Here is a 57,671-nt window from a genome sequence, read left to right on the forward strand (position 1 = left end):
AAACTGTCCATCGGTAAATAAATTTCCCTCCACAAAACGATGCCATGCGCGTTCGGAGGAGAAGCCAAGAAGCTTTCCCAAAAGATGAATGGCAATGATCACGGCGTCTTCTTGTTTCGTCAAATGACGATTACGACGTTGAAGATAGAATTGAATTTGTGACAGCTGGGCAGAAACAAAAAAGAAAAGGGCTGCATATTGTTTTTGAATCTTCGTTTGATCTGTAGTAAAATGAAAGTGCTCTTGCATGGGGATTCTCCTTTCGAATGTTGGATCGCACTTTCATTCTACAGGAGATCCACAGGCAAGGGCTATTTTTTTGCTTGCTCGATTTTATCTAGCACCACGGGTTAAAGAAGAAATGGAGTAGCGCAACTTCTCTGCTTCTTGCTCATCAAGAAATGGAATTTCGTGCGCAGTTGCTGCTGTATAAATGTAAAGTGAAGCAAGTTTTTGCCTTCGTGCTAACGGACCTTGCTTTACATCAACATGTTGAACGCGACGAAGCGGAATAAGCGTACGCTTTCGAATCCATATCCCGTGTTCAAGTTCAATTTCTCGATCGCGAATCATATATCGCCACCGCTCCCATTTCCAGAGCGGAACGAAAAAAACAAATAAAACAACGTCTACAATCCATAAAAAAACTAACAACCAAACAACCCATGTTGGAACAAAAAAATGAATAACCACGTACAAAAATAAAAAAATAATTAAACGAATGGCTTCATATATCCGCCATACAGACACAGCCCGTTCAGAAAGTTTGTTTTTCATCTTTCACATCCTCTCTTTTAACGCCTCCATGACTGCCACTTCCAAAATCCGAACCCCATCAAGCATGCACGAGCGATCAAACGTCATGTGTGGATGATGCAATCCTGGTTTTAAGTTCGCCCCAAGTCCTAGCATCGCCGCTTTTACGTGCGGTCGTTGAATCGTGTAAAAATGAAAGTCCTCACTTCCTGACGTTTGTAAAGGTGGCATGCATCCCTCCTTACCTAAAACGGCAATAATTCCTTTTCGAATACATTGTTCTGCTTCACCGGATACTTCTGCCGCTGGAACAAAATCTACCCATTCATACGAAATACGTACCCCCATCGTTTCAGCATGTTGAATAATTTGTTCCACTTTTTGTTTAATTTGTTGCAACAACACGTTTGTTTCTGCTCGTATGTCTAGAGCGAAATGGGCGCTACCTGGAATAATATTTAAATTTTCTCCCCCTGCTACACACTTCGTCATTTTTACAGAATACGATTGTTGTGGAGAAAAATAAATGTTTTTCAATTGAAAATTAATAAGCGAAATGACATCAATCGCATTTACTCCTTGATGCGGACGTGCCCCATGACAATCATCTCCATGAATGTGTCCAACAAAAAACTGAGCCGCACCGTGCCGAATCGATGGAGAAGCTCGTTTTAACGACAATTCTTCATTTGGACGGAGATGAACACCAAATAAATAATCGACATCGTCAAGTACACCTTTCTCAATCATTTTTAATGCCCCATTTCCTTTTTCTTCCGCTGGCTGAAAAAGAAAGCGAATCGTCCCTTGTCTCCACGTTAACGTTTTGAACCGTAAAATTAACCCCATCACAATCGTCATATGTGCATCGTGCCCGCACGAGTGATTCGCACGAAATTCCCCATCTACTTCTTGCCATAAAGCATCCATATCGGCTCGCACCATTACAACAGGTTTTCCATTACCCATTTCCGCAACAATGCCTGGACAGTCATCAAATAAGCGATAGCGAACACCTTCATTTTCTAAAAATTGTTTAATATACTGTGTCGTTTTAAACTCATTCCAACTCGTTTCAGGATGTGTATGTAAATGATGAAAAAACTCAAATAGACGCTGTTCTAACTCAATATTATCCATCTTGTTCCCCCCGTCCTTCATAATATTTTTCTAAAAAAATGCATTGACGTCCGTCTGTCAAATCTTTATTATTCATAATAGCTTATATTTTAAGATAATTCAGAGATACAGAAAAGGGGGTTTGGGAGGATGAAAAAACAAATATCGTTTTCTATCGCAATGATTCCTGTTCTCGTCACGATTACTGTCATGGCACTAACGATCGTTGTCCTTGAACAAAGTCCACATATTCCACTCATCGTTGGAACGACTGTGGCTGCACTGATCGCTTGGCGACTAGGCTTTACATGGCGTGAAATCGAAGAAGCTATGTACAAAGGCATCCGCTTGGCGTTACCAGCCGTTGTGATCATTATGCTTGTCGGGTTAACAATCGGGGCATGGATCGGCGGCGGTATTGTTGCGACGATGATTTACTACGGTTTAAAGCTGTTAACGCCGTCTTTATTTTTAGTATCTATCACAATAATTTGCGCCGTTGTTTCGCTAGCGATTGGGAGCTCATGGTCGACGATGGGAACAATCGGTGTTGCTGGCATGGGAATTGGTATGAGCATGGGCATTCCTGCACCGATGGTTGCTGGTGCAATTATTTCAGGTTCTTATTTTGGAGATAAAATGTCACCGCTTTCTGATACAACAAACTTAGCTTCTGGATTAACAAATACGGATTTATTCGTACATATTCGTCATATGCTTTATACAACCATTCCTGGCTTGCTTATCGCACTAGGCGTATACGCATTTTTAGGAAGAAATTTCGGAAATAAACAAGTGAAAGCGGAAGAAATTGAACAAACATTAACTGTATTGCAACAACATTTCGTCATTTCACCGTTTTTATTGCTTATTCCGCTTCTTGTTATCGTGCTCGTAGCTAGAAAAGTTCCAGCCATTCCCGCATTAATCGTCGGTATTGTGCTCGGCTTTTTAGCTCAAATCTTTATTCAAGGCGGATCTGTTGCTAGTGCGGTGCAAGCGTTACAAAGCGGCTTTAGCATCGAAACAGGAAACAAGGTAGTCGACGACTTGTTTAATCGCGGTGGTTTAGAATCGATGATGTATACGGTTTCGATGACGCTTGTCGCAATGACGTTTGGTGGCGTACTCGAACATACTGGGATGCTAGAAGCCATTGTGAAACAAATTTTAAAGCTCGCAAAAACAGCAAAAGGCGTCGTTACTTCAACGATTTTCTCATGTGTGGCAACGAACGCGACTTGTTCGGAACAATACATTTCGATTGTCATCCCATCACGCATGTACGCAAACGCTTATAAAGAACAAGGGCTACATTCAAAAAATTTATCGCGTGCGCTTGAAGATGGCGGCACATTAACGTCTGTCTTCTTCCCATGGAATACGTGTGGCGTATTTATTCTCGGTACACTCGGCGTGCATGCGTTTGATTATGCACCGTATGCTATATTAAATTTTATCGTTCCGACGATTTCAATTTTGTACGCACTAACGGGATTTTCAATCGAGAAGTTGCCACCTTCTGAAGTATCGGCACAAAAAAATGCCCACATGAATGCATAAGGCTGTCTATTCATCAGGCAGCCTTTTTCAAGAAGGGAGAGAAATATATGCGTATTACCGCAGTCCATATACATGCCATTCGCTTACCTTTGCATGCTCCATTTGTTGTCAGTTATCATTCATATAAGGATATGCCGTCTATTATTGTAAAAATTGAAACAGATGAAGGGCTCGTTGGCTATGGGGAAGGCGTCGCAGATGAACATGTGACAGGAGAAACGTGGGAAAGCACATTCGTCATCTTAAAACATACGTTAGCCCCTCGTTTGATCGGGATAAACCCTTTACATATCGAAGCTTTGCACGAGCGAATGAATGAAGTGATATATGGTGCCCCGACCGCAAAAGCTGCAATTGATATCGCTTGTTTTGATTTAATTGGAAAAAAGCTCAAGCAACCTGTATATCAACTGCTTGGCGGACGATTTCATGATGCCTTTCCTATTACACATGTATTAAGCATCGGCAGTCCAAGCGAAATGGCTGAAGAAGCGCTATCGGTCGTTAAACAAGGTTATCGTTCATTGAAAATTAAAGTTGGAACACATGTAGAAGAAGACATTGCACGCATTCAAGCGATTCGAAAACGAATAAGAGATGATATTGCGATTCGCGTTGACGTAAACCAAGGTTGGAAAAATAGTGCGACAACACTAAAAGCTTTGCGTGCTCTTGAGTCCCTCAACATCGATTGGCTTGAACAACCAGTCGTCGCAGATGACATTGATGCGATGGCATACATTCGCACAAAAACAACCATTCCGATAATGATAGATGAAGGATTAAGAAACATGCGCGATATGCGTGAAATTATTCAAAAGCGAGCAGCAGATAAAGTAAATATCAAGCTAATGAAATGCGGAGGCATTTATCCTGCGATGAAGCTCGCTCATCAAGCGGAATTAGCCGGAATCGAATGTCAAATTGGTTCAATGGTTGAATCATCGATCGGTTCTGCAGCTGGTTTTCACGTCGCCTTTGCGAAAAAAATCGTTACGAGCGTGGAATTAACAGGACCGTTAAAGTTCACAAAAGATGTCGGCAATTTGCATTACGACCTTCCGTACATTCGATTAACGAACAAGCCTGGCTTAGGCATCGATGTAGACGAACAAACACTTCATGAACTAACCGCTTTTTCCGACGTCATTCGTTAAGGGGGAAGAAAACTTTGCAAAGTATGTTAAAGCAAAACAACGAGCCGTTTGTCATTTCGCGGTTACAAATGGAACATCTTGCGGAAATTTTGTCGCTACAACAACTCGTTGTCGATCAACTAGACCAAAAAGACATTCTGCAACCATTAACGGAAGAAGAATATGCGTATATTTTACAAGGAAATGGACTTATGCTTGGTGCGTTTGCAAACGATCAACTCGTCGCGTTTCGGGCCCTACTCTTCCCTCCCATTGATGAAGAACACTTAGGGTTTGACATCGGTCTTTCGAAAGAAGAATTAGAAGACGTTATTTATCAAGAAATATCCATCGTTCATCCAAAGGCACGAGGAAATAGGTTACAACAAACATTAGCTAATCTCATTATGGCCGAACTCGAACGAACAAATAAAGCGTACAAATACATCTGTTGTACAGTTGCTCCATTCAATATTCCTAGTTTAAAAGATAAGTTTGCACAAGGAATGGAAATTGCCGCTCTAAAACAAAAATACGGTCACCGTCTTCGCTATATTTTTGTCAAAACGCGCAATGAAACGAAACGAACGTGGCGCGAATACATTTCGGTGCGCATGGATGATATTTCTCAACAACAAACATTACTTACGGACGGATGGCGTGGCATCGCTCTCGAACAACGTAATCATGAATATTGGATTCGTTTTGTAAGATAAAAAGGGGGCTCCCCCTTTTTTATTTTCCCTACTCTACCATTTGAAATATACTTGTTTCCTAAAATCCACAATACAAAGTCCACTCGAATTTTCCCTAGTAAAAAACATATCATATTTCACCAAATGGACACATATCATTTGTATCAGACTCGGTCATCTATCGTTTTTTTTTGAAAACGGATACAAAAGGAGGAATTCAAATGATTTACGCTCAGCCTGGACAACCTGGCTCACTCATTACATTCAAAAAAAGATACGAAAATTTCATCGGAGGAGAATGGGTACCTCCAATTGACGGTGAATATTTTGAAAATATTTCGCCCGTTACTGGACAAGTATATTGCGAGGTTCCTCGCTCAAAAGCTGTCGATATTGAATTAGCACTCGATGCAGCTCATGCAGCGAAGGAAGCATGGGGGCGTACATCTGTTGCTGAGCGGGCACGCCTGTTAAACAAAATCGCAGACCGAATGGAAGAAAACTTAGACATGCTTGCTGTAGCGGAAACGTGGGAAAACGGAAAGCCCATTCGTGAAACACGTGCAGCTGACATTCCTTTAGCCATTGATCATTTCCGATATTTTGCTGGTTGCATTCGCGCTGAGGAAGGTACATTAGCGGAGCTTGACAACGATACCGTTGCTTATCATTTTAAAGAGCCGCTCGGAGTTGTCGGACAAATTATTCCGTGGAATTTCCCGATTTTAATGGCAGCTTGGAAACTTGCACCTGCTTTAGCTGCTGGTAACTGCGTCGTATTAAAGCCAGCAGAACAAACTCCAACATCGATTCTTGTGCTAATCGAGTTAATTCAAGACTTATTACCAAAAGGCGTCGTCAACGTCGTCAACGGATTCGGTCTTGAAGCTGGCAAACCGCTCGCTTCGAACCCGCGAATTGCGAAAGTTGCCTTTACCGGCGAAACGACGACAGGACGTCTCATTATGCAATATGCATCTCAAAATTTAATTCCGGTCACACTTGAGCTTGGCGGAAAATCACCAAACATTTTCTTCGCTGACGTCGCTGCAAAAGATGACGAATTTTTCGATAAAGCGCTTGAAGGGTTTACGATGTTCGCTTTAAATCAAGGAGAAGTGTGTACATGCCCTTCGCGTGCATTAATCGAAGAATCCATTTATGATATATTTATGGAACGAGCATTAGAACGAGTCAAACAAATTAAACAAGGCAATCCGCTCGATACGAGTACAATGATTGGCGCCCAAGCTTCATCCGAACAGCTAGAGAAAATTTTGTCATACATTGATATCGGCAAACAAGAAGGGGCTGAACTCCTCGTTGGTGGCGAACGCAATATGCTAGAAGGAATTTTACAAGGCGGCTATTATGTGAAACCGACCGTCTTTAAGGGACATAATCGGATGCGCATTTTCCAAGAGGAAATTTTCGGCCCAGTAGTGTCTGTCACAACATTTAAAGATCAAGAAGAAGCGTTGTCCATCGCAAACGATACATTATACGGACTAGGTGCTGGTGTATGGACGCGCGATATGAATACAGCCTATCGCTTTGGTCGGGGCATTCAAGCTGGACGCGTGTGGACAAATTGCTATCACGCTTATCCGGCCCATGCAGCGTTTGGCGGATATAAAATGTCAGGAATCGGTCGCGAAACGCACAAAATGATGCTCGATCATTACCAACAAACGAAAAATTTGCTTGTTAGCTATTCACCGAAAAAACTTGGATTTTTCTAATCGTTCAGGCAGCGTCTCAAAAGCGCTGCCTTTTTTGAAAGGATGATGCACATGCAACCGAAAGTTATTGCGACCGATGCTGCACTGCAACTTATTGAACAATTAAAAGCAAAGTACGGTCCGCTTATGTTTCATCAATCGGGCGGCTGTTGCGATGGAAGTTCACCGATGTGTTACCCGCAAGGAGAGTTTATGATCGGTGACTCAGACGTATTGCTTGGCGAAATCGGAGGATGTCCATTTTATATGCACGCTGCTCAATACGAATATTGGAAACATACACAACTCATTATTGATGTTGTACCTGGGCGCGGTGGTATGTTTTCACTTGAGGGATCAGAGGGGATACGTTTTTTAACGAGATCAAAAGTGCTTGATTCATAGAGCTGCTTTAAGGCAGCTCATTTTGCATTTATGGTCATTATTTTTTACCTGAACACCAGAATAATGAATGACTATTCATTTTTGTTTGATATAATAAAAATAAGGGGAGGAGGCACTTCACATGTTATTAAAGAAAAAGTTCGAACAAGAAAATGTTTCTGGAGTACATATCGCCAAAGGCACGCTAACGTTTCAAGGGGTACGATTAGCGGTGCATTGCTTTGCTACAGACGGCGTGTTGATTGATACAGGAGCAGCTTCATTAGCAAATGAATTTAAAAAGTTTTTTAAGTCATTAGACATCGATCAAGTGGTGATTACTCACTTTCATGAAGATCATACAGGATGTGCTGCGTTTTTCCAAAACGAACGACAACTGCCGATTTATATGAATGAGATCATGATTGATTATTGTCGTAAACAGGCAGATTATCCGATATATCGCAAGTTTTTTTGGGGAAACCGCCCTCCTTTCCAAGCGAAGCCGATTGGAAACACGTTTTCTACACGCCATGCGATATGGGATGTCATTCATACACCTGGTCATGCTGTTGACCATCTCGCATTTCTTCATCGCGAAACAGGACAACTTTTTACAGGAGACTTATACTGCCTCGAAAAAACAAAAGTCATCTTGCGCGAAGAAAGCGTTCCTACATTAATTGAATCATTAAAAAAAGTATTAACGTACGATTTTAACGAAATGTTTTGCGCCCACGCAGGTTATGTAAAAGACGGGCGCTCCGCCTTACAACGAAAACTTCATTATTTACAAGAGCTTCAAGGAAAAATTATTGATTTGTATGAAAAAGGAGCGACATTAAAACAAATACAATCTGCCCTTTTTCCAAAGAAATATCCAATCACCTTTCTTTCCCTAGGCGAATGGAGTTCATTTCACATCGTCCGTTCAGTGATTGAAGAATAGATGAGCGAACAGTGACGATTGCTGTTCGCTAAAATCATATGTTCTATTGCGCCCTAACCGACAAAATCGTCGTTTGTGGGATTTTTTCTTTCACCTGCTTTAACGTCGCAACGATGAGAAAGCTTACAATAACTAATAAAAACCAAGAACTTACTTTTCCAAGATGAACAAAACTCCATGTATCCACTTGGTTCGGGTATTGCCAAGCGCCAAAAAACGTGGCAATATTTTCGGCGATCCAGATGAAAAATCCGATAAGTAAAAAAGAAAGGACGAGCGGCATACGGTAACGCGTGCCGTTTACCTCGTATGTGACCGATGACGACCAGAAGACGATGATGACAAGTCCAATTAACCACCACCGAACGTCCATCCAATAATGATGGGTGAAAAAATTCAAATAAATCGCTGCAGCCAGTGGAACAACAAGCGAAAGCGGTGGCCATTTGACGAGCTCCACTTTTAACCGCCGCCACGCTTGGCAAAGATAGCTAGCGACACTCGCATACATAAACCCGCTATATAAAGGCACACCAAAAATTTTCGCATATCCTTCTTCTGGATAAGCCCAAGACCCCATGTGCACTTTAAACAGTTCAAGCGCAAGCCCAATAAGGTGAAACAACGTAATCACTTTTAGTTCATCTCGCGTTTCTAGTCCCACACGCACCATCCACCATTGCATGAAAAGGCAAATGATAAGTAGCCAATCATAACGCGGCAAGAAAGGGAGCGGCACTATTTTTGTCACGGCTAACGAGGCAAAAATGACAACGGGAAACAAACAAGATAACGCTTGTTGCCAGCCAAAATGAACGAGTTGAATCAATGATCTCATCGCTTTTGCCTCCGATTACAGCTCGTCATCGCTTCGGTATTCTAAAATATCGCCAGGTTGACATTGTAACGCTTTGCAAATCGCATCTAACGTCGATAAACGAATCGCTTTTGCTTTGCCGTTTTTTAAAATCGATAAATTCGCCATCGTAATTCCTACTTTTTCTGACAACTCGGTCACACTCATTTTCCTTTTCGCCAACATGACATCTAGATTCACAATAATCGCCATGTGCTTCACCTCAGATTGTTAAATCATTTTCCGATTTGATTTCAATCGCTTTTTGTAAAAGCTTTTGTAGCACTGCGGCAAACACGGCAACGACCAAAGATCCAAAAACTATCATCAATCCGATGATGATAATTCCTGGGGCGTCGTCTAAATCGGCAGTGAGATAAAAGAACGGCATGCCTGCAACATATAATAAACTAATGATCGCCGCACAATATTTTATATACTTTAGCGCTTTTACAGAGACATCGGAAAACGCTTCGTTTTTGTCAATATACGTTAACATGTTGAACGCTTGATATAGTGCGAAGAAAAACGGAATAGCGGTAACATAAAAAAAGATGACGATCGGATAGCGTAAATACGCTAATTCTGGTAACCACTCGGCATAAAAGTCAGGAAACTTAGGCAAGACAAGTACACATAACGCAACAATAGGAGCGCCGATAATAAAAATAGCGATTTTTAAAAAAAGTGTTTCTCGCTTCACGACAAGCACCTCACTTCCATCATTTCCATTTCATTTTAACCTATAATTTATCGTTTTACAATAAATTATTATTGATTTATATGATTTTTTTATTTCAAAACAAAAAAGCACTTCTCTTTTTGAGAAGTGCTTTTTTTCGTTATTTTCGCCAAAAAGTTGTGCAATCTGCTTTTTCTTGAATATTAAATTCAATGATTTTCTCTAGTAATTCATAATTCACCGGCTTATTCCATGGAATTCGAAACAAACCTTTCGTAGCGCTATAGCCGGCTTGGGCAATTTCGTCGGCAAATCGCGTCATGCATGCTTCTTCGGGTGACACACTCAAATGATGCTTTGCTGTGGAAAAACCGATAATAAATGTGCCATGGTCAGTAAACATAGGTGTATTCCATTTGATTTGTGGTTTTAACTGTGGAAATGTATCACAAACCCACCGTAAAATTTCCTCTGTTCGGTTGCGATGGTTAATGTTTTCGATTCTTGCTACATATTGTTCAAAAACTTCCATAAGTATTCCCCCCTTGCTTACTCCCCTATTTTGCAGCGAAATATGCGGCTTTTTAGCGCATGAACTCCTACAAATTGATTGAAAAGCCTGGTTATAACTTGAGAATATTTTTAATAACGGTCCAACGCCCTCTTTTTATATTTTTTTATTCCATGATATTTACAAATCAAGCGAGCGACCCCCTCAAGCGATGTGGATTGATACTTTAAATACATCGTGCCTCCAAAAAAGATACGCGGTTGAACCGAACCATTTTTCGTTTGTAGTCAAAAATACACTTTTATCCCAGCATATAACTAAGTCAAAAATAAAAAATGCCAAAACTAAAACTCAATCGTGTACTCTTTAATTGTAGCGACAATTTGGTTAAAAGAATAGCAATGGTTCACTACATTGACGACAAATTCGATTGCTTCATCTTGCGGCATCACAAAACGATAACCGTTGTATTTCAAAAATTGAATAAGAGCGACAAAAGCTGTTCGTTTGTTCGCGTTATGAAAACAATGGTTTTTTGCCAAAGACTCGAACAATGCGGCTGCTTTTTCAAAAATAGTAGGGTAAGCATCTTCGTCAAACACACTTTGTTGTGGACGATACACAGCAGATTCCAATAATGATTGTTCTTTCACACCTTTCATTTCGCAAGGTGAATATTTTTCAATAATGAAGAAGTTCATCGCAATGATTTCTTCCACTGTTACATATCTCACCGATCGACAAGCCCCTTAATCGTTTCGTCGTACTCTTTGAGCGTCTCATCTAACACATCAAAAAAGTCTCTCGAAATGCCTTTTGGCAAGTTCACTTTGTTACTTTTTTTTATCACAATTTGATTGCCTTCAAGCTCCATCTGTATTTCATCCCCTTGGTGAATATCAAGTTTTTGTAGAAATTCACTAGGAAAAGTAATTCCTAGTGAGTTTCCTATTTTTAATACTTTTCGTTCTACATGTAGCATGCGTTTCACCTCTTTGTTATTACTGTTATAACGATTATAACATAAAACACTATGTCAAGTAAGTCACCTTCTAACAATTCCTGTGCAAATAATCTGTCATATCTTTTCATCTTTTCTCATACAAATAAACCGTCCTATATACAACAGGAGGCGATCATCATGGAGCGACAGGCAAAAGTAATTAGTATTATCAACTGGAAAGGCGGAGTGGGAAAGACGACTGTGACCCATCATTTAGCGACCGGACTCCAGCATTTATCCTCTGACGAATTAGAGCTATTTGGTCTTGAACAATCTCAACCGAAGGTGTTATTGGTAGATGCGGATGCACAATGTAATCTATCCATTTCATGTTTGACACCAGAGCGGTTTGAACAGTTAGCCTATCAAGAAACGCCACCGATCGGCACGCTGAAAGATTTAATTGAACATTACTTAAAAAACGAATATCCACAAGTAGATGTAAATGACTTTATTTTAAAAGCGTGCGTGCGAAGTAAAGATGAAAAAGTGTATGAACATATTGATTTGCTCCCGGCACACGCTGAACTCATTCATACAGACATGGATATTGCTGTTTACTCACGGCCTCATTTTAAAGACCATTTATTTGGTTCGGACATTTATAAATTTCAAATGCTTCACCATATTTTAAACACAGTGAAACATGAGTATGATTTTATTTTTATTGATTGTCCACCAAATTTAAATTACATTACGCAAAATGCGCTCTATGCAAGCGATTATTATTTAATTCCAGCTATTCCTGATCGGCTGTCTTCATACGGCATCTCAGCCATTAAAAATAAAGTAGATGAATTAAACGAAAGGTTTCAATCTAGTTCAAAAGAATATAGCGATACAAAACTCATCGGAATCGTCCTCAATTTCATTCGCGAATACGGAAATCAGCCAAAACAAACACAAGAAAATATGATCAATACATTGAAACGTACGCTTTCATCTGACATGATATTTCACAGCTATTTACCATACGGTGATGCCATCACGCGAGCATCGACGCTAAGTTATCCTGTATTTGCCGTTGAAAACAACCGAGCGAAACAGAGCGAATGCGTGAAAAAAATTACGCTTGAATTTTTAAACCGAATTGGTGGGGGAATTGTCGTATGAACGTAAACACATTAACACATATGTTAGAAAAAGCGCTCATTATTTTAAAACATTACGAACATTGCACAGTCGATGAAATGTTAGATGATCTTTCTGCAAAGTTACAAAAGCAAACATTAAAGAAACAATCAACAAAAGAAACGGACTATGCAAACGTCATAAAAAAAATAAAAAACATGAATAAAGAGGAAGCAACAACGTTTTTAACGTCTTTTAAAAAAGAACAACTGCTTCATATCGGGGCACAAATGAATATAAAGTTACAAAAGAGAGAAACAAAACAACTATTGATTGAATCGATTATAACTCATTGCAGTTTTTCTGAATTATATAGCCAAATGGCAAATCGAAAATTACAAAAACAAATGAGCGAACAGACATAAAAGCTGTTCGCTCACCATACGAAACGACAGAGCTCATTCCGACGAAACGGTTCGTTTCATCATATCATATGAAAGGGGGCCCACATGTTTACGGAGAATGACTCCATGTTCATCAATAATGTACGAAGTCGGAATAGTGATGACTTCATATGTTTTACTAACCATTCCTTGCTCATCAAGCATAATATCAAACGACACTCCTTTTTCGTTAATAAACGTCTCGACAGCTTGATGATTTTTTTCTTTATTCGTCAAGTTGACAGCTACAATGGCGACATGTTGTCCATGCTGTTCATAAAATCGCTGCATCTCTGGCATTTCCGCACGGCACGGAGGACACCACGACGCCCAAAAATTTAAAATCACTTTCTTCCCTCGAAATTGAGACAACTGTACTTTTTCTCCTTTTAATGTCATTAATTCAAAATCCGGAGCCATTTCTCCAACATCCATTCCAACGTTTGTACCCGATTGCCCCGACGTGACTTCGTTTGTCGTGTCCGATATTGGTGCAAATATAAAGATAGAAGCGAAAATATGGAACAAAACAAGCAATTGTCCGAGCTTTTGCTTCGTTTTTGTACGAGAAGAGACAACGAAAAAAATAAGAGCTACGATAGCTTGTAGCCAAATGAAGTGCTGTTCCGAAAATTCACTTCCTTTCACCACACTGAATACGATCCAGTACCCGAAATATATAGGAGTAACCGAACGAATATAAACATCGAACGAAATGTGTTGTTTTTTCAGTTGCCAATATGTATACACGACAATAAATATTGCTGCTAAAACAAGGCCAACAACGCCACCGTTAAAATAAAGGAGCGTTAACGGATTTTGGAACACCACGTTCGGATGCACAATACCGTAACTCAATTTCCATATGACCAAGCCATATATGAAACTGTTAAAAATAACATCCATCACATTTCGTTCCGCTTTTAAAACAAACAAACCGTAGTAAAAAAACACGTACGTCATAAGCAAACTGACGATAAGCAATAAATTTTCTCCTTGAATGACAACCGCTCCAAGCTGCACCGTATTTCCCCTCTCTTCATTTCCATTTTTTCAGTGAACGCATCCACCCCTCTATTATATTCACATATGTAACAATAGAAAAACGTGAAGTGCGTCAAAAACTTGCAAACTTCACGCTTCTCTTGTCTCTTATGTTTTTCGCGACTGCCTGTACGCCCTTCACGACGTTCCAATTCATGGAAAATGTTTCGCTCGTTCGCTTGAGTATACATACACAAATCCGGCCGTCTTTCCGTTTACATCTGTCACGAATACTCGTTCATAATCGTTGTGCTTTCCTTCTCCGTCATATCCTTCAAGCTGATCCATTGCCCTTAGTCCTTTTTCGCTCACCGTCATCCATTCCCCTTCTACAGGAGGAGCAGACGGATCAAGCACTAAAGCCGGGTACAAATCATAAACGCTATGAAGCCATCCACATACAGCACCTTTCTCAATATGTGCAACATACGGGGCAACAACACGATGATTCTCCTCCCCTCGCAGCAACGTCCCATATACGAACACTTGAAACGATTTCATCTTTGCTCACCTCACCCGGTTGTTTTTTCTTTTCCCCAAAGTGAAAAAATATGTGCTTGCAACTGTTGCTGGTATGACTTAGACAATCGTTTCGCCCCTTCTAACAAAATGTTCGCATATTCATCAGACGGCGGAATCTCAGGTGTTTTTTTGCGAACAACTTCATACGTACTAGCTATTCGCATGCTTGTTCATCCCACACTTCAATTTCGCGACGCCGATAAAAATTCGGATTTCCTTCTCGTTTGTCTAACTGCTTAAAGTCCGGCACTTCAAACAAAATTCCTTCCACTTTTTCTCCCGGAGCATATACGATATCAGCGACTCCACCTTGTCTCGTACGCGAATATAATAAAAATGCGAGACGATAATCAAAAACAATTCCCGTTCCAACGTACTCAAAACTTGTCGTTCTTTCTAAGTCCGAAAACGACATGCAATTGCCGTACGCAAAATATAATGGCATATGCATCCGCACCTTTCATTTTGTTTATATGTGTCAACATATACGCAAAACCGCAAACAAGAACCGTATGTCACCCATACATCGTCCACATGCCGATATCGGAAAAACCAAGTCGTTTATAAATACGTCCTGCACTCGGATTATCATAAAATAAACATAACGTTTTGCCGGAGCGAATGTAGTCTTGGATGACACGCTTCATTATTTCGCTTGCATACCCTTTTTGACGATCATTCGGATCCGTACAAACACCGACAACCATTGCAGACAGCGTATTCTCTGCTGTTGTCGAGACAGACGACACCATGCGGCCATCCTCCTCGATATAATACGTGCGGCCCGTGTTCGTCTCTAACGATTTGACAAGCATATCTCGCGATGAAGGAAGCACCGAAAACTCAGCAATGCGACTGCGCAACGCTATTATTCGATCCACATCATTGATCGTTGCTTGTTTTATTTCATAGCGGCTTTCTACTTCCGGAAATGTGATTTCGTTACATTCGCAAAAATACGTCACACGCTTTTTCCCAAGTGGCAAGAGAGGTTCAAATGCTGCAACAAGATCCGTTTTTCCAGAAAGTCGAACAGGATGAGCAGTATTTCTCATAATTTGAGCAAATCCCTCTATATCAAACTCCCCCGGAGCATATGGAATATACGAATCATAAAATCGCAACAACACGGCTCGCAACGCACCGTCCTCATCAAAGTCGCCCCACAGCTCTTGAAACTCCTGCTCGTATCCAAACGCTTCAATATCACCGATAATAAAAAGATTAAGTGACGGCTCTTGCTTTAAAAAAGAAAACACAACATGATGATCCTTCCTATTCAGCTTACGAATCATATCCATCTCTCCTTTCAATCAAATATTAATCCTACTATAGCAAACATACGCACAATTTTTTGTCGAAATATGTAAAAAAACGAAAAAGATGAGGCTTGTTTCTCGTCGCATACAAAAAGTGCCCTCTCATTGTGATATAATGTAAAAAAGACAAAGAAGCAGGTGAGAGAGATGGAAAAAGTACAACACGGTCGTCTGTATTCATATAAAGATATTCAACAATGGGAAGGAAATTGGGAGCTGATTGACGGTGTCCCTTATTCGCTTGCATCGCCTTCATATGTTCACCAATATGTCGTGGGCGAACTGTATCTCGCCTTAGCTCCTTACTTCAAAGCACAAGGATGTCGCCTCATCTTATCTCCATTTGATGTACAATTCGATGCAGCTAAAAATGAAGAAGAAGCGCAAACCGTTGTACAGCCGGATTTATTCGTTATTTGCAACGTAACTCAACTGAAAAAAAACCGAGTACAAGGTGCACCCGATCTCGTGATCGAAGTGTTATCCGCTAGCACAGGAATTAAAGATCGAAATCAAAAATATTATTTGTATGAAGCAAATGGTGTGAAAGAGTATTGGATGGTCGACCCAAGCAATCGAACGATTGAAGTCATTGGCTTAGAAGACGGACGGTTTCAAAAACGGGCGGTATTCGGCCCGAAAGATGTACTAACATCTTTTTTGTATCCAGATTTAGCAATTTCGCTTGATTCCATTTTGCATATGGATGATGTGGAATAAAATAACGCCGGCTAGAGTTCCCTAGCCGGCTTTTCATCTGCTTGAATTTAGTCGATAGCGCAATTTCCGTCCGTGCACGTTTTTCCTTCTTCCGCTAGCGATTGCAGCGATGATGACTGCTGTTCTTCTGTCCACACTTTCTCTAGCGCTTGCCGGAATACTTCGACAGGCTGGGCGCCGGAAATGGCGTATTTTTGATTCAATACGAAAAACGGAACGCCGCGGACGCCGAGTTGAGCCGCTATTGCTTCCTCATGTCGCACTTGTTCTGCATAACGACCGTCATCAAGCACCGCTTCCGCCTCTTTCCGGTCAAACCCTGCCGCTTCGGCAAGCTCAAGCAACACATCGCGGTCGCTAATTCGCTTCGATTCGGTAAAATAGGCGTAAAACAGCCGTTCTACTACTTCGTGAAGTTTCCCTTTTTCCTTCGCATATTGTGCTAGACGGTGGGCATCAAACGTATAGGTCGGCTTCATCGTCTCAAAACGGAACGTTAGCCCCATTGCCTCGGCTTGCTTGCCAATATCGGCGTTTGCCCGCTTCGCTTCTTCAACGGAAATGCCATATTTTTGCGCAATGATTTCATGAATACTGAACGGTGTTTCTTTTTTCGCATTCGGATCAAGCTCAAAGCTTCGAAAGACAACCTCGACATTCTCCCGATGCGGAAAAGACTCGAGCGCCTCTTCTAATCGTCGCTTGCCGATATAACAAAACGGACAAACAAAATCAGACCATACTTCAATTTTCATCCACACACCTCGGTTTTGTCCTCCAGATCGGAGGGGATTTTCTTCCTTATTGTAACGAACATATCTTTCTCACTACAAATCATTTGCTTGGAGCCGGTACCGTTATGCCATTTTGCGTCTGTACACGCGCATGGCGGTTATATACGCAACAATGAGAATACCTAAACACCATGCGAGCGCGATCCAAATGTCATTGCCGACAGGCTTTTCTGCCAATAACGCGCGGATCGCTTCCACTATCGAAGTCACTGGCTGGTGTTCCGCAAAGGCGCGAACAGCCGGTCGCATCGACTCCGTTGGGACAAATGCCGAGCTAATAAACGGCAGGAAAAGAAGCGGATAGGAAAAGGCGCTCGCGCCGTCCACCGATTTGGCGGATAGCCCAGCAATCACGGCAAGCCATGTCAATGCCAGCGTAAATAGTGCAAGGATACCGGCTACTGCAAGCCACGACAATACTCCTGCTGACGAACGAAAACCTATCATAAGCGCAACGAGAATGATAATGACAGCCGAAATTGCGTTTGATACAAGGGAGGTCAGCACATGCCCCCACAACGCGACTGAACGTGAAATCGGCATCGAGTGAAATCGTTCGAAGATGCCTCTTTGCATATCCATAAACAGCCGATACGACGTATAGGCAATGCCGCTTGCAATCGCAATGAGCAGGATGCCAGGCAACAAATAATTGACGTAGTTATCCGTGCCGGTTTGAATCGCACCGCCGAACACATAAACAAACAGCAACATAAACGCAATTGGCATGATCGTTACGGTGATAATGGTGTCCAGGCTGCGGATAATATGGCGCATAGAGCGTCCGAGCATCACACTTACATCATGAAAAAAATGTGTCTTTCCCATTTATATCGCTCCCTTCTTCCCGACAATGGCAAGGAAAATCTCTTCTAACGATGGTTGTTTTTCTACATACTCCACCTTTGCAGGAGGGAAAAGTTTTTTAAGTCTGCGAGTGTGCCATTCGCAATAATTTTCCCTTCATGCAAAATAGCAATTCTATCCGCAAGCTGTTCCGCTTCTTCTAAATACTGTGTAGTCAAAAATACCGTTGTGCCCTGCTCCGTGAGCTCTTGGACAACTTTCCAAACTTCAAGTCGTGCTTCTGGGTCAAGCCCAGTAGTCGGCTCGTCGAGGAAAATAATTTGTGGGTTTCCCACCAAGCTCATCGCAATATCGAGCCGGCGACGCATGCCGCCTGAATAGGTCGACACACTGCGGTTCGCGGCGTCGATCAGACCGAAACGGTTCAGCAGATCATCTGCGACTTGTCGCGGATTGTTGAGGTGCCGAAGCTTAGCGATCATCGTCAAGTTTTCCCGACCGGTCAATATTTCGTCTACTGCAGCGAATTGCCCGGTCAGACTAATTGATTTCCTTACCTTGTCAGTCTCTTCTACTACGTCGAATCCGTTGACGATGGCGGTTCCATCATCTGGTTTAAGCAGCGTCGTCAGTATTTTGACAAGCGTCGTCTTGCCCGCGCCATTAGAACCAAGCAAGGCGAAAATACTACCTGCCTCCACATCGAAATCTACTCCCTTTAAAACGTGGAGCTGTTTGTAGGATTTTTGTAATCCTTTCACTTGGATTGCTTTGTTTCGCATACCCTCCGCCTCCTATACAATGGTAACCTTTGATAAATCAGCACCTAGGCCTTTCAAAGAAGCATAGGTGAGTTTATCCATTACTGCGCCGTCAAAGCAGATGGTTGGGATGGTGCGGTAATACTTATTGGTCAAAGTGAACCCTGGGTGGAACGAAGTATTTTTGAGTGTCGCGCCTTCAAAAGATACTTCGCGCAATGCCGATTTGGTAAACTTGACGCCGATAAAAGTATGCCCGTCAAAGCGCATTCCTCGTAGGTCGCAATATTTGAAGTTCACCCCAATAAAGATACAACGCTCAAACATCGTTTTTCTAAGGTCAAGCGTGTCAAACTTCACGTCTGTTAGTTTAGTGTCCGTGAATTTTGCTCCAGTCAGTCCTGACTTACTAAAACGAGTGCGCATAAGGATTGATTTCGTGAGATTTGCATCCGTCAAATCAGTAGCATAGAACAGGCAATCGGTTAAATTAGCGCTGCTAAAGTTGGCTTCGCGCATATCACTTGCTTTAAATAAGCTTCCCGTTAGGTCGGCACCAGAAAAGTCGGATCCGCGCAATGCACTCGCCACAAACTTTCCTTTATGTGCGGTCACCCCTGCAAAGTCTCCTTGAGCGAGGTTGCTCGCACTGAAGTTTGTCAACACTTGCCGCTCCAGCGAATGAGAGAGGTTCGCGATTTCCAAGATAGTTTGTTCAATGTCACCGATGCTCTCAACGGTCATCTTAAATGCCGTTTCATCGTCCTTCCCCTCGGCTTTCAGTTCACGGTATCGCTCCTGTAAATCAGAAAGTAAATCCGCTTTTAATTCCGTGATGCTTTTTACCTCATCGTATGGCGCGAAAACACTATTTAAATAACTAGTCAACTTCTCATTCATCTTATCAACGCTCCTTATAACAATTTATCTAGCACACACTTTGCGTACTCCCAGTTGCTCTTGTTGCGGGCATAAGTCTCCTTGCCTTTTTCGGTGATCCGAAAATATTTGCGCCGTCCACCTTGAGATTCGTCGCCCCAATACCACTCAATATCGCCGCTTGCTTCAAGCCGTCGGAGGCTGGAATACATCGTCGCTTCCTTCAATTCATACTCTCCTCCCGAACGCTCGGCAATGAGCTTAACAATTTCGTAGCCGTAACGATCTGCTTCGGATAAAAGGCGCAAAATGATTGTATCGGTATGTCCACGCAACAAATCGGATGTAATTTTATTCTCACTCATTATTAACACCTCACAACCATATTATTAAACATATTACTGTGACTGTCAAGGTAATATTTTAGTTTTATTGCATTGTTCAATTTTATACCTGTGAAAAATAACCAACCGCATGAGATTACCCATTCAGCTAAAATTCCTATCCTTATCCTACATACAAAACAAAAAAAGACAGAAGTTTTTTCCGCTTCTGTCTCAACTTATCGGCAACATCCAACGAGGACTATTGCCGCTTCTCCAAAAATTCTATTCGGTTTTGAAACGGATCAAGGAACGAGAAACGAGTAACACCTGGAATGGCTTTTTCGTCTTTCGTCATTACTCCCTTTTCTTCCAAATAACGTCGTACTGCTTCAATATTTTCGACTTCAAACGCGGGGTGGCTTTTGCTTCGATATCCTTCGCGGTTTTCAACGCCGATATGCAGTTCTATATCGCCAACTTTATACCAAAGCCCACCGCTTGCTTTCAACGTTTCCGGTTTTTCGATTTCGGTAAAACCGAGTACACCCGTATAAAAAGCCCTCGCTTCGTCTTCTGCACCGATCGGAACGCAAATTTGCACATGATCAAGCCGTTTGACAACAATGTTCATGCTTGTTTCCCTCTCTATGTTCTTTTCAAAATTCTAGCTGGATCTCAGTATTTATCCCTTTCTACTCTCCGTCATTTGTTTCCAAACGGATCCTTTCGCTTCTTCGCCACCTTCGATTCGTTCAATTGCCATTTTTACTTGCATGCTTACTTCAAATTCGGGGTCGTTTTCGGCTGCTGTTAATGCAGACAGAACGGATTCATTGCCATTTTCATATAAAAACATCGCGGCACGCCAGCGAACGAGCTTGCTTGCATCTTTTAGCGCTTCGACCATCACAGGAACGGCCTCCACGTCGCCAATATCAGACAAACAGTCACCGGCTGTACGACGCACAGAAACAGCTGAGTCTTTGAGTGCTTCATACAAATACGGAAGCACGCTTTTGCCACCAATCATTCCTAAATACGCAGTCGCTAAGCGACGAATGGCGACTTTTTCATCTTTTAACGCCTTTGCCAACACAGGCAAATCGTTTTCTGTCGGCTCTGCCATTTGTTCCAACGCCGCATATCGTTTCATCCAATCTTGGTCATCTAGCATTTGTTCTGTCACTTGAAAACTCGTTCGTTTTTGTGTTTTCGCTTGCTCACCTTGTTTAAACATATGCACGAACCGCTCGAGCCGTTCGGGTGGATAAGCGGCAGACAACTCCTCGACTATTTCGGCGCCGATTTCTTCAAACGTTCCGTACCGAACGCCCTTTTCGACCCATTTTCTCTCCATGACGATATTCCCCGCGTGTTTTTGCGCTTCTAACACCGCATCGACAAACGGCTGCGGCAAGCCAACTCGTCTCTCTTCGTGACCGTCCGTTAACTTCACTTGCATCGGCAAGCCATAAAGCATTTGCACATACACTTTCACTTCGCCAAAATGATCGTTGCGTACGGGCTCATTATGTTGGATTTCGTCCACCTGTTCGCCAAATACTTCGCGCACTTTTGTTAAAATCGGTTTCCAGTCATATTTTGCATGCCGTTCGACAGCTAAAAAATCAGCGACATGATAAATGCCCTTTACGCCTTCAATTTTCAATAATTGTTGAATAATTTCTGGAGCCTGTTCCGCTTGCGACGGCTTATAGTTATAACTTGTGCCAAATGGAAGCTCTTCATCGAGCAACACTTTCATTGTATTGGGACTTGGCGTCGGTTCAATCGATTGAATCTTCATTTGTTTCTCTCCTATCCTCTACAAAAAATATTTCGTAACTTCATTAAAAAGGAAGAAATAAAGAAAAGCAAAAGTTTCGCTCAATGAACCAAAAATAACCACCCCTATAAATCGCAGAGGTGGTTTCACATCGACTTACATAAACACTTTTGTCACTAAAATGTGTCGTATATCGTCATGAAGCGTTTCATACTTACAATCGTTTAGATCTTCTTTCGTTACCCAAGCAAATTCAGAATGCTCATCGTTTAGTGTGAGTAAAGAAATATTATTGTTTTTCGGTTTGACAAGATACGTAAACACAACTCGATATATATCTTCATCACCACTTTTGCTTTTTAAATTTCGAACGAATAGTTCTTCTATCAATTCTACATCCAAATTCAATTCCTCTTTCGCTTCTCGAAACAAACCTTGCACAGGAATCTCATCATATTTTATTTTTCCAGCTGGAACGTTCCATACATTCGGAGCTACCTTACAATGCTCTGCACGTTTCGTTAAAAGAACTTTGTCATCGTGCCATACAATGACCTCAACAGAAATTCGATAATTCGGATACATACATTTTCCTCCACATTATTGAAAATCAAAGACAATGGCTCGTTTTTCCCTATACTCAAAACAACTTTAACTGTTCTGTTTCGCCTAACCGTTCAAGTGACTTCGGATCATGCGTGATAAAAAAGTTCGGTTATACGCCCACCCTTCCTAGCGTTCGAAATGGTGACACTTCCCATGCTTCATACGGTACTAAACAATTGCATTTCATCGCATCCTGTACTCGTGAAGCGATATGCAGTCTCGTTATATATTTTGAAATGTTTTTACTAGTTAGCAGAAAAAAATTTGCTTCCTTTATTTCCTGAGTCTGAATGTTCAACTCACCTTCTTCATACTTCGCACGAAATACAACAACTAATATATGATCCGTAGCATTGTAATATACTCCTGTTACTCCTAGTGGTACTATTTTTAATCCTGTTTCTTCATGCACTTCCCTTACTAATGCATGATGCAAAGACTCTCCTTCTTCGACTTGTCCACCAGGAAGTTCCCATGTATCGGAACGGTAATGTGTTTTGACAAGCAATACTTCCCCATGGTCATTTACAATATAACCAGAGACAGCCACTATGTGCTTCGGTACAATCCTCATGTTCTTCTCATCCTTCACTGATTTAAATTTAGACATACATGCAGTTAACTCATTTTTCTTCATGTATTTAGCAAACTTCACTTTTGTGAGAATATATCCATTTCAAATAAAATTAACTAACCGTATAAAACAATGAATACTTATCCCTCACACAAACGGCAACGCTTGTTCATGGACTGAACGTGGATGGATCAACCCTCGATTATGAAAGGTTGAACTTAAATCAGCATAATGAACGGTGATTGGCAAACGTGTTTTCAGCATAGAATGGATGTGCATAAATGATAGCTTATATGCATCTGAAACGATATCCCGAATAGACAAACATTGCGTCTTTTGAACAATCTTTACAGCTTGCGCCATTCCTACAGATTCTCTTGGATCAGTTGCACATAAATAAGCCATCCTTTCCTTCGCATAACATAATCCTTGCACAGTAAACCAACGTCCGTTTGTGTATACAGCCATTCTTCTTCGCGATCTTTTAATAATTTCAACGAAATCAAATGGGATTTGGAATGACTGCATATACCGTGTTAAATGATCTAAATCTTCGCGACATACGCCATCGCGGTGAAATGTAATATGAGCTGGCTTCATTCCATACATTTTCTCATAGCTAAATATACTCTCATCTATAATTTCTTCCATTGTACGATTGGCAATCGTTTCACCAGCTTCAGCAGTCATGACTGATTTTTGTTTGATCATTCGCCCGTCTTTTCCGATCACTTGAATAATCCCAGAAGCATGTTTGCCATGTTCATGACTGACATCTAAACCGATAAAGCAATCTGAATTCATCTCATCTGACAAAATCCACGGCTGAACTCCCGATTTTGCGTAAATTCCTAATAGCACATTATATTGATAGTACAAATTTTTTACAACTGACGAATCAAATATGACAAACTGTGTCATTATATCTGCTTTCGCACCAAATTCTCGTTTAATTGCCATATATGCTCGATCAATATTTTCTTCCGTTCCAATGACAATAACAGTCCCACAGAACGCATCAGCGATCGACTTTAGTTCGAACGAAAGACGCTCACTTTTGAAAAAATCGACAGGCAATACTCCAAATAACTGACGCGGTTTTTTCGAGACGTTTAACTTTACACCTAGCTTTTCAGATAAATCTTGTAATTTCTTTGTAAAATCCAATATTTCATCTTTCTTCCTTTGATCGTAATTTAATTCTGGATCAACAAAATAGCTAACGGTGACACTCTTCGGCTCATAAACACCAGCTTGACCTAAACCATCAGACACTTTCGTTGTTTTATAATCTCGACCAAATTCCATTAACGGTGGGGAGAGATTAAAAATATTATAATTAAGATTTGCCGCCCGAACGTTTTCTTTTCTGAAAGTCAACATGTTCTGATATTGCAACAAACGAAATATCTCTTGATAAAGTTTCGGCATTTTCTTATTCGGAGGCAACTTGATGATACGATTTACTTGCTTCGCGGTTGATGGCATCAATTGTTCATACGAACAAGTGAGACGTAATAAATGAGGCAAGTATGGAAAAATATCACCGGTTTGTGATCTGACATGCACAATAGGTGTCTTATTATGAACACCTTTTAATTTCCATTTTTCATTTTTTGTTATGTAATAATCTATCACACTTTGTTGTAAATACGGACTTTTTTCTCCAGCTGTATACGGAGCCACCTCAACAAAAGTATAGTAGTATGATTTTTTATTGTATGAATCAACGACTTCCACCCCTTCTTTGATCAGTGGAGATCGATCACGAAGTAAGTCTTCTAATGTTTTTTTATATTCAAAACGATGTTGATATTCAAAGCCGATCAATATATTTCCGTTCTCTTCAACTGTAAAAGATAAGTAAATAGCCGGGTAAACAATAATTTCGTTCATTTCAATCGATTGTTCGGTTTTCAAACAAAACAAATCTTTGTAAATTTTATAGTCGTTTTTGCATCGTTCTATTAACTCTTGTTTCAATAACCTTTCCAATACCGTTCTTTCTGCGGCGTTGAAACATTCTATTGCTCGGTACTCATGTTTAATATACTCATGATCACCCCAATGAGTGATCTCTTGAAACGATGCAATATATTGGCCGTGAGCAGCAATGGTCACATTAGGATTCCTCTTTCTTAACTCATAAACAATGTGATGAGCAAACGAGTATTTTTGGTTCGGGTTTAATAAAGATACAGTATAAATATGAAGTGGAATGTTGCTTGCATTTTCGTTTGCGATACACTCGGTTATATAGTATTGATTCATCTCACCAATCACCCCTTATGATGAATAGTCATCCGTGCATTGATTCGTTGACAATCATCGTGCTTATAACTCTCTTAATCGGTTTCGTTCAATTGGAATCGTATTATCTTTACCATCAAGTAGATCGGCACGCTTGCTTCCATAGATGCGAAAACGTGGAGAGCCTTTTATGACCTTCACTGATAACCGCTGTTTTCCACGAGATTGCTGTTTATTTACATCCACACATGCAACGAATTCGTCACAACGAACAATGGCGATAATTTGGTTATTGTCACTTACTTGCTTCTGACCACAAATAAAAGCAAAAATTAGCGTTTTATCTGAATGATTTTCATGGACATTTATAATTTCCTGTATTTCGTTGTCACTAAATGTGAAAGACCATGTAAAATCTTCGGAGCCAGATGGGGTAGTATGGTATTTTGTATAAATGATGTAACTGTCTTTATTTGTTGTAACCGTGTAAATTTGTCGGCTATCGTTGTCTTTTTCAAACAATGCTGGCGCCAGTCCTCCATTCACTAATGCTGAAAGCAGCGCACCATAATAATAATCCGCTTTGCAAATGGTTGTCACACGAATCCCCTCCCCTAAAATTGAGCACATTCCTCGATTCAATTGTACGGAAAGGAGACGGAAAATGTTGTCGAATATTGTAGAAAGCGATAAAAAAATGAAGATTTTCTCCAAATTAAAAAAGGAGCCAAATAGAGCTCCCTTAGAGGGTGTAAACGTTATGTTCAAATAAGCGTGCAACAGCCACAAAAATTTACACGTTATCACTTCAACCGCTCAATCTCTTCTACAGGCAGCTCCGTCAGTTCGTGAATCGTCTGTACGTCGTAGCCTTTCTCAAGCATCTTTTTCGCGATTTGTCGTTTTTCTTGTTGCAGTCCTTGTTGTAACCCTCGTTCCACGCCTTCTTTCAAGCCTTTTTCTAGCGCTTTTTTCTCATATGAAATGATTAAATCCAACACTTGTTCTTTTTCTTTCGTTTCCATTTCATTCACCTCGTTTCGTAATTTTTGTTCTTCCTCATCCGACAGCTTCACATATGTTTCAAAAAAGCCGATTAATAATCGTTGCTTTGCTTCGTCTAATTCCATCCGTACGATCATGCGTAAAAACTGCTTTTTTAGTTCTACCCGTTCACTTTCAGTATACCCCATTTTGCTCAACAACGCAGCGGCGATTGGGTTATCGTGGCGAATGTAATCACGCCAGTTTTGCTTGCGTAACTCCACGGTTAAAAATCGAAATTGAAGGACATCGAAAAACGGGAATTGGAGCGTAAACGAGGAAGGTTCGTGGCGAAGATAGTCGTAGCTAAATACGGCAATTGGCAACATCCGCTTTCGGTATTTTTCAAACAAGCGGCTGAAGTAAATAAACATCCGCTCTGGAAACGATGGCTGCACATAACTTTGGTTTTCGATATGGACGATAATAAGGCTATCTTCTCCTTTCAACTTCGTTTCCACAAGCAAATCGACGCGATACTTCTCCCCTGCCGTCACATCAGTGAACAGTTCCTCTGACAAAAACGACACGTGCTGAAAGTCGATATGCTCATGCACATGCGGGAAAAAGAGAAGAAGAAACTCTTCAAAAAACGTCGTAATCAACTCTTTAAACAATCGATCATGGTCAATGGACATATATGCACCTCACTTTCTGTTTTGTTGCATATGTTCGACAGCAAAAATAACATTTCTGCTTTGAAAATGGAAAAGCAGAGAGAAAAACTATCACTCTCTGCTTCTACAAATCTTGACAATCCTTAGGGAATAACGGCATCGTACAATTACAAAGAAAGCCTTTCCTTAATTTTTGATACGATCAGTTCCTCCCGAGCTTTTAGAAAATCTCTGTAATTAGATGCTTCCCACAAAGTTTCATCGGCAGGTATTAAATGCCTGCGTAAATAAGCGTCTTTATCACTCACGTCATTCTTTATCCATTGAATTAAAGGTTTTCCGCTTTTCACAAATCTATTTGTCACGTTGTCAAGCAATTGATAATTTCCCACGCGATTGATCTCGTATTCATCATACCTGTAAGATCTCAAGATATTCACAGGGTGTATATGGTCTATATCATTCTCGCGAATATTCGGTAGTTCGTCATAAATCATATGGAACACAATTTCTTTGTCAAATTCGTTTAAATGGGCAGTATGAATTTCGTAAAAACGCAATGGATGATCCCTGTATATCTTAAACAACTCATCTGCAGGAAAATCTTTTAGTTTATGCTCTCTAACAACATTAGATATTTTTCGAACCCCTGTTTTATAAGGAATCCATCCACATCCCCTGCTAAATACGCCGTTTAATAAAGACTTGTACAACCACTCACGCATTTTTTTGAAATTACTATTATTTACCCATGGTGCTAGATAAAGTCAAATAAGCACCCTTTAATATACATAAATTGCAATAAAGAATTTACGATTTTTTCGTTTCAGTTTTCACCTAAATACAAACTAATATGATATAACATAGCGAGTGATCAACTGGGTGTAAAACAATAATTTCAACTTATATAGAGAAACCTCGAAAAAAATTCTGACGAATTCTACCACAAAATTTTTAAAAAAGACAGAAGTTTTATCAACTCCTGTCTAATCTATCCTATCGGCTCATTACACGGAGCATAAACTCATTCACATCTTTCTCCGGACCGATGAGTTCGACGTTTGTATGAATGGCTTGGAAGTGTTTGCGGGCAAAGTCGATTTTTGCTGCTTCTTCTGGGCGGAGTGCGCCTTCCCAGTCGGTTCCTTTTGTTTCGAGAACGAAGTATAGTTTTTCTTCGCCGTCTTTGTCGACTACAAGCGCCCAGTTGGTATTATGTCAAGAAAATAGACACGTAAAATCGAGAAAAATTTTAAAACCCTACTACCGCACTTCGTTTGGTGGCCTCTTGAGAAGGAGAACGGTTTGGTAAACCCTTCCCCTTCTCAAGAGGAAAGATGCCCCTTATATCGTGACTTTGTGGAGAGAAGAGTTCACTGCTTTTTGCCTTGCTGATGCATCTTCTCATACGCCATCGGAGACATGTACTCATTAGCGGAATGAATTCGCTCGGCATTATAAAAACACTCAATATATTCAAAAATCCGATGTTTGGCCTCTTCCCTTGTTGCAAAGGTCTCGTGAAAAATCAGTTCCTTTTTGATGATGCTGTGAAACGATTCCGCACATGCGTTATCATAACAGTTTCCTTTTCGACTCATGCTGGTTTGCATTCCGTGCTGTCGTAAGATGGCTTGATACTCGTTCGATGCATATTGGCTCCCTTGATCCGAATGGTGAATCAGACCTGGTTGAGGCTTTCTCTCGTTGATGGCTCGGTTTAATGCTTTGATCACTAACTCTTTTGTCATTCGCTCGAAAAGACACCAGCCAACGATTTTACGAGAAAACAAATCCATGACCGAAGCTAAATACAGCCAGCCTTCTTTCGTCCAAATATACGTGATATCCGCCACCCATACTTGATTCGGCTCATTCACTTCAAACTGCTGATTCAATAAGTTGGGATACACCGGCCAATGATGCTTCCTTATATTTTTTCTTTGTTTTTGAACGAATGTTCCCATCTTTCATGATTCTGGCGACCGTTTTTTGAGATACCTCGACTCCTTGTTTCTGAAGGATTTTTGTGATTTTTGGACTGCCATATGTTTCTCTTGAATCGATATGAATCTTTTTGATTTACTTTTTCAGCGCTTCCTGTCTTTTCTTTTGTTGGCTCTTCGGCCGTTTGATCCAAGCATAGTATCCACTTCTTGAAACGCCTAAGACTTCACACATCTTCGCCACGCGAAACTCCTTTCTATGCGTATGAATGAATGTATAAATTACTTCTGGTTTTTGGCGAAATATCAAGTTGTCTTGCGGTTTGAGCGACCGCTTTTCCTTCCTCGACCACTAATCTTACTGCATGTATTTTGAATTCTTTATCAAAACGTCTTGTCATTATAGACACTCCTCATCATTGATCGATTTACTATACATTTCTCTATTCGTTGTGTCTATAATCTAGACTAACATCACACCTAATACTCTTCTTTTTCTTCGGCCACAATCGACAGAGATTGTGTAACTTCACTTTCTTTGTACGAACGTTCAAGCTGTCTAAAACGCATTCTTAAATAACGCTCAAGTTCTTTGTTCGTACAATAGACGAAACAACCTTTTTGTCCTCTCGTTAATAATGTGCGATACGTATTTCGAATGATTTCATCCGCTTGTTTCAACGCTTCTTCAGGATTTTCCATTATCATTTTCTTTAGCCCTTTTAAAGATTGATCGGTTTTCGCACGTTTCGTGTAATCTGTTTGCACTTTGCCGTCTTTGTAAATTAAGTCATTACCAATAATAACACCAACGTAATCAAATTCTAGCCCTTGACATGTATGAATGCAACCCGCTTGTTTCACAGAATGTTCATCGATTGCCCATGTTTCTGAGTTCCCTAAATTCCAACTCATACAAAAATCATATTCCGAAATTACAATATCATGGACATTTGGATTGTTTTTCCCTTCTTTTATCCAATCCCAACAGTATCCAGCGACAATTCGGGATTTGTTGTTGATTGCGTTTAACTTTTCAATCTCAGAACGTAGTTCATTCGGATCTGAGTATACACGGAAATCGTATTGGAGATCAAAATAGTTAGCATTCGCCGTTTCACGAATTTGTAATACATCATCAATCCATGCCAAATATCCATCTGATCCGTTGCATCGAAATTGGGATTGCAATGCTGTCTTTGTGATGATTGCTCCATAATCAGCAGCAAACCTCTCAATCATTTGTACACTACCGATATCTTTTAATGTCACTCTCTGGCGCTCATCAATAAAGAAAATTGCTAATTTAGCTGCGTGTATAATTTCTTTCATTTGATTTTCGCCAAGATTTTGGAACATTCCCGACTTTTCATTTAATCGATGAGCTTCATCTACAATTAGTACATCTAGTTCATTCAACGAAGCGTTTATATAGCTTCCTGAACTAGTAAACAAATTATCGATATGGCTTTTGCGAAAGTCTTGTTTTAATTTTCTTGCGTATACTTTTCTTGGGGCCGAATTTTTCGTGACATATTGACATACGAGGTGACGGTTTGTTAATTCAACAAGCAAATTGATGGCAAGTACAGACTTTCCTGTTCCAGGTCCTCCCTCAACAATTAAAATATGTTTTTTATTTTTTCTTACCGTCTCACTAGCGAGCTGAAGAGCGGTTTCATATACAACCTTTTGATCATCAATCATGATGAACTCTCGATTACCTTTTAACATCTTGTTAAGCGAATCCTGTAGCGACTTAGATGGTCGGATTCGTCCTTTTTCGATCTTATAAATATTTTCCTTATTGTCGCCATATTTAACATATCGTTTAATAAACGAGCGTAACTTAGCTGCATCTCCTTTTAAAAATACAGGAGCTTGTTCAATATAATATTGATACACAGGATCTACTAACGGGTCATACTCGTTTTTTAACCTGTAATTATGTAAGTAAGCGCAGGGATACAGCTGAATTTTTTCATTTTGAACGTTCTCGTTATAATCTTGAATTAATAGTGCATATGACCATGCTTGATATGAAGGATGTGTCGTTTCAACCATACTTTTGTTCATGGCCGTCTTTACAATGGCTTCTTTTCCTTCTACTTTTTCTACGTGATCCCATTGTTTCAACTCAACAATGACGACTGAACCATTTTGTTGATTATCTAGTCCAGAAATAAGAAAATCTACTCGTTTTGACGTATGTGGAATTTTAAACTCGATCGCTACGCCTGCATTGCTTGGAATTTCGCTATCGTTTAATACTCGATACATATATTGCATCGAATTGTCCCAAGCCCGAACCTCTTTTTCATTTACATGTCCAATTTTCTTATAGAAATTTTGACAAATACTTTGTACTAATCGATCTTCAAATACATCGTGCAAAAACTCCTCTTTTGTCGCTTCATAAACGATCATTGATCCCTTCTCCCCCGTCTTCTGTTTTGTTATCCTAACTCATTATATTTCTTTTTGGATCCAAATGATTTTTCGATTGGATACCTTTTCTCGTTTTTCTTTATTTTATCAAAAATGATTCGTTCTAGGTCAACCCCAAGTGCATCAGAAAGTAAAAAAGCATAAATTACTACATCTGCTAGTTCATCTTTTATATTTTCTAACCTGCTCTCAATGGCCTCTTCGCTACTTTTCCACTGAAAATTTTCTAACAGTTCTCCTGCTTCTATGCTTAATGATATGGCTAAATCTTTTGGATTATGGAATTGTTTCCAATTACGTACATCGCGAAATTCAATGATTAGCTGTTGTAACTGTTTCAAAACAAACACTCCTTCTGACAATTTATAGTTAAACAATATAATGTCTTTCTCGGACCAATGTTGCTAAATTCCCCACTATCTTCCTAATATGTATGATCCCCCCTACTCCACGTTAGCGACCGATACCGCCAGTATAACAGAGCCGCCCTCACGTAGTTATCGATCGCAATAGATAGCCATACGCCAATAAGCCCTAACCCGAAATAAATGCCTAAAATGTACACTCCGATGGTTCGAATCGCCCATATGCCAAAGGCTGTGACGTACATTGGAAATTTAGCATCTTTATTTGCTTGTAAAACAGACGTTAGCATCGTAACGATTGCTGTTGCTGGCTGAGCGATTGTATCAATGCCTAGAACGGCAACGATTAGCGAAATAACCGTTTCGTTATGTGTAAACACGCGTGCTGTCAATGGTGATGTTAAAAATAGAAGGAAAGTTACGCCCGTCATCATCACCGAAGTACAAACTATAGAAATCAAGCTATACGCCTTTGCTTCATTGTATTGACCTGCTCCAAGACTTTTGCCAACAAGTGTTGTTGTTGCTGTTGCTAAACCTGTTCCGACAATGGATGAAAATAAAGTGAAATTTCCTGTTAACGTATGCGTTGCATGAACTTTTGTCCCCATGCGTACGATCATGCCAAAATAAATGATTTGTCCGAATCGCATAAATAATCGTTCCATAGAAGAAGGAATGCTTAACCGAACGAATTGTAGCATAACACTTTTTTGAAACGTCCACATATCCGTTGAAAAGACGAGCAATTGTTTCTTTTTTAGATGAATAAATAGTAAAATGACACCAAATATACGTGCGAAAACAGTAGCGATTCCAGCCCCTATGATGCCGAGCCCTTCAAAACATACGCAAAAGATGAAAATATAATCAAGGATAATATGTATTCCATTCATCCACAAGCCGATGCGCATAGGCGTTTTTGTGTCGCCAGTCCCTCTAATGATCGCGCCTAATGTGAACATCATAGATATGAAAATAGATGGCGTTGCGACGATTTGAAAATAAACGATTCCTGTTTGTAATACATGTTCGTTCGCTCCCATTAATCTAAACATATGTTCAGCGAAAAAGAATGAAAGGATCCCAAATGCTATTCCGATGACGATCGTTAATATGATGGAGTGAGAAATCACTTTTTTGACTTTTTGGCTATCATTAGCTCCTGTATATGTGGCAACGAGTACTGTTGCAGCAGTGCCGGTCGCTAAAAAGACAGCAAAGTAAATTTGCAAGATCGCATTTGCCATTCCTACGGAAGCTACTTCCACTAAGCCGAGCTTGGAAATAAATAAAGAATCGACAAATCCGACAATGCTTTGAAGCAAACTTTCCATCATCGCAGGAATAGCTAATGAAATAAGCGGAAGCCAATACGTTCTTGTTCTCTGTATAATATTCAAACGGATGCACCTCTCTCTGACCATATGTTCATTTTAATCACTATTGCAAAGTCATTCAATTTCTCCTTCGTCACCATTATTCCACATTTATCCCATACAAAAAGCACCAGGCTTCCCTGGTGCTCCGTTGCTAGCAACATGTTTGGTTGTCGTCTTTCTCTTCACAACACGCTTCTTCCTCTTCGCAACAATCCCCTTTTCTCTCGTCGTCTTTGACCTCCATAATTTGCACATCACAACAACCTTTTTCTTTTTGTGTAAATAATTTTTTGAACATAGAAATCTCCTCCATTTATATGATGTAAAACAAAAATCCGGATAACGTAGCCATTGAGATGACTGAAGCGATGAACGCCCAAACGAGTTTCTTTTGAAAAATGCTATGCAGTAGCGTAATTTCTGGTAAGCTTGCGCCAGCCGAGCTAATCATAAGCGCCATGACCGGGCCGAGCGCCATTCCTTTTGCCACAAGCATTTGCGAAATCGGAATCATGGTCGATAGTCGGATATAAAGCGGAATGCCAATGATCGCTGCAACTGGCACTAACCACCACGTATCACCTCCCATATAGGTTGCAATCCATTCCGTTGGCACAACGCCGTGAATGAATGCGCCAATGCCAGCCCCGATGAATAAGTATGGATAAACGGTCTTCATCAAATGAAGTGTCTCATGCCACGCTTCTTGCATCGTCCGTTTTGTGCCGATGGCGACGTTTCCTTTCACGATGACGCGCTTGACCGCCTTTTCAAAACCGAGTACCTCGAGTGTAAAGCCGATCAAAATCGAAAGTACAGTCGTCAATACCGTATATGCAGCTGCCACTTTCACACCGAGTAAGGCAGTCATTATCGTTAAAATCGTCGGATCAAGTACAGGGGAGGCAAATAAAAAGATCATGACCAAACCAAATCGGACGTTTTTGTTCAACAATGAAACGACAACCGGGATGGTTGAGCACGAACAAAATGGGGTCACAAAGGCAAATAGTACTGCAATGATTGCTCCGACGAACGGATGGTGTTCTACCAATAGCTGTTGCATGCGCTCGTACGGAATGTACCCTTCGATAAAGTTAATCACAAACGAAATGATCAAAAAAAGCGCCGTCAGCTCCAACACTAAAAATGCGAACGACTGTATCGTTTCCAAATAAGCCCTCTCCTTTTATTTGTGATATGCAAGTATTTGTTCAAGCAATAGGCAAGATTTCTCTTGCCTTAAAACAACGGTTTGCAACAGACGGTTGATTTCGCCATACATTCATTCAGTAAGCGAATGGAGCGAAGGACAGTTTCTCGTTCAAATTCAGTCATATGCGAAAATACTTCGGCTAAATATTCGTTCACTTCTGCGTCAATTTTCGCTGTGACGTATTTTCCTTCCGGTGTTAACGATAAAATATAGACGCGGCGATCTTGAGGGTAAGGTGTTTTTTTCACTAAGTTCATTTTCACAAGTGTTTGAATTTGACGGCTAAACGTTGTAATATCGATCGCTAACGCCTCAGCGACTTGTTGCATCGATGGTTCGTTCATGCGGTCGATTTCGTATAAAATATGACTTTGCACAAGCGATAGCTCAACACCACCAACCGTGCAGCAATTGCGGTCTAACAACCCGAGACGTTTTGTCATCGTGTGGAATAGTTCACGAACATTTTCCATTTCCTCACCTCTTACTTTTATTATACGTTATTATTTGCATTTTGCAACTAAAAAACCAAAAAAATATTTTTTCCTCATTCATGACAACCCAATCCATACGTACATAAAGAAAAAACAAAAATCGCTGTGAATACCGTACCTAACACCGTTTCGTTATGGATATCACGACCTTGGTGCAATTTTTTCAACAACAATGCCAAATTCATCCCCCTTTTCCCTCATTATAACAAATAGATGCACGATCGCACAAAAAAGACAGAAGCCAGTCGACTTCTGTCTCGGACGCTTATGCGATTTGAAGTGGCATGTTTTCTTTTAGGCCAAGCGTTTGGGCAGCGAGCGTTTGGACATCGCGTAAAAGCGTTTCGTTTTTCATAAGCGATACACCATACGATGGAATCATTTCTTTAATTTTTGCTTCCCATTGTTTCATTTCGTTCGGAAAACATTTTTCAATGACTTCAAGCATGACGTGAACAGCCGTTGACGCCCCTGGCGATGCACCAAGTAACGCAGCAACCGAGCCGTCGTGTGCGGCAACAACTTCCGTACCGAATTGAAGCGTACCTTTGCCACCTGCTTCTGTATCTTTAATGACTTGTACACGCTGACCGGCAATAATGACATCCCAATCTTCGCTTTTCGCATGCGGGATAAATTCACGCAATTCTTCCATGCGTTGTTCTTTCGACAGCATCACTTGTTCAATTAAATATTTTGTTAGTGCCATGTTTTTCGCTCCTGCCGCAAGCATCGTTAGCACATTATGCGGCCTGACAGACGTAATTAAATCAAACAGCGATCCGTTCTTTAAAAACTTCGGTGAAAATCCAGCGAACGGTCCGAACAATAACATTTTTTTCCCGTCAATAAAACGTGTATCTAAATGAGGAACAGACATCGGCGGAGCGCCAACTTTCGCTTTGCCGTACACTTTCGCATGATGTTGGTCGATAATGTCTTGATTATTGCACACCATAAATAGCCCGCTTACTGGGAAGCCACCGATTCCTTTTCCTTCAGGAATTCCTGACTTTTGTAATAAATGCAAACTTCCTCCACCCGCGCCGATAAAGACGAACTTCGCTGTGTGAACGTCAACTTCCCCAGTCGCTAAATTGCGCACTTTTACTTCCCATAAGTTGTCACTTGTTCGTTTCATATCTTCAACATGATGTTTATAATACAAATTCACATGCTTATGTTCTAAATGCTCAAATAACATGCGTGTTAAAGCGCCGAAATTCACGTCCGTTCCCGCTTCAATTCTTGTCGCTGCAATCGATTCGGTGACGATACGGTCTTCCATCATCAGCGGAATCCACTCTCTTAGTTTTTGCGGATCATCAGAAAACTCCATGCCTTTAAATAAAGGATGAACCACCATTTGTTCAAAACGCTTCTTCAAAAATGTAACGTTTTCTTTCCCTTGTACGAAACTCATATGTGGGATTGGCATAATAAATTGTTTCGGATCACGGATGCGCTTATTTTGAACGAGATAAGACCAAAATTGCAATGACTCTTGAAACTGCTCATTAATTTTAATCGCTTTGCTTATATCAATTGATCCATCCGCTTTTTCAACTGTGTAGTTTAGTTCACAAAGTGCGGCATGGCCTGTTCCGGCATTGTTCCATTCGTTCGAGCTTTCATCTGCTGGTTGACCAAGCCTTTCAAACACAGCAATTTCCCACTCTGGTGCTAACTCTTTCAACAACGTCCCTAATGTCGCACTCATAATCCCCGCGCCAATTAAAATGACATCTGTTTTCATTTTAGACCCCCTAAATGTTCATCCGTCCATTTGACCGAAAATTTCTCCACATTTATTATAACACATTTCAATTATAGTATGTCACTATTATTCTTCATTTTACAAACGTGTTTATGTGATTAAATCATCTAAAAAAGAAACAATATTCTTTTTTTAATGATTTTACAAAATGATTTGATATTTTGCTAGCTTTATTTATAAAAAACGAACAAGGTTGCCCTTGTTCGTTTTTTTACTCAGCTTGCACTTCTTGCGTCCGAATAAATTGATCATAAAACGCAGCGAGTGATGTGTAGACATATGGAACGAGCCATAAAAATCCGATACCGAATGTTATAATCGCGAGAAGTCCCCATCCCATGAAGCTTAAGTATAATAAAAATAGTTTTCCTTTATACCCTCTCATTCGCTTTTTACTTTCGCTAATCGCTTGAAGCGCACCGTATTCTGGATGATCTTTTAATAAAAAGAATGCTTGTGAATAAGATAACGTTTTAATTATTCCCGGGATAATCAGCAATAAGCTCCATAAAAATACAAAAATACCGAATAAAATGGACGTAACGATGAGTTTCCATGATAACTTTCCATTTTGATATACCGTAAACATCGGAGAGATCCGAACAGGTTCATAGCGATATGCATCTAAAAACACCCAATACAAAACAACACTAAACGGAATGAGCGCAAACGAAATGAGCAAACTGACGATCGAAGCAGATGTTGGTACGTTTTCTTGTTCAACCCATACGTCCCATCCCCCGCTTAATACAACCTCAACTACCATAGGGAAAACGATGGTTACGAACGCATAAACAAGCATAAGAAGCACGGCACTGCCCCATTTTCCTTTCAACGCTTCCCTTGCTTGACGCCTTAATGATGATAATGTCATAAGATGAAGCCCCCCTTTGCATAATAATGCTTACACATATATTGTATGGTATTCCTGGTCATTGTAGCATATATTTATCTCTTTTATACAAAAAACGAAATACATTCCTCATATTCCTCGTATATAATGGACGTATCAAACAGATTGGGGGAAAGCAAATGAAAAGCATTAAACCAGGTCGTGGACCATCCATGCAAGGATTTATCGGCAGTATCGCCACCATTTTATTCGGTATGTTTTGGACGTTTATGACTTTTTCTATTACGAAAGATTCTCCCATTCCAGGGTCACAAATCTTTCCTTTTTTCGGCTTCGTTATAATTGGTATCGGTATTTTTCAAGCTGTGTATCATTACAAAAACGCTACAGGAAAAGATCGAATGTCCATCGTCGATATCGTTGACGAAAATGAAGAAAAAGATCCGCTAAACGCTCGCTTGCGTCGTAACGAAGGAGAAAAGTTTTGTCCGTATTGTGGAACAATGGTACAAACAAGCTTTCAATTTTGTCCATCTTGTGGGAAATCATTATAAAAAGTTCGGCGAGTGCCGAACTTTTTTACTAATTTTTCTTTTTTATGGCCAAACGTGTTAGCCATATGGCTCCGAAAACGAATAATCCAATTATTCCAAGCATGACGAGTTGAAAAATAATGTCCCCCATGTACATGAAATCAACTCCTTTTCTTTCCATTATACATTATTTTTCATATACGAGCCATGTCGGCTGATTAATTTTTGCTGACAAATTTACAATCTTTGTTTTTACGCGACTTGCTTCTTTTCCCTGAAGCGGAATCGGTTGATAGTTGTTTCGTGTCGTCATAGACGAGATGCGAAACGGAATGATGCGAATCGTTGTTTTTGGTTGTTTTATGCCGCTTGCGAAATAAAACGTTTGTTGATAAACGAACGTATCTTTATCGCTCGGATTTTTGTTGCCCCCAAACATAAAGTTTCCTAAGCTATAAACAATCATTTTTCCTTTATATTGTTCAATTCCTTGGATAACATGCGGATGATGACCAACGACAAGATCTGCTCCACTATCGATCGCAAACCTTCCTAACGATTTTTGTGTGCCGTTTGGTACATAGCTTCGTTCTTCACCCCAATGAAAATGAACGAGAATGACTTGTGCTCCTTGCTTTTGTAGTGAACGTATGTCGTTTGCGATTTGCTTTCGTATCGCTTTTGTATCGCTCCATCCTTTATAACCGAGTGTGCCAATTTTCACTCCTTTTACTGTTTTTACAAGTGGTATCCCGTTTCCAAAATAACCGATATTTGCTCGTTTTAACGTTGCGATCGTATCTGTATATCCCTTTTGTCCATAGTCGAACGTATGATTATTGGCAAGATTCACCCCTTCAATGCTCGCATTCGTTAAAATATTGACATACGATGGATCACCTCGAAAGCGAAACTTCTTCTCGGCTTTTTGCGTGGCTGTTGTTAACGTTGTTTCCAAATTAACTGTTGTAAAATCATCTTGTTTAAAAATGGACCCAATGTATTTAGTAAAAAAAGAAAGACCGTTTTTTTTCGCTTCATGATCAAACGAATATGTATAACCATAGTTTTCATCGCGACCAAGCGTCACATCGCCAGCAACACTTAATGTGATGCTCGTTTCCTCTTCCGCCCAAACAGGATGGGCGAATAAAAACAAACAAATACATAAATACATACATATGCTTCTCATCTTTCTCCACTCCCCTTTTGTGTATATCATTCTTTTTCTACACATGGGTTAGAAATCCTTTTTTTATTTTATTTGTTGATTATTTAGAACATAGTTTTATAAAAATATATAAAAAAGGATCGTAGATGTTGTTGCGATTGCTATGCCGATGAGCGTTTCGTATGGAAGCAATGTGAGCCTTTCTTTCGTTGACATATGTACACTGGCTGCAGTGATATGAAAAAAGCTACCGTGCGGTAAATGATCGAGCACTGTTGCGCCCGCATGTACCATGGCCGCTCCGGCAAGTGATGAAACACCAGCTTCAATTAACGCTTCCCCAAACACGCGGCTCGCGATGGCTGTGCCTGCTGTTGTTGATGCGGTAACACCTGATAATAGCGCACCAGCAATCGGGGCAATCACATATGGGGAAAAACCAAACGACTCAAGCGTATGCATCAACGTTCGATGTAACGGTGAATTTGCAATCACACCTGCTAACGTTCCGGTGCCAACAAGCATAAAAACAACGCCGCTCATTTTTTCCATACCCACACGTAAAAAGACGTTTAGCTCACTCATTTTATTCATAGCCATTACACCAATTAACGCGCCGGCCGGTAAAGCGATAAACGGATCAATTGACACCCCTAAAATCGGACGAGACAATAAAAGAACGATCGCCACACTAGGAGCGACGATCGCCTTTTGCCACGGCGGTGTTTCTTTTTCAACTGTTTCAATGTCTGTCATATGTTTGGCATCGATTCGCCACCGTTTTGAGAGCTGATACGTAACAAAAAGACCAACGACAGCTGGCACGATACCTGCCATCATGAGTGAAGATAGTGGGACATAAAATGCTTCTGCTGCGGCAATTGTGTTCGGATTAGGAGAAATGATATTTCCTGCTTTTCCCCCGCCAATTAATGCGAGCAATATCGCAAAACGTGACATGTGAAGTCGATGTGCTAGCGCAAGTGCAACAGGTGCAATCGTCATAATAGCGACATCAACAAATACCCCACATGCTGTTAGTACCATCGCCGCAAAACATAGCGAAAATAACGCATATTTTTCCCCACATGTTCGCACAAGTTTTTCCGCAATAGCCGCAGCTGCCCCAGACTGCATCAATACACCAGCAAGCACACCCGCAGCTAAAACACGCAAAACAGACGGAGTCATTTCTTTCGCCCCGTCCATCATGAGGTGAACCGCTTCATCGACGGAAGCTCCACCGAATAAAGCACCAATAAACGCCCCACACATCATTCCGTACCCTACTGGAACGTTTCGTAAAATAAGAACAACGGCTAACAAAAAAGCGACGATTGCTCCAAATATGCTCACTTTATCCATTCCTTTCTATATTATTCATTTCAAATATATATCCCCATTGTATGAGTATTGTCGAAAGTCATGCAAGCATAAGAAAAAGGTGCCCAGTTTGGACACCTTTTTCTTATGATGAAATGGTACGTTTAAACGTATCAAATTGCTCTGTAACATGTTTCTCTGGTGTAGCTGTCAATACGCTGACGATAACAATAGCGATGAGGCTTGCGATAAAGCCTGGAACCATCTCATACATGACGCTAGCGTATGAAGAGTTTGCCCAAACGATGACTGTCGTTGCACCTGCAATCATCCCTGCAAGCGCTCCCCATTTTGTCATACGACGCCAATATAAGCTTAATATAATGACTGGACCGAACGAGGCACCAAATCCAGCCCAAGCATAGCCAACAAGATTTAAAATCGTATTGTTTTGCTCATATGCTAGTATCAAGGCAACAATAGCAACAAGCAACACCGATAAACGACCGACAAATACAAGCTCTTTATCGGATGCTGAGCGACGGAATAAAATTTTATATAAATCTTCCGTTAGCGAGCTTGATGTCACAAGTAATTGCGATGAAATTGTGCTCATGATTGCCGCTAAAATGGCTGCAAGTAAAAACCCTGTAATAAGTGGGTGGAATAAAATTTCACCAAGCTTAATAAATACCGTTTCTGGATCTTCTAACGTCATACCTGCTTGTTTAAAGTAAGCGATTCCAAAAAGACCTGTTAACATCGCGCCGACAGACGAAAAGATCATCCATCCCATCCCGATACGACGTGCTTGTTTCATCTCTTTCACCGATGAAATCGCCATAAAGCGAACGATAATGTGTGGTTGTCCGAAATAACCAAGTCCCCACGCAAATAAGGAAATGATACCGATGACGCTTGTCCCTTTAAACAAATCGAGCAAATTCGGATCGATGTCGCGAATCGTTGTTGTTGTCTCTGTTAATCCTCCTGTATGCATGAGCGTCACAACCGGGACGAGAATAAGTGCAATAAACATGATGAGACCTTGTACAAAATCTGTCCAACTAACTGCTAAAAATCCCCCAAATAACGTGTATGCCACGACCACGCCTGCGACAATCCATAGTCCTGTGTGATAATCTGTACCGAACGAGTTTTTAAACATGACCCCGCCAGAGACGAGACCAGAAGAAACGTAAAACGTAAAGAAAATCATAATGACAAATCCAGAAACGAGGCGAAGTAGCTTCGATGTATCACCAAAACGATTTTCTAAAAAGGATGGAATCGTAATCGAATCGTTCGCTACTTCTGTATATACCCGTAAACGAGGAGCGACGTATAACCAGTTCGCATATGCGCCAAGGGCTAATCCGATGACAATCCATGAAGCGCTTAACCCTTGCGCATACATCGCGCCAGGCAAACCGAGCAACAACCAACCGCTCATATCGGACGCCCCCGCGCTTAACGCTGTCACCGCTGGTCCGAGCGTTCGTCCACCTAACATATAGTCAGACAAGTTAGACGTTCGTTTATACGCCCAATATCCGATAAGCAACATCCCAATTAAATACGTCACAACTGATGCAATAACCAAAGTAATCTCCCCTTCCCTTGTTGTCGATAAAACCCCTTTGTAGCTATCATTATACTAAAATATGTTCACAATTTGTACAAAAAATTATTTTCCAAAAAAGCCTTTTAATGCGAACGCAACGTTTTGTGGACGTTCTGCTAGCCGACGCATAAAATAACCGAACCAATCATTTCCGAACGGAACGTATACACGCATCGTATATCCTTCTTTTGCTAACTGTTGTTGCATATCTGTCCGAAAACCATACAACATTTGAAACTCAAATTGATCACGCGAAATATTATTTTCTTCTGCAAATTTTTTTACTTTTTCGATAATATGATGGTCGTGTGTAGCAATTGCTGTATAACTTCCGCTTAATAAATGAAGTCGAATAATATTCATATAGTTTTCATCAATTTGTTGTTTATCTTGAAACGCCACTTCTGGCGGCTCTTTATACGCCCCTTTCACTAAACGAAGCGATACCCCTTTCAAATCTTTTACATCTTGTTCAGCGCGATATAAATAGGCTTGAATGACCGTTCCGACGTTGTCGTACGTGCGGCGAAGTTCATGTAATAAATCGAGCGTCGCTTGGCAATGTCCTGAATCTTCCATATCGATACGCACAAAATTGTTGTACTGTTTTGCCGTTTCAACAATTTGACGCATATTATTTAAACAAAAATCAAAATCAATATCGAGCCCAAGTTGTGTCAACTTGACAGATAGATTGCTATGGACGCCTGCGCGATAAATCGCTTCTAACGTGCGAATATTATATTGTGTCGCTTCAAGGGCTTCTTCGCGACTTGAAACAAACTCTCCTAAATGATCAAGTGTACAAACGAGCCCTTTTTCGTTCAGTTCACGCACCTTTTTGATAGCGCTTTCAATCGTCTCTCCTGCAACGACTTGGGAAGCTCCGAAACGGAGCCCCCATTTTTTTGCAGCTTGATTTAGCACTTTACTTTGCGAAGCATATAGAAAGATATTTTTTGATAGTTGTGCGAGCATGTTGTTCACCTCTTTTAAATGTTAAAACATTTCGCTAACCGTTTTTGCTTGCATGTGTAACAATAAATAGTCTGGGCCGCCTGCTTTTGAGTCTGTTCCTGACATATTAAAACCGCCAAACGGATGATAACCGACAATCGCTCCCGTGCAACCGCGATTAAAGTATAAATTTCCAACATGAAACTGTTCACGTGCTTTTTCTAAATGACCTCGATTGTTTGAAATGACTGCACCAGTTAATCCATAATCTGTGTTGTTGGCTACTTCGAGCGCTTCATCAAACGTTTTTACTTTCGTAAAGGCAACAACTGGTCCGAAAATTTCTTCTTGCATAATGCGTGCAGTAGGGGAGACGTCGGCAAAAATTGTCGGTTCGATAAAAAATCCTTGTGAATCGTCTCCTTTCCCACCTGTCATGAGCTTTCCTTCTTGTTTTCCAACTTCGATGTAGCCCATAATTTTATCGTACGATACTTTATCAATGACCGGACCCATAAATGTGCTTTGCTCTTTTGGATTGCCAACTTTTAATTGTTTTGTTAGCTCGACAACACGCGCAAGCACTTCGTCGTATACATCTTCAAGCACGATCGCTCGCGAGCATGCGGAGCATTTTTGTCCTGAAAAACCGAATGCAGAAGCGACAATGGACTGCGCTGCTAATTCAAGGTCAGCATCCTTATCAACGATAATCGCATCTTTTCCGCCCATTTCGGCAATGACACGCTTCAACCATTTTTGACCAGGTTGAACGATCGCTGCCCGCTCGTAAATGCGGCAACCAACGGCGCGCGATCCCGTAAACGAAATAAAGCGCGTTTGCGGATGTTCAACGATATATTCTCCTACTTCTGCTTCCCCACCCGGCAAATAATTTAATACCCCTTCTGGCAGACCGGCTTCTTCCATAAGCTCAACAAATTTTGCAGCGACAATTGGCGCACGATCAGATGGTCGTAAAATAACTGTGTTTCCTGTCACAATGGCAGCCACTGTCGTTCCAGCCATAATCGCAAGCGGGAAGTTAAATGGCGAAATAATTAAACCGACGCCAAGCGGTACATAAAAAAAGCGGTTTGTTTCTCCCGGTCGGCTCAATACGGGCACACCTTCTGAAAGAGAAATCATTTGCCGAGCATAATACTCTAAAAAGTCAATGGCTTCTGCGGTATCGGCATCTGCTTCTTTCCACGGCTTACCGACTTCCTTCACTAGCCATGCTGAAAATTCATGTTTTCTTCTTCTTAATATAGCTGCGGCACGAAGTAACACATCGGCACGCGCCTGTGGTGACACGCGCTTCCACGTTTCAAACGCAGAAAGTGCAGCAGACATCGCTTCATCAGCAAGCGCTTTCGTCGCTTTCGACACAACGCCAACAACTTGTTGTTTATTCGCTGGATTCGTCGACACCACTTTTTCTTCGGTGACGACCCGTCTCCCACCGATGATAAGCGGATATTCTTGTCCAAGTTGTGTTTCAACATAAGCAAGCGCTTCACGAAACGCTTCTGCTTCATGTTCAAGCGTAAAGTTTGTAAATGGTTCATGTTTGTATGGTACTGTCACATGCATCGATCCTTTCACGAATTTGTCACATATTCTACGATTCATTATAATTTATACTTTCTGAAAATTGTTTGTCGTTTACATATAATCATTTCTACTTATTTTTGTTGTTCATCCACAACATCTTCCTTATATTTGTATAAAAGGAGATCAATATACAACATCATTCGTTGCTCAAAATCATGAAGCGGTAGATTCGTAATTGCCTGCATGCGTTTTAGTCGATAATGCAACGTGTTGGGATGAATGTATAAACTTTCGGCTGTTTGCTTTATATTGCAGTCATGTTGAATGTATGCACGAAGCGTGTTCAAAAAGTCCGTCCCATGTTGTTCATCGTGCTTTTTTAGTTTTGTTAATGCTTCGTTTTTATAGCGACGTTGCTTATATTGTTCGTATATGAATGGAATGATGCGATAAATCCCTAAATCACAGTAAGCATGTGGTACATACTCATCCATATGTCTTTTTAAATGAATAACTTCCATCGCTTCTTTGTAGCTATCACGCAACCGTTGCAAACCGTTATACTCATTGCCGATTCCAACAATAACGTCACGATCCATCTCACACCGAAAGTCTTGTTGTAATTTTGTAATTATCATTTTTACCACATCAATCGGTCGTTGTGTTGGCGTCCCCCCCACAATCAGTAAAAATGGATGATGATGTTCGATAAAAAAAGTCGGGGCATGTGTTGTTCTTGTTATAAACGTCACGTATTGACGAATGTCATCTTTCTTTTCATTCTTCTGAACATATAGAGCGGAAACAGCAAATGACGAAGGGAGCGTCACACCAAGTAGCTGGGCTTCCATTTGAACATCACGCTCACTTATGTCACGATATTGAATAAAACGGAGAAAAAGGTCGTTGATTTCTTCTTGACGTTTATAACGTTTTCCTATTTGTTCATGTAACATATGTGCCACTTCTTTTGCTACGTCTTCGATTCGTTTTCGCTGTTCCTCTGTCAAATCGTAAAACGACGCCTGCACCCAAAGATAGCCATACACTTTCCCTCCGTGTTTTAAACAAACGACCGCGCGAGCACCAAGATCAATATCTGGAAGTGGAGGGATGCTAACAACTCCGTCTGCCTGTTCAATTTTTTTCATCCATCCATGCTCGTGTAAATATTGAAAGACGTGGGCAGACGCTCTTTTACTTAAAATCGTGCGCATGCGTACTTCGTCCGTTTGATCATGATGGCCGCTATATGCAAGCAATTCAAAATCACGTGATTCAATCGTTACCGGACGCTGCAATTCAAAAAATAATTGATCAACTAATTTATGCAATGAAATCCCCTCCTTGCTTTTATTATGCGCGATCAAAGACGTGAAAAAAAGACTTCGGGACAGCCCGAAGTCTTTTGCCATTAACGTTTTCCTTTTACATAAGGCGTACCGAGCGCTTTTGGCGCATCTGCTCGTCCGATAAAGCCAGTTAGCGCTAAAATCGTTAAGGCATACGGTAAAATGAGCAAATAAACAGTCGGTACGTTTTTCAAAAACGGAATCGCTTGCCCAACGATACTTAAACTTTGTGCAAATCCAAAGAAAAGGGCCGCTCCCATCGCACCAAGCGGATGCCATTTTCCGAAAATCATCGCAGCAAGCGCCATAAATCCTTGACCAGAAATTGTCGCATGGCTAAAATCGCGTGAAATGATTGTTGCATAAATGGAACCGCCAATTCCAGCGAGTGCACCACTTAACATCACCGCGATGTAACGCATTTTTGCTACGTTAATTCCCATTGTATCCGCCGCCATCGGATGTTCTCCAACCGCACGAAGACGAAGCCCAAACGGCGTTTTGTAAATGACGTACCATACAACAAACGCGAGTACAATCGCTAAATAAGATGGCAAATATCCGTTTGAGAATAAAATCGGACCGATGACTGGAATTTTGCTTAAAATCGGAATATCGATTTTATCGAACCCAACTTGCACTTGGTCTGTTTGGCCTTTCCCGTACCACATTTTTACAAGAAACAATGATAATCCTAACGCTAAAAAGTTGATAGCTACCCCACTAACGACTTGATCAGCGCGAAGCGAGATGGCTGCTACCGCATGCATAAGCGAGAAAATAGACGCAACAACCATCGCCACAAGCATAGCAAGCCATGGTGTTAATTGTCCGAATTGATCGGCAAACGTTAAATTAAACACTACACCAGTAAACGCGCCGATGACCATTAACCCTTCTAATCCGATATTTACAACACCGGAGCGTTCACTAAATACGCCACCAAGCGCCGTAAAAATGAGTGGTGCCGCAAAAAAAATCGCGGAAGGAATAATAATTTCAAGGATGTTCAACATTTATTTTCCCTCCTTTTTGAAGCGCGTAAGCACAAGACGAATTAAGTAGCTTGAAGCCACGAAGAAAATAATTAACGCAATGACAATATCAACAAGTTCTGTCGGCACATCGGCTGCTGATGGCATTTCAAGCGCTCCGACTTTTAAAGCCCCAAAGAGAACGGCTGCTAAAATAATTCCAAATGCATGATTTCCGCCAAGAAGAGCGACCGCGATTCCATCAAATCCGACTCCGGTAAACCCAGCTTTGACAGAGACGTTTTCAAACGTTCCTAATCCTTCCATCGCCCCAGCGATACCTGCGAATGCCCCTGAAATAACCATCGCTAATATAATATTACGATTGACGTTCATACCCGCATAATGCGATGCGTGTTGGTTAAAACCGACGGCACGAAGTTCATACCCTGTCGTTGTTTTCTCAAGCAAAAACCACATGACGACAGCCGCAATTAACGAAATAATAATGCCGTAATGAAGCGTAGAGTAATCTGTCAATGATTGTAAAAACTCTGAACGTAACGATGCTGACGGATGGATTTTTTCTGATTTAAATCCTTGATCGGATAAAACAGAACGAATGACCGCATTCGATACGTATAGCGCAATATAGTTCATCATAATTGTGACGATAACTTCATGAACACGGAAACGTGCTTTTAAAAAACCTGGAATGAATCCCCAAAGCGCCCCAGCTGCTCCAGCTGCAATGATTGCGAGCGGCAAATGAATGACTTTTGGTAGTTCAAACGCCACACCTACCCAGACAGCAGCTAGCCAACCAACAATAAGCTGTCCTTCTACACCGATATTAAATAACCCTGTGCGAAAAGCGAACGCAACAGCTAAACCTGCTAAAATATACGGCGTGACTTGACGAATCGTTTCTCCAATGTAATATCGATCACCAAAAGCCCCGTACAATAAAGCAGAATACCCGGCAATTGGATCATATCCACTAATGATCATGACAATTGCACCAGCGATAATTCCAAGAATAACCGCAAAAACAGGGACGAGAATATTCGTTAAACGATTTTCACTCATGATGATACACCTGCTTCCTTCCGTTTGCTTCCTGCCATCAATAAGCCAAGCTCTTGTTCTGTCGTTTCTTTCGGATCGACAATGGCAACAATTTTTCCTTCATAAATGACAGCAATGCGATCGCTGACATTCATAATTTCATCTAATTCAAACGAAACGAGCAACACCGCTTTTCCTTTATCCCGTTGTTCGATAAGACGTTTGTGAATGAACTCAATCGCCCCAACGTCGAGCCCGCGTGTCGGTTGCGCTGCAATGAGTAGATCCGGATCGCGATCTACTTCGCGCCCGATAATCGCTTTTTGTTGGTTTCCTCCTGATAAAGCTCGCGCCTTTGTATATTCATCAGGCGTACGAACGTCGAACTCTTGAATAAGCTGACGCGCTTTATCGTAAATGGCTTTAAAGTTCAAAATACCGCGTTTTGAATATGGTTCCTTATAGTATGTTTGGAGTACCATATTTTCTCCAATCGGGAAGTCGAGCACGAGACCATGTTTATGACGGTCTTGTGGAATGTGTCCTACACCTGTTTCTGTAATTTGACGCGGTGTTAAATTGCGAATTTCTTTACCATTTAAACGAATGGAGCCTGACTCTGATTTGATTAAACCTGTGATTGCTTCAATAAGCTCCGTTTGTCCGTTTCCGTCTACTCCTGCAATGCCGACAATTTCCCCTGCATGTACCGTTAAATTTAAATGATCAACAGCGGTAATCCCACGTGAATCTTTCACGACTAAATTTTCAATTTCAAGGACAGGCTTTCCGACTTTCGGCGGTTGTTTTTCTGTTTTGAAATGTACTTCACGTCCAACCATTAATGAAGCAAGTTCGTTCGGATTTGTTTCCGATACATTTAATGTACCAATGCCTTTTCCGCGACGAATAACGGTGACCCGATCACACACTTCCATAATTTCTTTTAATTTGTGCGTAATTAAAATAATGGACTTTCCTTCACGTACAAGCGCTTTCATAATTTGGATAAGCTCTTGAATTTCTTGTGGTGTTAACACAGCTGTCGGCTCGTCAAAAATTAAAATATCTGCTCCACGATATAACGTTTTTAAAATTTCTACACGTTGTTGCATGCCGACAGAAATGTCCGCAATTTTCGCCTTCGGATCAACCGCTAAACCGTATCGTTCAGAAAGCTCGCGCACTTCTTTTTCTGCCTTTTCAATGTCAATTTGTCCACCTTTTGTCGGCTCACTTCCTAAAATAATGTTTTCTGTTACCGTAAACGTATCAACAAGCATAAAATGTTGGTGTACCATCCCAATCCCTAAGTCGTTGGCAACATTCGGGTTTGCGATATTTACTTTTTTCCCTTTAACACGAATTTCCCCGCCATCCGGTTGATATAAACCGAATAACACGTTCATTAATGTTGATTTTCCTGCACCGTTTTCACCTAATAGCGCATGAATTTCTCCTTTTTTCAGTTGCAACGTAATGTTATCATTCGCCACAAAATTCCCAAAAACTTTGCGGATGTTCAGCATCTCAATTACGTATTCCAAACGTGATCCACTCCTTATATGAGCATGGTTTACATCACTAAATGAAAAGCTGCAACATGTTGCAACTTTTCATTTAGTGGTTCTCCGAAGGACTTCCCTTCGGAGAACAAGAAATTATAGAGAAGCTTCAAATTGTTTATATTCGTCGCGAGTTGTAGGTACTTTTACTTCGCCGTTAATAATTTTTTGTTTCCACTCATCAACTTTTTTCAACACGTCTTCAGGAACATTGTTTTTTGTTGTTGGCGCAATACCTACCCCATCTTCTTTTAAGCCGTATTCAACTGCTTGACCGCCTGGGAAATTGCCGTCTTTCGTTTTTGTCGCTAAGTCATATACAGCAACGTCAACACGTTTCACCATAGATGTTAATGTTACACTTTTATCTGTTCCAGGTACTTTTCCTTCTTCATATTGGTCGCGGTCAACACCGATGACCCAAATTTCTTTGTTTGGATCTTGTTTTTTCAAGTCAATCGCTTCAGAGAATACACCGTTTCCTGTCGCACCAGCAGCATGATAAATCACGTCAATGCCAGAAGCGTACATACTCGAAGCAATGGCTTTTCCTTTATCCGCTTTGTCAAATGCACCTGCGTATTGCACTTCAACTGTTGCTTTCGGATTTACAGCCTTTACGCCAGCACGGAAACCGCTTTCGAATTTTTCAATTAATGGAATTTCCATACCGCCAACGAAACCGATTTTATTTGTTTTTGTCATTAAACCTGCAACAACACCGACAAGGAATGAGCCTTCATGCTCTTTAAATGTAATGCTTGCAACGTTCGGTTTTTCAACAACGCTATCAACGATCGCAAATTTGTTATCTGGTTTTTGGTCTGCAATTTCTGTAATGGCATCTGTCATTAAGAAACCGATTCCGAAAATAAGATCAAAATCGTTACGTACAAGTTTATTTAAGTTTGTTGCATAATCCGCATCGCTTTGTGACTGTAAATAGTCATAGCCACCTTTTCCTTTTTTCAAGCCGTTTTCTTCACCAAATTTTTCCAAACCTTCCCATGCAGATTGGTTGAACGATTTGTCATCAATTCCACCTACGTCTGTAACCATCGCTACGCTAAACTCAGACGCTTTTCCTTCTTCTTCTTTCGGCTCTTCTTTTGCTTGTCCGCAACCGCCAAGAAGCATGCCAGCAGTCAATAATAAAGACATCGACAATCCAAAACGTTTTTTCTTCATAAATCATTACCCCCTCAGTTTTGAAATATGGATGAGTAAAAAGTGAAATGTAAAATATCCTTCTCCCTCCAATGTCACCTCCTTAATAGGATAAGCACTTTTATAAGTTACACACGTTTCCGTAAAACGTGGAAGCTAAACTTATCTGATTTGAAATAGTCAATCGAGTATAAAATAGGTTCGTCATTTTCATCAAAATGCATTTGTTTTAAAACTAAAAGTGCTGTTTCTGGCTCACATTGCAAAATCGGTGACACTTTTTCATGATAACCGAGCGGTTCGATGTGGGTAACAGCATACGCGATATACCGATTCGCTTCATTATGTAATATTTCTAATAACGACTCATTTTCATAAGCAATTCCTTTAGGTAAATATTTACAAGGTACTTTATCAATGCAGTAAACGACTGGCTCGTTATTCGCAGTTCGCACCCGCTCAACAACAAGTAAATCTTCCTCTTTATTACATTGAAAGCGCTTTATATCATCTTCAGTCGGTTTCTGAATTGAAGAAGATAAAAAGATCGTTCCTGGTTTGCGTCCCGCTTGGCGAATCATCTCCGTCACGCTACTTAGCTGTTCAATACCTGACGTAAACATCGGCCGGGAACTCACAAATGTCCCCACACCGTGGCGGCGGATGATGACGTTTTCTTCTTCTAATACTCGTAATGCTTCACGCAACGTCGCTCGGCTAACTCCTAATTGTTTTGCTAATTCAAATTCAGAAGGAAGTTTTTCTTTTTCCTTGTATACCCCTTGCTCAATATCCTTTTTAATCCGATCAATGACTTGTAAATATAAGTGTCGATGATCTGTTTTAACAGACATTCACCATCCCCCACCTTAGATATCAGACATCTGATGTTAGACAAATTTCTTATTAATAATATAACATTTTTTTATCTATAAATAAATAGTGAATAAAAAAAATGTCGAAAAAAGTCGTAAGAAATAATATGTAAGCGATTGTAATAATATATCATTATTATGTCCCGTTTATACAAAAAAGAGGCCTATTTTTCAGCCTCTTTTACGACGTTTTTGCTTCATCATTTGACGATACGAGCACAGCGCGCGGTTTACTTCCTTCATAAGGTCCGACGATGCCACGTGCTTCCATTGCATCAATTAAACGTGCAGCCCGGTTATAACCGATGCGGAATCGTCGTTGCAACATCGAAACGGATGCACTTTGCATGTCAATGACGAGCTGAACCGCTTCATCAAACAACTCATCATCGAACGCTTCTTGCGGTTCATCATCTTGCGCCATCATCGTTTCTTCGTATTGTGCTTTTTGTTGTGAAATGACATATTGCACGATGTTTTCTACTTCTTGATCGGAAACAAAAGCACCTTGCACGCGAACAGGTTTGGAAGCACCGACAGGTAAAAAGAGCATGTCACCACGCCCAAGTAATTTTTCAGCTCCTCCCATATCTAAAATCGTACGTGAATCGGTTTGTGACGATACGCTAAACGCGATGCGAGATGGAATGTTTGCCTTAATAACACCTGTAATCACATCGACGGATGGCCGCTGTGTTGCGATAATTAAATGAATGCCTGCCGCACGTGCCATTTGGGCAAGACGGGTAATGGAATCTTCTACATCGCTTGAGGCAACCATCATTAAATCCGCGAGCTCATCAACAATGACAACAATATACGGCAACAGAGGTTGCTTCGTTTCCGCTGTTTCATTATGCCGCTCCATATATTCGTTATACCCTTCAATATTGCGCGTGCCTGTGTGCGAAAATAATTCATATCGCCTCTCCATTTCGCTCACTACTTTTTTTAATGCTTGAGACGCTTTTTTCGGATCTGTTACGACCGGAGAAAGCAGATGCGGAATACCATTATATACACTTAACTCCACCATTTTCGGATCAATCATCATCATTTTTACTTCATGAGGTTTCGTGCGCATGAGTAAACTAACAATGATGGCATTAATACATACACTTTTCCCGCTTCCTGTCGCGCCCGCAACAAGTAAATGTGGCATTTTATTCAGTTCAGCAAGCACCGCTTGTCCGGAGATGTCACGGCCAAGTCCAATTAACAGCTTTGCCTCTTTCTTATCTGCTTCTTTCGCCTCTAACACTTCACGTAAAGAAACCATCGCAATTTCCTCATTTGGCACTTCAATTCCGATCGCTGATTTTCCTGGAATCGGTGCTTCAATGCGAATATCTTTTGCCGCTAGGGCGAGTGCTAAATCGTCACTTAAACTAACAATTTTACTTACTTTCACACCAACATCTGGATACACTTCATATCTTGTGACAGCTGGTCCAATATGCACTTTTGTTACTTTTGCCTTTACACCAAAACTTTGGAACGTTTTTTCAAGTTTGCGAGCATTTTCATAAATACTTTCTTTTTCTCTCGATTGATCAACAGCCTTTGGTGGAGAAAGCAAGTCAACAGGCGGCAACGCATAATCTGTTTCATGTGTTTGCATAAATGCGATCGGATGTTCTTTTTCAACTACTTCGTGAAAATTAGAAATAACAGGTCCTTCGATCATAGTTTCTTCTTCTTTTTCTTCTTTGTCTTCTTGTTCTTCGAGCGCCGTCACCACTTCAATATGCGGTTGCTGTTGTTTTTCTTTTTTCGGACGATTCAAAAATGAACGAACATCAGCAATGACAGCCGTTGTTTGCGTCCGCATAAACGAAAGGAACCACTCTATTCCTTTGCCAGCTGTATCACGCAACGTTTTACCTGTGAGAAGCAACACACCAATGACCAGCAACAATGAAGCAATCCATTTTGTCCCTAATTGATCAAATAAATAGTAGCTTATCGTATACAGTAAAGCGCCAAGCATCCCACCGCCTAAATCAGAGAAAGAGCCACTTTCCCCACGCACATCTGCCCAAAATAATTCCCATGTTGTTCGAATAATGCTTGGATTTACTAATTTCCCATTGCGCGATAAAATGTGAAACAGCGTTTCATGGCTAAACAACAATAATGAAAAGATAATCAAATACAAACCGACAAGAATACGGTGAAAAAATGAAGGCCATGCACGCTTCCAAATGACATATAGCGACGTCACAAGCGCCCCTAATAACGCAACGATATACCACTCGCCCATAAAAAAACGGGTAGCAAAAACGAGCGAACGTCCGACAGCTCCGACATTCGCCATCGCAATGACCGTACATGCTAACATCGTTAAACCGATTAACTCGAAGCGTAACGTTTTTTTCCATTGATCTTGTTTGTTTGTGCGACGCTTATTTTTCTTTCCCATTTCGCCCACTCCAACATGTAAGATGAAAAAGCAGCCAACAGAGAAGCGTGGCTGCTTGTTCTTATTATACCATAAATTGTAGTGATGTCGCATGAAGTTTTGTGCCTGGTTCATACGTCAAATAATGTTTTGGATCGCTACTTAATACACGCACAATTTCATACTCATTCGTTTCTGTTTGTTGCACAAGTAACGTCACTCCGTTACATTGAACGGTGTGGTGTTTTCTATACTCCGTTTCGTTTGTTTGAAAAACTAAAAACTCTGGAACGATGGTATGTAAAATCATTGTAACATTGCCCCTTTTTGATTAGAATGGTCAATGAGTTCTCGTAATTTATACATCGCCTGTGACAGTCCTCCGACTTCATCAATTAAACCGTACTTCACAGCATCTGTTCCTACCACATTCGTTCCGATATCACGCGTTAAATTGCCTTTAGAAAACATGAGTTCTTTAAATTTTTCTTCACTAATGTTTGAATGTTTCACAACAAAGTTCACGACGCGCTCTTGCATTTTATCTAAATACTCAAACGTTTGTGGCACGCCAATGACAAGACCTGTGAGGCGAATCGGGTGAATCGTCATCGTTGCCGTTTCTGCGATAAACGAATAGTCGCAAGACACAGCAATCGGCACACCAATCGAATGGCCTCCGCCGAGCACAATCGAAACAGTTGGTTTGGACATCGAGGCTAACATTTCTGCAATAGCTAACCCTGCTTCGACATCACCACCTACTGTATTTAATACGACGAGCAGCCCTTCAATATTAGGGTTTTGCTCGATAGCCACAATTTGTGGAATAATATGTTCGTACTTTGTCGTTTTATTTTGCGGCGGTAATTGAATGTGCCCTTCAATTTGCCCAACGATCGTTAAACAATGAATCGTTGAATCAGAAGAAAGCTGCGGAACATTCGTTTGACCGAGCTGAACAATGTTTTCTGCTGGAGACGGCTTCGTTTCCTCTTGAGATATATCTCGTTCTTCCATAACAATCCCCTTTCTGTTGCGTGATGTCGTTAGTATACGTGAACATCGACATGTTCATACAAAAAACACCTGCGACACGCAGGTGTTTTCTTGACTTTGAGCATGTTGTTTTATACTTCCATAATAATTGGTAAAATCATCGGTTTTCGTTTTGTTTTTTCAAATAAATATTGGCTAAGTGCATCACGAATGTTTGTTTTTAATGAAGACCATTCAATGACGTAGTCTTCCATACTCTTTTCTACAATCTCTTTCACAATTTTTATAGACTCCCCAAACAACGTTTCCGATTCGCGCACATACACGAAACCGCGTGAAATCATTTCCGGGCCAGCAACGATCCGCTTATCTTGTTTACTTAACGTCACAACAACAATCATTATTCCATCTTGTGAAAGTAGGCGACGATCGCGCAACACAATATTCCCTACATCACCAATGCCCAATCCGTCAATTAAAATTTGGCCACTCGGTACTTTGCCACCGAAACGGGCGTGACCGTTACGAAATTCGATTACTTCTCCTTTTTCAATCAAAAAGATCGCATCTTGGCGAATGCCGACAGCTTGGGCGATTTTTCCATGCGCTTTTTGCATACGAAATTCTCCGTGCACCGGGATAAAATATTTTGGTTTCATAAAATTTAACATTAACTTTAATTCTTCCTGATATCCGTGTCCAGACACATGAACTTGGCGTTGTCCGTATACGACATTTGCTCCTGCACGATATAACGCATCAATCGTTCGAGCAATAAATAGTTCATGACCTGGCATCGGAGAAGAAGCAACGATGACCGTGTCCCCTTCTTTAATGTTGATATATTTATGCGATTGTTTCGCCATGCGCGCTAGTGCTGCCATCGGTTCTCCTTGATTGCCTGTCGTCAAAATGACTAAGTCACGATCGTGGTAACGATCCACTTCATTCATTGAAATGATCATGTTTTCATCCAATTTCAAATATCCGAGACGCACCGCGATATCGATCACCTTATGCATATGACGGCTCATAATCACCACTTTTCGCCGATGATCACGAGCAGCGTGCAACACTTGTTGAATGCGCGTAATATTTGATGCAAAACAAGCAACGATCACACGACCTTGCGCATTGTAAATGACGTCAGAAATCTCTTGACCAACAACCGCTTCAGAACCTGTATATCCCGGCTTTTCTGCGTTTGTGCTATCTGATAATAAACAAAGCACACCTTTAGCCCCAATTTGAGCCATTTTACCGAAATCGGTACGACATATACCAACAGGTGTTTGATCAAATTTAAAATCGCTCGTATATACGATGGCACCTTGCGATGTTTGAATACTTATCCCTAGACAATCTGGAATGCTATGATTCGTTTGGAAAAATGATATGATAGCTTTTTCAAATACGATCTCGCTGTCAGCATGTATTTCGATGCGCTTCGCTTTCGATGTAATCCCTTGCTCTTTTAATTTTTCTTCCATGAGCGCAAGCGTCAATTTTGCTCCGTACACAGGTACAGTAATTTTTCGCAACACGTACGCAATAGCGCCAATATGATCGTCATGACCGTGCGTTAAGAAAATGCCACGAATACGTTCTTGTTGTTCAACTAAGTACGAAATATCAGGAATGACCATATCAATACCGAACATTTCGTCCTCCGGAAACATAAGACCCGCATCAAGGACGAAAATGTCTTCGTCCACCTCGACGACATACATATTTTTTCCTACCTCTCCAACGCCGCCGAGGGCAAACACACGAATTTTCTCTGCTTGTTTCATCGTAAAATCCTCCTACAGTCAACCAAACTCACCCGCTCAAAGTCACTTACATCCATTATAACTGATTCAACAATAAAAAAGAAAGGGATGAATTCCCTTTCTTTTAACCTTGTAACACATGCATCAATTGCAAACGTTCTGATTCAGTAAGTGGCACAAGTGGAAGTCGAACAGAACCAACATCTAATCCCTTCAACTGTAAAGCCGTTTTTACTGGCACAGGGCTTGGCGCAGCAAATAATGCTTTCATGATCGGTAATAGCTGTTGATGCATCGCTGCCGCTTTTGTATTGTCTCCACGCATGAAAGCTTCCATCATTTCTTTCATTTCATTGCCGATAATATGCGAGGCAACAGAAACAACACCCTTTCCGCCAATCGCTAACACAGGAAGTGTCAAGCCATCATCTCCGCTATACAACATGAAATCATCGCGCGTTTTTGCAATAATTTCCGTCATCGCATCTAAATTGCCGCTGGCATCTTTGACGGCTACGATGTTTGGAATTTCGGAAAGACGAACGATCGTTTCAACAGAAATATTGACGACCGCCCGACCCGGAATGTTATACACCATGACGGGCAAAGACGTGCTCTCCGCAATCGCTTTGTAATGCTGATAAATGCCTTCTTGATTTGGCTTATTGTAATAAGGTGCGACGATCATAACGGCATCGACACCGATTTCTTCTGCCTTTTTCGTTAGTTCAATCGATGCACGCGTATTGTTGCTTCCTGTTCCTGCAATGACAGGTACGCGCCCGTTAACAACTTCGACAACGTGGCGAAAAAGCGCCAACTTTTCCTCAGTCGTTAACGTTGGCGATTCTCCTGTCGTTCCAGCGACAACAAGTGAATCCGTACCGTTTTCAATTAAATAATTGACTAATTGC

At 40.8% G+C, this 57,671-nt stretch carries 60 protein-coding genes and 4 pseudogenes (1 of these 64 running past the window's edge); 10 read left to right on the plus strand and 54 right to left on the minus strand.

Annotated elements, in window-relative coordinates; all coding sequences use genetic code 11:
• The 3 genes and pseudogenes from ASC42_RS06405 to ASC42_RS06415 form a co-directional block, all read right to left on the minus strand.
• Nucleotides 1–249: pseudogene (locus ASC42_RS06405) on the minus strand (IS982 family transposase); the annotation flags it as partial.
• A gap of 84 nt (nucleotides 250–333) precedes the next feature.
• Nucleotides 334–777 (minus strand): PH domain-containing protein, encoded by a 444-nt coding sequence (locus ASC42_RS06410; protein WP_055441057.1) that lies wholly within the window; start codon nucleotides 775–777, stop codon nucleotides 334–336.
• Between the two features lie 3 nt (nucleotides 778–780).
• Complete coding sequence (locus tag ASC42_RS06415) at nucleotides 781–1,896, minus strand: M20 peptidase aminoacylase family protein (RefSeq protein ID WP_055441058.1); 1,116 nt, start codon at nucleotides 1,894–1,896, stop codon at nucleotides 781–783.
• A 129-nt stretch (nucleotides 1,897–2,025) separates the two neighbouring features.
• On the opposite strand from ASC42_RS06415, the gene nhaC reads away from it, so the two are divergent.
• The 6 genes from nhaC to ASC42_RS06445 all read left to right on the plus strand — a co-directional run bounded on the left by nhaC (nucleotide 2,026) and on the right by ASC42_RS06445 (nucleotide 8,323).
• Nucleotides 2,026–3,438, plus strand: a complete 1,413-nt coding sequence (gene nhaC, locus ASC42_RS06420) for a Na+/H+ antiporter NhaC (RefSeq protein WP_055441059.1) — start codon at nucleotides 2,026–2,028, stop codon at nucleotides 3,436–3,438.
• Nucleotides 3,439–3,485: 47 nt separating this feature from the next.
• Entirely contained in the window at nucleotides 3,486–4,595 is a 1,110-nt protein-coding gene (locus ASC42_RS06425; protein ID WP_055441060.1) for a mandelate racemase/muconate lactonizing enzyme family protein, read from the plus strand.
• A 23-nt stretch (nucleotides 4,596–4,618) separates the two neighbouring features.
• Nucleotides 4,619–5,290, plus strand: coding sequence for a hypothetical protein (locus ASC42_RS06430; RefSeq protein ID WP_055441191.1), 672 nt, complete (start codon nucleotides 4,619–4,621; stop codon nucleotides 5,288–5,290).
• A 200-nt stretch (nucleotides 5,291–5,490) separates the two neighbouring features.
• Nucleotides 5,491–7,011, plus strand: a complete 1,521-nt coding sequence (adh, locus tag ASC42_RS06435; protein ID WP_055441061.1) for an aldehyde dehydrogenase — start codon at nucleotides 5,491–5,493, stop codon at nucleotides 7,009–7,011.
• A 45-nt stretch (nucleotides 7,012–7,056) separates the two neighbouring features.
• Nucleotides 7,057–7,395, plus strand: a complete 339-nt coding sequence (locus tag ASC42_RS06440) for a DUF779 domain-containing protein (RefSeq protein WP_055441062.1) — start codon at nucleotides 7,057–7,059, stop codon at nucleotides 7,393–7,395.
• Nucleotides 7,396–7,516: 121 nt separating this feature from the next.
• A complete protein-coding gene (locus ASC42_RS06445; protein ID WP_055441063.1) occupies nucleotides 7,517–8,323 on the plus strand; it encodes an MBL fold metallo-hydrolase in 807 nt (268 codons plus the stop codon).
• A 43-nt stretch (nucleotides 8,324–8,366) separates the two neighbouring features.
• On the opposite strand, the gene ASC42_RS06450 is transcribed toward ASC42_RS06445, so the two are convergent.
• The 6 genes from ASC42_RS06450 to ASC42_RS06475 form a co-directional block, all read right to left on the minus strand.
• Entirely contained in the window at nucleotides 8,367–9,161 is a 795-nt protein-coding gene (locus ASC42_RS06450; protein WP_055441064.1) for a DUF817 domain-containing protein, read from the minus strand.
• 15 nt (nucleotides 9,162–9,176) lie between these two features.
• Complete coding sequence (locus tag ASC42_RS06455) at nucleotides 9,177–9,392, minus strand: helix-turn-helix domain-containing protein (protein ID WP_055441065.1); 216 nt, start codon at nucleotides 9,390–9,392, stop codon at nucleotides 9,177–9,179.
• A gap of 10 nt (nucleotides 9,393–9,402) precedes the next feature.
• Nucleotides 9,403–9,882: a DUF2975 domain-containing protein gene (locus tag ASC42_RS06460; protein WP_003397471.1), complete on the minus strand. Its 480-nt coding sequence runs from the start codon at nucleotides 9,880–9,882 to the stop codon at nucleotides 9,403–9,405.
• Between the two features lie 139 nt (nucleotides 9,883–10,021).
• Complete coding sequence (locus tag ASC42_RS06465; RefSeq protein ID WP_055441066.1) at nucleotides 10,022–10,393, minus strand: iron chaperone; 372 nt, start codon at nucleotides 10,391–10,393, stop codon at nucleotides 10,022–10,024.
• 323 nt (nucleotides 10,394–10,716) lie between these two features.
• On the minus strand, nucleotides 10,717–11,106 hold the full coding sequence (locus ASC42_RS06470; RefSeq protein WP_072242689.1) for a type II toxin-antitoxin system death-on-curing family toxin: 390 nt from the start codon (nucleotides 11,104–11,106) through the stop codon (nucleotides 10,717–10,719).
• Nucleotides 11,103–11,354, minus strand: coding sequence for an AbrB/MazE/SpoVT family DNA-binding domain-containing protein (locus ASC42_RS06475; RefSeq protein WP_003397476.1), 252 nt, complete (start codon nucleotides 11,352–11,354; stop codon nucleotides 11,103–11,105). Before ASC42_RS06475 ends, ASC42_RS06470 begins: the two co-directional genes overlap by 4 nt.
• 159 nt (nucleotides 11,355–11,513) lie before the next feature.
• Here ASC42_RS06475 and ASC42_RS06480 point away from each other — a divergent pair, with 159 nt between their 5' ends.
• Both ASC42_RS06480 and ASC42_RS06485 read left to right on the plus strand, forming a co-directional pair.
• Complete coding sequence (locus tag ASC42_RS06480; protein WP_055441067.1) at nucleotides 11,514–12,488, plus strand: ParA family protein; 975 nt, start codon at nucleotides 11,514–11,516, stop codon at nucleotides 12,486–12,488.
• The gene (locus ASC42_RS06485) at nucleotides 12,485–12,871 is read left to right on the plus strand and encodes a hypothetical protein (protein WP_055441068.1); all 387 of its coding nucleotides are present in this window, start codon (nucleotides 12,485–12,487) and stop codon (nucleotides 12,869–12,871) included. Before ASC42_RS06480 ends, ASC42_RS06485 begins: the two co-directional genes overlap by 4 nt.
• A gap of 33 nt (nucleotides 12,872–12,904) precedes the next feature.
• Here ASC42_RS06485 and ASC42_RS06490 read toward each other — a convergent pair whose 3' ends face one another.
• From ASC42_RS06490 to ASC42_RS06505, 5 genes are all read right to left on the minus strand, one after another.
• Nucleotides 12,905–13,912, minus strand: a complete 1,008-nt coding sequence (locus ASC42_RS06490) for a TlpA family protein disulfide reductase (RefSeq protein ID WP_245191151.1) — start codon at nucleotides 13,910–13,912, stop codon at nucleotides 12,905–12,907.
• Between the two features lie 174 nt (nucleotides 13,913–14,086).
• The gene (locus ASC42_RS06495) at nucleotides 14,087–14,434 is read right to left on the minus strand and encodes a gamma-glutamylcyclotransferase family protein (protein WP_055441069.1); all 348 of its coding nucleotides are present in this window, start codon (nucleotides 14,432–14,434) and stop codon (nucleotides 14,087–14,089) included.
• Nucleotides 14,435–14,445: 11 nt separating this feature from the next.
• Nucleotides 14,446–14,619 (minus strand): hypothetical protein, encoded by a 174-nt coding sequence (locus ASC42_RS13920; protein WP_156332292.1) that lies wholly within the window; start codon nucleotides 14,617–14,619, stop codon nucleotides 14,446–14,448.
• Entirely contained in the window at nucleotides 14,610–14,900 is a 291-nt protein-coding gene (locus ASC42_RS06500; protein WP_055441070.1) for a gamma-glutamylcyclotransferase family protein, read from the minus strand. The genes ASC42_RS13920 and ASC42_RS06500 overlap by 10 nt, the downstream gene beginning before the upstream one ends.
• Before the next feature lie 70 nt (nucleotides 14,901–14,970).
• The gene (locus ASC42_RS06505; protein ID WP_055441071.1) at nucleotides 14,971–15,750 is read right to left on the minus strand and encodes a GNAT family N-acetyltransferase; all 780 of its coding nucleotides are present in this window, start codon (nucleotides 15,748–15,750) and stop codon (nucleotides 14,971–14,973) included.
• A gap of 171 nt (nucleotides 15,751–15,921) precedes the next feature.
• On the opposite strand from ASC42_RS06505, the gene ASC42_RS06510 reads away from it, so the two are divergent.
• The gene (locus ASC42_RS06510; RefSeq protein ID WP_055441072.1) at nucleotides 15,922–16,494 is read left to right on the plus strand and encodes a Uma2 family endonuclease; all 573 of its coding nucleotides are present in this window, start codon (nucleotides 15,922–15,924) and stop codon (nucleotides 16,492–16,494) included.
• A gap of 47 nt (nucleotides 16,495–16,541) precedes the next feature.
• On the opposite strand, the gene ASC42_RS06515 is transcribed toward ASC42_RS06510, so the two are convergent.
• From ASC42_RS06515 to ASC42_RS06620, 24 genes and pseudogenes are all read right to left on the minus strand, one after another.
• A complete protein-coding gene (locus ASC42_RS06515; protein WP_055441073.1) occupies nucleotides 16,542–17,249 on the minus strand; it encodes a DsbA family oxidoreductase in 708 nt (235 codons plus the stop codon).
• A 102-nt stretch (nucleotides 17,250–17,351) separates the two neighbouring features.
• The gene (locus ASC42_RS06520) at nucleotides 17,352–18,116 is read right to left on the minus strand and encodes an ABC transporter permease (RefSeq protein ID WP_055441074.1); all 765 of its coding nucleotides are present in this window, start codon (nucleotides 18,114–18,116) and stop codon (nucleotides 17,352–17,354) included.
• A pseudogene (locus ASC42_RS06525) lies at nucleotides 18,117–18,877 on the minus strand (ABC transporter ATP-binding protein).
• A gap of 12 nt (nucleotides 18,878–18,889) precedes the next feature.
• Nucleotides 18,890–19,756, minus strand: a complete 867-nt coding sequence (locus ASC42_RS06530; protein ID WP_055441075.1) for a pentapeptide repeat-containing protein — start codon at nucleotides 19,754–19,756, stop codon at nucleotides 18,890–18,892.
• A 14-nt stretch (nucleotides 19,757–19,770) separates the two neighbouring features.
• On the minus strand, nucleotides 19,771–20,100 hold the full coding sequence (locus tag ASC42_RS06535; RefSeq protein WP_055441076.1) for a PadR family transcriptional regulator: 330 nt from the start codon (nucleotides 20,098–20,100) through the stop codon (nucleotides 19,771–19,773).
• 220 nt (nucleotides 20,101–20,320) lie between these two features.
• Nucleotides 20,321–20,692 (minus strand): VOC family protein, encoded by a 372-nt coding sequence (locus ASC42_RS06540; protein ID WP_055441077.1) that lies wholly within the window; start codon nucleotides 20,690–20,692, stop codon nucleotides 20,321–20,323.
• Between the two features lie 51 nt (nucleotides 20,693–20,743).
• The gene (locus ASC42_RS06545) at nucleotides 20,744–21,868 is read right to left on the minus strand and encodes a conserved virulence factor C family protein (protein ID WP_055441078.1); all 1,125 of its coding nucleotides are present in this window, start codon (nucleotides 21,866–21,868) and stop codon (nucleotides 20,744–20,746) included.
• 135 nt (nucleotides 21,869–22,003) lie between these two features.
• Entirely contained in the window at nucleotides 22,004–22,432 is a 429-nt protein-coding gene (locus ASC42_RS06550) for an NUDIX domain-containing protein (RefSeq protein WP_055441079.1), read from the minus strand.
• 130 nt (nucleotides 22,433–22,562) lie between these two features.
• Entirely contained in the window at nucleotides 22,563–23,027 is a 465-nt protein-coding gene (locus ASC42_RS06555) for an NUDIX hydrolase (protein ID WP_055441080.1), read from the minus strand.
• Nucleotides 23,028–23,174: 147 nt separating this feature from the next.
• On the minus strand, nucleotides 23,175–25,298 hold the full coding sequence (locus ASC42_RS06560) for a Piwi domain-containing protein (protein WP_055441081.1): 2,124 nt from the start codon (nucleotides 25,296–25,298) through the stop codon (nucleotides 23,175–23,177).
• A gap of 63 nt (nucleotides 25,299–25,361) precedes the next feature.
• Nucleotides 25,362–25,877, minus strand: coding sequence for a hypothetical protein (locus ASC42_RS06565; RefSeq protein ID WP_055441082.1), 516 nt, complete (start codon nucleotides 25,875–25,877; stop codon nucleotides 25,362–25,364).
• A gap of 203 nt (nucleotides 25,878–26,080) precedes the next feature.
• A complete protein-coding gene (locus tag ASC42_RS06570; protein WP_055441083.1) occupies nucleotides 26,081–26,959 on the minus strand; it encodes an Rpn family recombination-promoting nuclease/putative transposase in 879 nt (292 codons plus the stop codon).
• 146 nt (nucleotides 26,960–27,105) lie between these two features.
• Entirely contained in the window at nucleotides 27,106–27,663 is a 558-nt protein-coding gene (locus tag ASC42_RS06575) for a hypothetical protein (RefSeq protein ID WP_141653501.1), read from the minus strand.
• 271 nt (nucleotides 27,664–27,934) lie between these two features.
• Nucleotides 27,935–28,156: pseudogene (locus tag ASC42_RS14230) on the minus strand (restriction endonuclease); the annotation flags it as partial.
• 155 nt (nucleotides 28,157–28,311) lie between these two features.
• Nucleotides 28,312–29,285, minus strand: a pseudogene (locus ASC42_RS06580) (IS3 family transposase).
• A gap of 79 nt (nucleotides 29,286–29,364) precedes the next feature.
• Nucleotides 29,365–31,311 carry a DUF2075 domain-containing protein gene (locus tag ASC42_RS06590; protein ID WP_055441085.1) on the minus strand — a complete coding sequence of 649 codons (1,947 nt, stop codon included), beginning with the start codon at nucleotides 31,309–31,311 and terminating at the stop codon, nucleotides 29,365–29,367.
• Nucleotides 31,312–31,340: 29 nt separating this feature from the next.
• The gene (locus ASC42_RS06595) at nucleotides 31,341–31,673 is read right to left on the minus strand and encodes a nucleotide pyrophosphohydrolase (protein WP_055441086.1); all 333 of its coding nucleotides are present in this window, start codon (nucleotides 31,671–31,673) and stop codon (nucleotides 31,341–31,343) included.
• Nucleotides 31,674–31,756: 83 nt separating this feature from the next.
• Nucleotides 31,757–33,100, minus strand: coding sequence for an MATE family efflux transporter (locus ASC42_RS06600; protein WP_245191152.1), 1,344 nt, complete (start codon nucleotides 33,098–33,100; stop codon nucleotides 31,757–31,759).
• Nucleotides 33,101–33,230: 130 nt separating this feature from the next.
• The gene (locus ASC42_RS14035; RefSeq protein WP_167338097.1) at nucleotides 33,231–33,377 is read right to left on the minus strand and encodes a hypothetical protein; all 147 of its coding nucleotides are present in this window, start codon (nucleotides 33,375–33,377) and stop codon (nucleotides 33,231–33,233) included.
• 15 nt (nucleotides 33,378–33,392) lie between these two features.
• On the minus strand, nucleotides 33,393–34,253 hold the full coding sequence (locus tag ASC42_RS06605; protein WP_055441088.1) for a permease: 861 nt from the start codon (nucleotides 34,251–34,253) through the stop codon (nucleotides 33,393–33,395).
• 68 nt (nucleotides 34,254–34,321) lie between these two features.
• A complete protein-coding gene (locus ASC42_RS06610) occupies nucleotides 34,322–34,768 on the minus strand; it encodes a MarR family winged helix-turn-helix transcriptional regulator (protein WP_055441089.1) in 447 nt (148 codons plus the stop codon).
• A gap of 74 nt (nucleotides 34,769–34,842) precedes the next feature.
• Nucleotides 34,843–34,968: a hypothetical protein gene (locus ASC42_RS14340; RefSeq protein ID WP_280790524.1), complete on the minus strand. Its 126-nt coding sequence runs from the start codon at nucleotides 34,966–34,968 to the stop codon at nucleotides 34,843–34,845.
• Between the two features lie 86 nt (nucleotides 34,969–35,054).
• Entirely contained in the window at nucleotides 35,055–36,545 is a 1,491-nt protein-coding gene (locus ASC42_RS06615) for a malate:quinone oxidoreductase (protein ID WP_055441090.1), read from the minus strand.
• A 232-nt stretch (nucleotides 36,546–36,777) separates the two neighbouring features.
• Nucleotides 36,778–37,440 (minus strand): DUF975 family protein, encoded by a 663-nt coding sequence (locus ASC42_RS06620; RefSeq protein ID WP_055441091.1) that lies wholly within the window; start codon nucleotides 37,438–37,440, stop codon nucleotides 36,778–36,780.
• A 158-nt stretch (nucleotides 37,441–37,598) separates the two neighbouring features.
• Between ASC42_RS06620 and ASC42_RS06625 the strand changes: the two genes are divergently transcribed.
• The gene (locus ASC42_RS06625) at nucleotides 37,599–37,973 is read left to right on the plus strand and encodes a zinc ribbon domain-containing protein (protein WP_055441092.1); all 375 of its coding nucleotides are present in this window, start codon (nucleotides 37,599–37,601) and stop codon (nucleotides 37,971–37,973) included.
• 166 nt (nucleotides 37,974–38,139) lie between these two features.
• Here the strand turns inward: ASC42_RS06625 and ASC42_RS06630 are convergent, their stop codons facing one another.
• The 16 genes from ASC42_RS06630 to dapA form a co-directional block, all read right to left on the minus strand.
• Entirely contained in the window at nucleotides 38,140–39,129 is a 990-nt protein-coding gene (locus ASC42_RS06630; protein ID WP_425339071.1) for a CapA family protein, read from the minus strand.
• 111 nt (nucleotides 39,130–39,240) lie between these two features.
• The gene (locus ASC42_RS06635; protein ID WP_055441094.1) at nucleotides 39,241–40,488 is read right to left on the minus strand and encodes a GntP family permease; all 1,248 of its coding nucleotides are present in this window, start codon (nucleotides 40,486–40,488) and stop codon (nucleotides 39,241–39,243) included.
• 103 nt (nucleotides 40,489–40,591) lie between these two features.
• Nucleotides 40,592–42,049 carry a sodium/proline symporter PutP gene (putP, locus tag ASC42_RS06640; protein ID WP_055441095.1) on the minus strand — a complete coding sequence of 486 codons (1,458 nt, stop codon included), beginning with the start codon at nucleotides 42,047–42,049 and terminating at the stop codon, nucleotides 40,592–40,594.
• Nucleotides 42,050–42,133: 84 nt separating this feature from the next.
• Complete coding sequence (locus ASC42_RS06645) at nucleotides 42,134–43,048, minus strand: proline dehydrogenase family protein (RefSeq protein ID WP_032099661.1); 915 nt, start codon at nucleotides 43,046–43,048, stop codon at nucleotides 42,134–42,136.
• Nucleotides 43,049–43,069: 21 nt separating this feature from the next.
• Nucleotides 43,070–44,617 carry an L-glutamate gamma-semialdehyde dehydrogenase gene (gene pruA, locus ASC42_RS06650; RefSeq protein WP_141653502.1) on the minus strand — a complete coding sequence of 516 codons (1,548 nt, stop codon included), beginning with the start codon at nucleotides 44,615–44,617 and terminating at the stop codon, nucleotides 43,070–43,072.
• Nucleotides 44,618–44,715: 98 nt separating this feature from the next.
• Complete coding sequence (locus ASC42_RS06655; RefSeq protein WP_055441097.1) at nucleotides 44,716–45,918, minus strand: PucR family transcriptional regulator; 1,203 nt, start codon at nucleotides 45,916–45,918, stop codon at nucleotides 44,716–44,718.
• A gap of 80 nt (nucleotides 45,919–45,998) precedes the next feature.
• Complete coding sequence (locus tag ASC42_RS06660) at nucleotides 45,999–46,952, minus strand: ABC transporter permease (protein WP_055441098.1); 954 nt, start codon at nucleotides 46,950–46,952, stop codon at nucleotides 45,999–46,001.
• A complete protein-coding gene (locus ASC42_RS06665) occupies nucleotides 46,953–47,999 on the minus strand; it encodes an ABC transporter permease (RefSeq protein WP_055441099.1) in 1,047 nt (348 codons plus the stop codon). It abuts the gene before it with no gap.
• Nucleotides 47,996–49,525 (minus strand): ABC transporter ATP-binding protein, encoded by a 1,530-nt coding sequence (locus ASC42_RS06670; RefSeq protein ID WP_055441100.1) that lies wholly within the window; start codon nucleotides 49,523–49,525, stop codon nucleotides 47,996–47,998. The genes ASC42_RS06665 and ASC42_RS06670 overlap by 4 nt, the downstream gene beginning before the upstream one ends.
• A 114-nt stretch (nucleotides 49,526–49,639) precedes the next feature.
• On the minus strand, nucleotides 49,640–50,731 hold the full coding sequence (locus ASC42_RS06675) for a BMP family lipoprotein (RefSeq protein ID WP_055441101.1): 1,092 nt from the start codon (nucleotides 50,729–50,731) through the stop codon (nucleotides 49,640–49,642).
• Nucleotides 50,732–50,838: 107 nt separating this feature from the next.
• Nucleotides 50,839–51,564 carry a GntR family transcriptional regulator gene (locus ASC42_RS06680; protein WP_035047735.1) on the minus strand — a complete coding sequence of 242 codons (726 nt, stop codon included), beginning with the start codon at nucleotides 51,562–51,564 and terminating at the stop codon, nucleotides 50,839–50,841.
• 202 nt (nucleotides 51,565–51,766) lie between these two features.
• The gene (locus ASC42_RS06685) at nucleotides 51,767–54,007 is read right to left on the minus strand and encodes a DNA translocase FtsK (RefSeq protein ID WP_055441102.1); all 2,241 of its coding nucleotides are present in this window, start codon (nucleotides 54,005–54,007) and stop codon (nucleotides 51,767–51,769) included.
• A 64-nt stretch (nucleotides 54,008–54,071) separates the two neighbouring features.
• Nucleotides 54,072–54,296, minus strand: coding sequence for a YlzJ-like family protein (locus ASC42_RS06690; protein WP_032099670.1), 225 nt, complete (start codon nucleotides 54,294–54,296; stop codon nucleotides 54,072–54,074).
• Nucleotides 54,293–55,006 (minus strand): ClpP family protease, encoded by a 714-nt coding sequence (locus ASC42_RS06695; RefSeq protein WP_032099671.1) that lies wholly within the window; start codon nucleotides 55,004–55,006, stop codon nucleotides 54,293–54,295. The genes ASC42_RS06690 and ASC42_RS06695 overlap by 4 nt, the downstream gene beginning before the upstream one ends.
• A 110-nt stretch (nucleotides 55,007–55,116) precedes the next feature.
• On the minus strand, nucleotides 55,117–56,778 hold the full coding sequence (locus tag ASC42_RS06700) for a ribonuclease J (protein WP_055441103.1): 1,662 nt from the start codon (nucleotides 56,776–56,778) through the stop codon (nucleotides 55,117–55,119).
• Nucleotides 56,779–56,881: 103 nt separating this feature from the next.
• Nucleotides 56,882–57,671 carry the 3' portion of a 4-hydroxy-tetrahydrodipicolinate synthase gene (gene dapA, locus ASC42_RS06705; RefSeq protein ID WP_055441104.1) on the minus strand. 80 nt of this gene lie beyond the right edge of the window, so the window shows 790 of its 870 coding nt (coding positions 81–870); the start codon falls outside the window, past its right edge — the gene reads right to left on this strand; its stop codon occupies nucleotides 56,882–56,884.

Origin of the sequence: Anoxybacillus suryakundensis (genome assembly GCF_001418025.1) — a bacterium.
Classification (GTDB): domain Bacteria; phylum Bacillota; class Bacilli; order Bacillales; family Anoxybacillaceae; genus Anoxybacillus; species Anoxybacillus tengchongensis.

Coding starts and splice junctions, on each gene's coding strand:
- ASC42_RS06680 (WP_035047735.1), bottom strand. CDS start 51,564: ATGTCTGTTAAAACAGATCATCGACACTTATATTTACAAGTCATTGAT.
- ASC42_RS06570 (WP_055441083.1), bottom strand. CDS start 26,959: ATGTCCATTGACCATGATCGATTGTTTAAAGAGTTGATTACGACGTTT.
- ASC42_RS06425 (WP_055441060.1), top strand. CDS start 3,486: ATGCGTATTACCGCAGTCCATATACATGCCATTCGCTTACCTTTGCAT.
- ASC42_RS06495 (WP_055441069.1), bottom strand. CDS start 14,434: ATGAAATCGTTTCAAGTGTTCGTATATGGGACGTTGCTGCGAGGGGAG.
- ASC42_RS06535 (WP_055441076.1), bottom strand. CDS start 20,100: ATGAGTGAGAATAAAATTACATCCGATTTGTTGCGTGGACATACCGAT.
- ASC42_RS06480 (WP_055441067.1), top strand. CDS start 11,514: ATGGAGCGACAGGCAAAAGTAATTAGTATTATCAACTGGAAAGGCGGA.
- ASC42_RS06430 (WP_055441191.1), top strand. CDS start 4,619: ATGTTAAAGCAAAACAACGAGCCGTTTGTCATTTCGCGGTTACAAATG.
- ASC42_RS06575 (WP_141653501.1), bottom strand. CDS start 27,663: ATGCGTGAGTGGTTGTACAAGTCTTTATTAAACGGCGTATTTAGCAGG.
- ASC42_RS13920 (WP_156332292.1), bottom strand. CDS start 14,619: ATGCGAATAGCTAGTACGTATGAAGTTGTTCGCAAAAAAACACCTGAG.
- ASC42_RS06530 (WP_055441075.1), bottom strand. CDS start 19,756: ATGAATGAGAAGTTGACTAGTTATTTAAATAGTGTTTTCGCGCCATAC.
- ASC42_RS06685 (WP_055441102.1), bottom strand. CDS start 54,007: ATGGGAAAGAAAAATAAGCGTCGCACAAACAAACAAGATCAATGGAAA.
- ASC42_RS06660 (WP_055441098.1), bottom strand. CDS start 46,952: ATGTTGAACATCCTTGAAATTATTATTCCTTCCGCGATTTTTTTTGCG.
- ASC42_RS06560 (WP_055441081.1), bottom strand. CDS start 25,298: ATGAATCAATACTATATAACCGAGTGTATCGCAAACGAAAATGCAAGC.
- nhaC (WP_055441059.1), top strand. CDS start 2,026: ATGAAAAAACAAATATCGTTTTCTATCGCAATGATTCCTGTTCTCGTC.
- adh (WP_055441061.1), top strand. CDS start 5,491: ATGATTTACGCTCAGCCTGGACAACCTGGCTCACTCATTACATTCAAA.
- ASC42_RS14035 (WP_167338097.1), bottom strand. CDS start 33,377: ATGTTCAAAAAATTATTTACACAAAAAGAAAAAGGTTGTTGTGATGTG.
- ASC42_RS06410 (WP_055441057.1), bottom strand. CDS start 777: ATGAAAAACAAACTTTCTGAACGGGCTGTGTCTGTATGGCGGATATAT.
- ASC42_RS06500 (WP_055441070.1), bottom strand. CDS start 14,900: ATGCCATTATATTTTGCGTACGGCAATTGCATGTCGTTTTCGGACTTA.
- ASC42_RS06475 (WP_003397476.1), bottom strand. CDS start 11,354: ATGCTACATGTAGAACGAAAAGTATTAAAAATAGGAAACTCACTAGGA.
- ASC42_RS06440 (WP_055441062.1), top strand. CDS start 7,057: ATGCACATGCAACCGAAAGTTATTGCGACCGATGCTGCACTGCAACTT.
- ASC42_RS06635 (WP_055441094.1), bottom strand. CDS start 40,488: ATGGATAAAGTGAGCATATTTGGAGCAATCGTCGCTTTTTTGTTAGCC.
- ASC42_RS06450 (WP_055441064.1), bottom strand. CDS start 9,161: ATGAGATCATTGATTCAACTCGTTCATTTTGGCTGGCAACAAGCGTTA.
- ASC42_RS06665 (WP_055441099.1), bottom strand. CDS start 47,999: ATGAGTGAAAATCGTTTAACGAATATTCTCGTCCCTGTTTTTGCGGTT.
- ASC42_RS06590 (WP_055441085.1), bottom strand. CDS start 31,311: ATGATCGTTTATGAAGCGACAAAAGAGGAGTTTTTGCACGATGTATTT.
- ASC42_RS06485 (WP_055441068.1), top strand. CDS start 12,485: ATGAACGTAAACACATTAACACATATGTTAGAAAAAGCGCTCATTATT.
- ASC42_RS06555 (WP_055441080.1), bottom strand. CDS start 23,027: ATGAGGATTGTACCGAAGCACATAGTGGCTGTCTCTGGTTATATTGTA.
- ASC42_RS06445 (WP_055441063.1), top strand. CDS start 7,517: ATGTTATTAAAGAAAAAGTTCGAACAAGAAAATGTTTCTGGAGTACAT.
- ASC42_RS06455 (WP_055441065.1), bottom strand. CDS start 9,392: ATGGCGATTATTGTGAATCTAGATGTCATGTTGGCGAAAAGGAAAATG.
- ASC42_RS06645 (WP_032099661.1), bottom strand. CDS start 43,048: ATGCTCGCACAACTATCAAAAAATATCTTTCTATATGCTTCGCAAAGT.
- ASC42_RS06510 (WP_055441072.1), top strand. CDS start 15,922: ATGGAAAAAGTACAACACGGTCGTCTGTATTCATATAAAGATATTCAA.
- ASC42_RS06540 (WP_055441077.1), bottom strand. CDS start 20,692: ATGAACATTGTTGTCAAACGGCTTGATCATGTGCAAATTTGCGTTCCG.
- ASC42_RS06465 (WP_055441066.1), bottom strand. CDS start 10,393: ATGGAAGTTTTTGAACAATATGTAGCAAGAATCGAAAACATTAACCAT.
- ASC42_RS06520 (WP_055441074.1), bottom strand. CDS start 18,116: ATGGGAAAGACACATTTTTTTCATGATGTAAGTGTGATGCTCGGACGC.
- ASC42_RS06625 (WP_055441092.1), top strand. CDS start 37,599: ATGAAAAGCATTAAACCAGGTCGTGGACCATCCATGCAAGGATTTATC.
- ASC42_RS06505 (WP_055441071.1), bottom strand. CDS start 15,750: ATGATTCGTAAGCTGAATAGGAAGGATCATCATGTTGTGTTTTCTTTT.
- ASC42_RS06615 (WP_055441090.1), bottom strand. CDS start 36,545: ATGAAAACAGATGTCATTTTAATTGGCGCGGGGATTATGAGTGCGACA.
- ASC42_RS06545 (WP_055441078.1), bottom strand. CDS start 21,868: ATGAAGATTCAATCGATTGAACCGACGCCAAGTCCCAATACAATGAAA.
- ASC42_RS06550 (WP_055441079.1), bottom strand. CDS start 22,432: ATGTATCCGAATTATCGAATTTCTGTTGAGGTCATTGTATGGCACGAT.
- ASC42_RS06675 (WP_055441101.1), bottom strand. CDS start 50,731: ATGAAGAAAAAACGTTTTGGATTGTCGATGTCTTTATTATTGACTGCT.
- ASC42_RS06620 (WP_055441091.1), bottom strand. CDS start 37,440: ATGACATTATCATCATTAAGGCGTCAAGCAAGGGAAGCGTTGAAAGGA.
- ASC42_RS06695 (WP_032099671.1), bottom strand. CDS start 55,006: ATGGAAGAACGAGATATATCTCAAGAGGAAACGAAGCCGTCTCCAGCA.
- ASC42_RS06700 (WP_055441103.1), bottom strand. CDS start 56,778: ATGAAACAAGCAGAGAAAATTCGTGTGTTTGCCCTCGGCGGCGTTGGA.
- ASC42_RS06630 (WP_425339071.1), bottom strand. CDS start 39,129: ATGTATTTATGTATTTGTTTGTTTTTATTCGCCCATCCTGTTTGGGCG.
- ASC42_RS06515 (WP_055441073.1), bottom strand. CDS start 17,249: ATGAAAATTGAAGTATGGTCTGATTTTGTTTGTCCGTTTTGTTATATC.
- ASC42_RS06415 (WP_055441058.1), bottom strand. CDS start 1,896: ATGGATAATATTGAGTTAGAACAGCGTCTATTTGAGTTTTTTCATCAT.
- ASC42_RS06690 (WP_032099670.1), bottom strand. CDS start 54,296: ATGATTTTACATACCATCGTTCCAGAGTTTTTAGTTTTTCAAACAAAC.
- ASC42_RS06610 (WP_055441089.1), bottom strand. CDS start 34,768: ATGGAAAATGTTCGTGAACTATTCCACACGATGACAAAACGTCTCGGG.